Annotated in this window: 49 protein-coding genes and 1 pseudogene (1 of these 50 cut by a window edge); 22 read left to right on the plus strand and 28 right to left on the minus strand. The window is 67.2% G+C overall.

The window, feature by feature from the left end:
• Positions 1-24, plus strand: the 3' end of a protein-coding gene (locus tag N5D91_RS08955) for a class I SAM-dependent methyltransferase (protein ID WP_032128334.1). Its footprint begins 567 nt before the window's first position; the window shows 24 of its 591 coding nt (coding positions 568-591); the start codon falls outside the window, past its left edge; it ends in the stop codon at positions 22-24.
• Positions 25-117: 93 nt separating this feature from the next.
• The gene (gene phaZ / locus N5D91_RS08960) at positions 118-1,425 is read left to right on the plus strand and encodes a polyhydroxyalkanoate depolymerase (RefSeq protein WP_180854215.1); all 1,308 of its coding nucleotides are present in this window, start codon (positions 118-120) and stop codon (positions 1,423-1,425) included.
• Between the two features lie 168 nt (positions 1,426-1,593).
• Here the strand turns inward: phaZ and N5D91_RS08965 are convergent, their stop codons facing one another.
• Together N5D91_RS08965 and N5D91_RS08970 are read right to left on the minus strand one after the other, a co-directional pair.
• A complete protein-coding gene (locus N5D91_RS08965; protein ID WP_180854214.1) occupies positions 1,594-2,583 on the minus strand; it encodes a sensor domain-containing protein in 990 nt (329 codons plus the stop codon).
• Positions 2,580-2,945 carry a PadR family transcriptional regulator gene (locus N5D91_RS08970; protein ID WP_032128337.1) on the minus strand — a complete coding sequence of 122 codons (366 nt, stop codon included), beginning with the start codon at positions 2,943-2,945 and terminating at the stop codon, positions 2,580-2,582. The genes N5D91_RS08965 and N5D91_RS08970 overlap by 4 nt, the downstream gene beginning before the upstream one ends.
• Before the next feature lie 136 nt (positions 2,946-3,081).
• On the opposite strand from N5D91_RS08970, the gene N5D91_RS08975 reads away from it, so the two are divergent.
• Positions 3,082-3,984, plus strand: coding sequence for a peptidylprolyl isomerase (locus N5D91_RS08975; RefSeq protein WP_180854213.1), 903 nt, complete (start codon positions 3,082-3,084; stop codon positions 3,982-3,984).
• Positions 3,985-4,539: 555 nt separating this feature from the next.
• Here the strand turns inward: N5D91_RS08975 and N5D91_RS08980 are convergent.
• The gene (locus N5D91_RS08980; RefSeq protein WP_180854212.1) at positions 4,540-5,412 is read right to left on the minus strand and encodes a DMT family transporter; all 873 of its coding nucleotides are present in this window, start codon (positions 5,410-5,412) and stop codon (positions 4,540-4,542) included.
• A 115-nt stretch (positions 5,413-5,527) separates the two neighbouring features.
• Here N5D91_RS08980 and N5D91_RS08985 point away from each other — a divergent pair, with 115 nt between their 5' ends.
• Together N5D91_RS08985 and N5D91_RS08990 are read left to right on the plus strand one after the other, a co-directional pair.
• On the plus strand, positions 5,528-6,472 hold the full coding sequence (locus tag N5D91_RS08985; protein ID WP_110711693.1) for a LysR substrate-binding domain-containing protein: 945 nt from the start codon (positions 5,528-5,530) through the stop codon (positions 6,470-6,472).
• A 68-nt stretch (positions 6,473-6,540) separates the two neighbouring features.
• A complete protein-coding gene (locus N5D91_RS08990) occupies positions 6,541-6,834 on the plus strand; it encodes a hypothetical protein (RefSeq protein WP_005408721.1) in 294 nt (97 codons plus the stop codon).
• 31 nt (positions 6,835-6,865) lie between these two features.
• Here N5D91_RS08990 and N5D91_RS08995 read toward each other — a convergent pair whose 3' ends face one another.
• Complete coding sequence (locus N5D91_RS08995; RefSeq protein WP_180854223.1) at positions 6,866-7,645, minus strand: DUF4349 domain-containing protein; 780 nt, start codon at positions 7,643-7,645, stop codon at positions 6,866-6,868.
• A 32-nt stretch (positions 7,646-7,677) separates the two neighbouring features.
• Positions 7,678-8,034, minus strand: coding sequence for a GFA family protein (locus tag N5D91_RS09000; RefSeq protein ID WP_110711692.1), 357 nt, complete (start codon positions 8,032-8,034; stop codon positions 7,678-7,680).
• 112 nt (positions 8,035-8,146) lie between these two features.
• On the opposite strand from N5D91_RS09000, the gene N5D91_RS09005 reads away from it, so the two are divergent.
• Positions 8,147-9,955 carry a DUF885 domain-containing protein gene (locus N5D91_RS09005; protein WP_014036483.1) on the plus strand — a complete coding sequence of 603 codons (1,809 nt, stop codon included), beginning with the start codon at positions 8,147-8,149 and terminating at the stop codon, positions 9,953-9,955.
• An 84-nt stretch (positions 9,956-10,039) separates the two neighbouring features.
• On the opposite strand, the gene N5D91_RS09010 is transcribed toward N5D91_RS09005, so the two are convergent.
• Positions 10,040-10,276 (minus strand): hypothetical protein, encoded by a 237-nt coding sequence (locus tag N5D91_RS09010; RefSeq protein ID WP_049399572.1) that lies wholly within the window; start codon positions 10,274-10,276, stop codon positions 10,040-10,042.
• Between the two features lie 164 nt (positions 10,277-10,440).
• On the opposite strand from N5D91_RS09010, the gene N5D91_RS09015 reads away from it, so the two are divergent.
• Entirely contained in the window at positions 10,441-11,439 is a 999-nt protein-coding gene (locus N5D91_RS09015) for a polysaccharide lyase (RefSeq protein ID WP_180854211.1), read from the plus strand.
• A gap of 9 nt (positions 11,440-11,448) precedes the next feature.
• On the opposite strand, the gene agp is transcribed toward N5D91_RS09015, so the two are convergent.
• The 3 genes from agp to N5D91_RS09030 form a co-directional block, all read right to left on the minus strand.
• Positions 11,449-12,681, minus strand: a complete 1,233-nt coding sequence (gene agp / locus N5D91_RS09020) for a bifunctional glucose-1-phosphatase/inositol phosphatase (protein ID WP_180854210.1) — start codon at positions 12,679-12,681, stop codon at positions 11,449-11,451.
• A 67-nt stretch (positions 12,682-12,748) separates the two neighbouring features.
• Positions 12,749-14,581: a multidrug efflux ABC transporter SmrA gene (gene smrA / locus N5D91_RS09025; RefSeq protein WP_180854209.1), complete on the minus strand. Its 1,833-nt coding sequence runs from the start codon at positions 14,579-14,581 to the stop codon at positions 12,749-12,751.
• A 104-nt stretch (positions 14,582-14,685) separates the two neighbouring features.
• The gene (locus N5D91_RS09030) at positions 14,686-16,245 is read right to left on the minus strand and encodes a serine hydrolase (RefSeq protein ID WP_180854208.1); all 1,560 of its coding nucleotides are present in this window, start codon (positions 16,243-16,245) and stop codon (positions 14,686-14,688) included.
• A 110-nt stretch (positions 16,246-16,355) separates the two neighbouring features.
• Between N5D91_RS09030 and N5D91_RS09035 the strand changes: the two genes are divergently transcribed.
• The 3 genes and pseudogenes from N5D91_RS09035 (at position 16,356) to N5D91_RS09045 (ending at position 18,608) form a co-directional block, all read left to right on the plus strand.
• Positions 16,356-16,799, plus strand: a complete 444-nt coding sequence (locus N5D91_RS09035; RefSeq protein WP_180854207.1) for a VOC family protein — start codon at positions 16,356-16,358, stop codon at positions 16,797-16,799.
• Positions 16,796-17,626: pseudogene (locus N5D91_RS09040) on the plus strand (DUF72 domain-containing protein). The gene N5D91_RS09035 and the pseudogene N5D91_RS09040 overlap by 4 nt, the downstream one beginning before the upstream one ends.
• Before the next feature lie 34 nt (positions 17,627-17,660).
• Positions 17,661-18,608, plus strand: a complete 948-nt coding sequence (locus N5D91_RS09045) for a DMT family transporter (protein ID WP_032128349.1) — start codon at positions 17,661-17,663, stop codon at positions 18,606-18,608.
• A 30-nt stretch (positions 18,609-18,638) separates the two neighbouring features.
• Here N5D91_RS09045 and N5D91_RS09050 read toward each other — a convergent pair whose 3' ends face one another.
• The 6 genes from N5D91_RS09050 to N5D91_RS09075 all read right to left on the minus strand — a co-directional run bounded on the left by N5D91_RS09050 (position 18,639) and on the right by N5D91_RS09075 (position 28,278).
• Entirely contained in the window at positions 18,639-19,799 is a 1,161-nt protein-coding gene (locus N5D91_RS09050) for an AAA family ATPase (protein WP_180854206.1), read from the minus strand.
• Positions 19,800-19,963: 164 nt separating this feature from the next.
• A complete protein-coding gene (locus tag N5D91_RS09055; RefSeq protein ID WP_110711684.1) occupies positions 19,964-21,034 on the minus strand; it encodes a sensor domain-containing diguanylate cyclase in 1,071 nt (356 codons plus the stop codon).
• 117 nt (positions 21,035-21,151) lie between these two features.
• Positions 21,152-21,874 carry a pseudouridine synthase gene (locus tag N5D91_RS09060; RefSeq protein WP_032128352.1) on the minus strand — a complete coding sequence of 241 codons (723 nt, stop codon included), beginning with the start codon at positions 21,872-21,874 and terminating at the stop codon, positions 21,152-21,154.
• Between the two features lie 34 nt (positions 21,875-21,908).
• The gene (locus N5D91_RS09065; RefSeq protein WP_180854205.1) at positions 21,909-23,573 is read right to left on the minus strand and encodes a diguanylate cyclase; all 1,665 of its coding nucleotides are present in this window, start codon (positions 23,571-23,573) and stop codon (positions 21,909-21,911) included.
• A 110-nt stretch (positions 23,574-23,683) separates the two neighbouring features.
• Positions 23,684-26,104 (minus strand): EAL domain-containing protein, encoded by a 2,421-nt coding sequence (locus N5D91_RS09070; RefSeq protein ID WP_180854204.1) that lies wholly within the window; start codon positions 26,102-26,104, stop codon positions 23,684-23,686.
• A gap of 227 nt (positions 26,105-26,331) precedes the next feature.
• Positions 26,332-28,278: a DEAD/DEAH box helicase gene (locus tag N5D91_RS09075; protein WP_032128355.1), complete on the minus strand. Its 1,947-nt coding sequence runs from the start codon at positions 28,276-28,278 to the stop codon at positions 26,332-26,334.
• 268 nt (positions 28,279-28,546) lie between these two features.
• Between N5D91_RS09075 and N5D91_RS09080 the strand changes: the two genes are divergently transcribed.
• Complete coding sequence (locus tag N5D91_RS09080; RefSeq protein WP_010486399.1) at positions 28,547-28,768, plus strand: RNA-binding S4 domain-containing protein; 222 nt, start codon at positions 28,547-28,549, stop codon at positions 28,766-28,768.
• Positions 28,769-28,793: 25 nt separating this feature from the next.
• Here N5D91_RS09080 and ubiM read toward each other — a convergent pair whose 3' ends face one another.
• The 4 genes from ubiM to N5D91_RS09100 form a co-directional block, all read right to left on the minus strand.
• On the minus strand, positions 28,794-29,972 hold the full coding sequence (gene ubiM, locus N5D91_RS09085; protein WP_110711681.1) for a 5-demethoxyubiquinol-8 5-hydroxylase UbiM: 1,179 nt from the start codon (positions 29,970-29,972) through the stop codon (positions 28,794-28,796).
• Between the two features lie 80 nt (positions 29,973-30,052).
• Positions 30,053-30,442, minus strand: a complete 390-nt coding sequence (locus N5D91_RS09090; protein ID WP_164162539.1) for an MAPEG family protein — start codon at positions 30,440-30,442, stop codon at positions 30,053-30,055.
• Between the two features lie 11 nt (positions 30,443-30,453).
• Positions 30,454-30,999 (minus strand): DUF4019 domain-containing protein, encoded by a 546-nt coding sequence (locus N5D91_RS09095; RefSeq protein WP_180854203.1) that lies wholly within the window; start codon positions 30,997-30,999, stop codon positions 30,454-30,456.
• A gap of 58 nt (positions 31,000-31,057) precedes the next feature.
• A complete protein-coding gene (locus N5D91_RS09100) occupies positions 31,058-32,221 on the minus strand; it encodes a hypothetical protein (RefSeq protein WP_110711678.1) in 1,164 nt (387 codons plus the stop codon).
• A 411-nt stretch (positions 32,222-32,632) separates the two neighbouring features.
• Here N5D91_RS09100 and N5D91_RS09105 point away from each other — a divergent pair, with 411 nt between their 5' ends.
• The 3 genes from N5D91_RS09105 to N5D91_RS09115 all read left to right on the plus strand — a co-directional run bounded on the left by N5D91_RS09105 (position 32,633) and on the right by N5D91_RS09115 (position 36,179).
• Positions 32,633-34,111 carry a DNA-3-methyladenine glycosylase 2 gene (locus N5D91_RS09105; protein WP_110711677.1) on the plus strand — a complete coding sequence of 493 codons (1,479 nt, stop codon included), beginning with the start codon at positions 32,633-32,635 and terminating at the stop codon, positions 34,109-34,111.
• Positions 34,108-34,599 (plus strand): methylated-DNA--[protein]-cysteine S-methyltransferase, encoded by a 492-nt coding sequence (locus tag N5D91_RS09110; RefSeq protein ID WP_110711676.1) that lies wholly within the window; start codon positions 34,108-34,110, stop codon positions 34,597-34,599. The genes N5D91_RS09105 and N5D91_RS09110 overlap by 4 nt, the downstream gene beginning before the upstream one ends.
• Before the next feature lie 329 nt (positions 34,600-34,928).
• On the plus strand, positions 34,929-36,179 hold the full coding sequence (locus N5D91_RS09115; protein WP_180854202.1) for an ectonucleotide pyrophosphatase/phosphodiesterase: 1,251 nt from the start codon (positions 34,929-34,931) through the stop codon (positions 36,177-36,179).
• 150 nt (positions 36,180-36,329) lie between these two features.
• Here the strand turns inward: N5D91_RS09115 and N5D91_RS09120 are convergent, their stop codons facing one another.
• A complete protein-coding gene (locus N5D91_RS09120; protein ID WP_004150462.1) occupies positions 36,330-36,509 on the minus strand; it encodes a 30S ribosomal protein THX in 180 nt (59 codons plus the stop codon).
• A gap of 110 nt (positions 36,510-36,619) precedes the next feature.
• Positions 36,620-37,033: a MerC domain-containing protein gene (locus N5D91_RS09125; RefSeq protein ID WP_125895775.1), complete on the minus strand. Its 414-nt coding sequence runs from the start codon at positions 37,031-37,033 to the stop codon at positions 36,620-36,622.
• A gap of 136 nt (positions 37,034-37,169) precedes the next feature.
• On the opposite strand from N5D91_RS09125, the gene N5D91_RS09130 reads away from it, so the two are divergent.
• The 6 genes from N5D91_RS09130 to N5D91_RS09155 all read left to right on the plus strand — a co-directional run bounded on the left by N5D91_RS09130 (position 37,170) and on the right by N5D91_RS09155 (position 44,337).
• Positions 37,170-39,374, plus strand: a complete 2,205-nt coding sequence (locus N5D91_RS09130) for a TonB-dependent receptor (protein ID WP_153856873.1) — start codon at positions 37,170-37,172, stop codon at positions 39,372-39,374.
• 169 nt (positions 39,375-39,543) lie between these two features.
• Positions 39,544-39,978, plus strand: coding sequence for a hypothetical protein (locus tag N5D91_RS09135; RefSeq protein ID WP_153856872.1), 435 nt, complete (start codon positions 39,544-39,546; stop codon positions 39,976-39,978).
• Positions 39,979-40,197: 219 nt separating this feature from the next.
• Positions 40,198-40,764 (plus strand): TetR/AcrR family transcriptional regulator, encoded by a 567-nt coding sequence (locus N5D91_RS09140; RefSeq protein ID WP_010483118.1) that lies wholly within the window; start codon positions 40,198-40,200, stop codon positions 40,762-40,764.
• Positions 40,764-42,437 (plus strand): MFS transporter, encoded by a 1,674-nt coding sequence (locus tag N5D91_RS09145; protein ID WP_132809655.1) that lies wholly within the window; start codon positions 40,764-40,766, stop codon positions 42,435-42,437. Before N5D91_RS09140 ends, N5D91_RS09145 begins: the two co-directional genes overlap by 1 nt.
• A 10-nt stretch (positions 42,438-42,447) precedes the next feature.
• Positions 42,448-43,608 carry an HlyD family secretion protein gene (locus N5D91_RS09150; protein WP_180854201.1) on the plus strand — a complete coding sequence of 387 codons (1,161 nt, stop codon included), beginning with the start codon at positions 42,448-42,450 and terminating at the stop codon, positions 43,606-43,608.
• Positions 43,609-43,683: 75 nt separating this feature from the next.
• Positions 43,684-44,337, plus strand: coding sequence for a hypothetical protein (locus N5D91_RS09155; protein WP_153856869.1), 654 nt, complete (start codon positions 43,684-43,686; stop codon positions 44,335-44,337).
• 32 nt (positions 44,338-44,369) lie between these two features.
• On the opposite strand, the gene N5D91_RS09160 is transcribed toward N5D91_RS09155, so the two are convergent.
• The 7 genes from N5D91_RS09160 to creB form a co-directional block, all read right to left on the minus strand.
• Positions 44,370-44,861, minus strand: a complete 492-nt coding sequence (locus N5D91_RS09160; RefSeq protein ID WP_004150412.1) for a Fur family transcriptional regulator — start codon at positions 44,859-44,861, stop codon at positions 44,370-44,372.
• Positions 44,862-44,895: 34 nt separating this feature from the next.
• Positions 44,896-46,299: a glutamate--tRNA ligase gene (gltX, locus tag N5D91_RS09165; protein WP_180854200.1), complete on the minus strand. Its 1,404-nt coding sequence runs from the start codon at positions 46,297-46,299 to the stop codon at positions 44,896-44,898.
• Positions 46,300-46,452: 153 nt separating this feature from the next.
• The gene (locus N5D91_RS09170) at positions 46,453-48,030 is read right to left on the minus strand and encodes a M20/M25/M40 family metallo-hydrolase (RefSeq protein WP_180854199.1); all 1,578 of its coding nucleotides are present in this window, start codon (positions 48,028-48,030) and stop codon (positions 46,453-46,455) included.
• 196 nt (positions 48,031-48,226) lie between these two features.
• Complete coding sequence (locus N5D91_RS09175; protein WP_110711668.1) at positions 48,227-48,637, minus strand: hypothetical protein; 411 nt, start codon at positions 48,635-48,637, stop codon at positions 48,227-48,229.
• A gap of 10 nt (positions 48,638-48,647) precedes the next feature.
• Positions 48,648-49,967, minus strand: coding sequence for a cell envelope integrity protein CreD (gene creD / locus N5D91_RS09180; protein ID WP_110711667.1), 1,320 nt, complete (start codon positions 49,965-49,967; stop codon positions 48,648-48,650).
• A gap of 81 nt (positions 49,968-50,048) precedes the next feature.
• Positions 50,049-51,509: a two-component system sensor histidine kinase CreC gene (gene creC, locus N5D91_RS09185; RefSeq protein ID WP_032130266.1), complete on the minus strand. Its 1,461-nt coding sequence runs from the start codon at positions 51,507-51,509 to the stop codon at positions 50,049-50,051.
• A gap of 3 nt (positions 51,510-51,512) precedes the next feature.
• Positions 51,513-52,238, minus strand: coding sequence for a two-component system response regulator CreB (gene creB, locus N5D91_RS09190; protein ID WP_110711666.1), 726 nt, complete (start codon positions 52,236-52,238; stop codon positions 51,513-51,515).
• A 35-nt stretch (positions 52,239-52,273) separates the two neighbouring features.
• Between creB and rlmJ the strand changes: the two genes are divergently transcribed.
• On the plus strand, positions 52,274-53,131 hold the full coding sequence (gene rlmJ, locus N5D91_RS09195) for a 23S rRNA (adenine(2030)-N(6))-methyltransferase RlmJ (RefSeq protein WP_180846345.1): 858 nt from the start codon (positions 52,274-52,276) through the stop codon (positions 53,129-53,131).
• A 95-nt stretch (positions 53,132-53,226) separates the two neighbouring features.
• Positions 53,227-53,772, plus strand: coding sequence for a GNAT family N-acetyltransferase (locus N5D91_RS09200; RefSeq protein WP_004150340.1), 546 nt, complete (start codon positions 53,227-53,229; stop codon positions 53,770-53,772).
• Positions 53,773-53,793: the final 21 nt, after the last annotated feature.

A 53,793-nucleotide genomic window follows, 5' to 3' on the forward strand; every position in this document is an offset into this window, starting at 1 on the left:
GCGGCCGCGCTGGAACGGATGTGAATCCGGATTCATTATTTTCAGCCAACTTAACCTGCGGGACACCCGGATGGGATATGCTGCGCGGCAACATATGACCATACATATTCGGTCGTCATGCTCTATCAACTGCACGAACTGACCCGCAACCTGCTCGCCCCCTGGGTGCACCAGGCCCAGGCCAACGCCAGGTTCTTCGCCAACCAGGGCCACTGGTGGTCGCAGATGCCCGGTGCTGATCGCCTGGCGGCGGTCAATGAACTCTTCCACCGCATCGGCAAGGATTACGAGAAGCCCGAGTGGGGCATCAACGAAATCGACGTCGAGGGCGAGCGCGTGCCGATCGTCGTGCACGAGGAAGTGAGCAAGCCGTTCTGCAAGCTGCTGCGTTTCAAGCGCCACAGCAATGAAGCCGACCAGCTGCACACCATGCTCAACCAGCCGTTCGTGCTGGTGGTGGCGCCGCTGTCCGGCCACCATGCCACGCTGCTGCGCGACACCGTGCGCACGCTGCTGCGCGACCACCGCGTGTATGTGACCGACTGGGTCGACGCGCGCATGGTGCCGGCCAGCGAAGGCGAGTTCGGCCTGGACGACTACATCGCCTACATCCAGGAGTTCATCCGCCACCTCGGCGTGGAGCGCCTGCACGTGGTGAGTGTGTGCCAGCCGACCGTACCGGTGCTGGCTGCGGTTTCGCTGATGGCCAGCCGTGGCGAGCCGACGCCGCGCACGCTGGTGATGATGGGTGGCCCGATCGATGCACGCTGCAGCCCGACCGCAGTGAACAACCTGGCCACGCAGAACCCGCTGTCGTGGTTCGAGAACAACGTCATCCACACCGTGCCGGCCAGCTATCCCGGCGCCGGCCGCCGCGTGTACCCGGGCTTCCTGCAGCACGCCGGGTTCCTGTCGATGAACCCGAGCCGCCACTTCAGCTCGCACTGGGATTTCTACACCGACCTGGTCAAGGGCGACCTGGAAGACGCCGACGCACACCGTCGTTTCTACGACGAGTACAACGCGGTGCTGGACATGCCCGCCAAGTACTACCTGGATACGATTTCCGTGGTGTTCCAGGACTTCCTGCTGCCGCGTGGCGAGTGGGTGGTCAACGGCGAGAAGGTCGATCCGTCGGCGATCCGCGATACCGCGCTGCTGAGCATCGAAGGCGAGCTGGACGACATCGCCGGCCTCGGCCAGACCGAAGCGGCGCAGGCGCTGTGCACCGGCATCGACGCTGACCGCCGCGAGCATTTCATCGTCGAAGGTGCCGGCCACTACGGCATCTTCAGCGGCCGTCGCTGGCGCGAGGTGGTGTACCCGAAAGTGCGCGATTTCTTCGCCGCGCATGCCGAAGCACCTGCGGCGAAGGCTACGAAGAAGAAGAGCAACGTCACTCCGTTGCGCCGCAAGGCGGGGTAAACCGCCCAGGGTGGGTACCGACCTTGGTCGGTGCGCCCTGGTAGATGCCAACCTTGGTTGGCGCTCCCGGGGTCGGATCCCTTTCCAGCGGAAAGGGCTCTGACCCCAGCACGATCAGATCCGGGGTCAGAGTCCTGTTCTGCGAACAGGGATCCGACCCCTGACCGCTTACAGCCGCACCAGCAGGTTCTTGGCGATCAGCCCATGCAGCTTGCCGATCCCGCGTGCCAGATGCAGGGTCAGCACCAGCAGCAACGCGCCCACGGCCGCCACCGCGATCGCCACCAGCGGCGAGGCCGCCATCGGCAGCACGTTCACGTCGTTGACGTACACGCCGGGGATGTCGCCACTGAAGATCGCCGCGACCGGCGCCCAGATCAGGCTCAGCGACAGCGACAGCAGCGTCACCGCGATGGTGAAGTAGATGACGCCCAGCGGCAGCATCAGCACGAAGTACAGCAGGGTCAGCCAGGTGCGGCCGTCGGTGAACATGTCCCCGATGCGCTGCAGCCAGGTGCGGCTGCGGTCGGTGTAGCGCGGACGACGCGGCATGCGCTCGCCCAGCAGCGCTTCCACCAGGCGCCCTTCCAGCAACGCCAGCCCGCGCACCGAACCGAAGAACAGCACCGTCAACGGGATGCCGATGATCAGGATCATCAAACCCAGCGACAGCGACAGCCCGGTGACCACCCAGGTGAAGAAGAAGATGCCGGTGGCCAGCGACAGCAGCATGTAGAACAGCGCACCGTAGGTATGCGGATCCGTCACCACGCCGAAGAAGCGCGCCAGCAGCGAACGCGGCACCGGTACCGGCGGGGGTGCGGCCGGCTCGACGCCACTGGCTTCCGCCGCCGCACGCAGCACCGGTGCGGTATCCGCACGCGGTGTACGCAGCGCGCGATTCACCGTCACTTCGGTCTCGCGGTAGATTTCGGCTACCTCGTCCGGCGCACCGTAGCTGCCGGCAACGTCGGCGATCACCTCGGCCTCGCTGCGGCCGGGCTGCGCGGCCAGTTCCGAGCGCAGGTATTCCTCGGCGTCGTACAGGGCGTCCTGCACCATCGCCGGGTCGGCGCCTTCCAGCGCCGCGCGCAGCTGCGCCAGGTACTGCGGGATGGTCGTGGGCAGGGCTCGGCCTGCCAGGCTCGGGTCGTTCATTGCGGTACCCCCTCCAACACGGAATCGACGGAATCGCGTGTGGCCTGCCAGGCCTGGCGCCATTGCGCCAGCACCTCGCGGCCACGTTCATTGATGCGGTAGTAGCGCCGCGGCGGCCCGCTGCTGGACGGCTCCACGTGGCTTTCCAGCAGGCCGGCGCCCTCCAGGTTGCGCAGCACCGGGTACAGCGCGCTCTGCTTGCCGCTCAGCACGCCCTCGCCCACCCGCTCCAGCTCCTTGGCAATGAGGTAGCCGTACAGCGGCTCCCCGGCCCGGGCCAGCACCGCCAGCAGGGCCAGCGACACCGTTCCGGCGCTGAGCTCCTTCTGGAACTTCTTCAGCTGGACATCGTCCTCGGACATGACCGGCCCTCCACTACGTTGAAGTCCACAGTAGTGCGAAGTTCGGTATAGCGAATGTGTCGTTAGTCATCGTGCCGGTTGGCGTGGCCGGGCCGCTCGCGCAGAATCGAAGCCTCGTTCATGTTCCGGGGTTCCCATGCCGCACCGTCGTCGCCTTGCCCTGACCGCCCTCGCCCTGTCCTGCCTGCTGCCCGTCCTGGCCGGCGCGGCCATGCCCTACCGCAGCCCGCAGCAGATCCTCGATGCGTCAGCGGCCAGCGACTGGCGCACCCCGGACCCGGCCAACCTGCTGTACATGGACCTGCCGGCCGGGCGGGTGATCATCGAGCTGGCGCCGCAGTTCGCCCCGCGCCATGTCGCCAACATCCAGACCTTCGCCCACGAGCACTTCTGGGACGGCACCAGCATCTACCGCTCGCAGGACAATTTCGTGGTGCAGTTCGGCGATGCCGACGCCGATGACGCGACCAGGGCCAAACCGTTCGGCAGCGCCGCGCGCAAGCTGCCGGCCGAATTCGAACGCGCCAGCACCGGACTGAAGGTGAACGTGCTGCCGGACCGCGATGGCTGGGCGGCGCAGACTGGATTCGTCGACGGCTTCCCGGTCGGCCAGGACCCGCAGGCCGGCAAGGCCTGGCTGGCGCATTGCTACGGCATGCTCGGCGCGGGCCGCAGCAACGAGGAAGACAGCAGCATCGGCGCCGAACTCTATGTGGTAACCGGCCAGTCGCCGCGCCAGCTGGACCGCAACATCACCCTGGTCGGTCGCGTGTTGAAGGGCATGGAACTGCTCAGCGCGATCCCGCGCGGCCCGGCGCCGATGGGCTTCTACACCGACCCGAAGCTGCGCACGCCGATCGTGTCGATCCGCCGCGCCAGCGATGTGCCGGCGGCCGAGCGCACGCCGATCCAGGTGCTGCGCACCGATTCGAAGACGTTCGCCGATACGGTGGAGGCGCGTCGCAATCGCGTGGATGATTTCTACAAGCGCCCGGCGGGGCATATCGATCTCTGCAATGTTCCGGTGCCGGTGCGGTGATGGTTTCCGCACGTTACGCGTGCTGAAGGCGCTTCATCGTTCATGGGCGTTACTTTTCTTTGTACGCAAAGAAAAGTAACCAAAAGAAACGTTCCGCCGGCCGCGAGCCGGTGCTACGCACCGGTGCCCTGCGCTCCTCGGCCCGTCGAGGGACGGCGCGGGAACTCGCTGCGCTCAGACACCCGCGCCTCTTCGCCCTCGCCGGACCTGCGGTGCTCGGCTCGCTCAAGGCGGACTGGAAGGTCAAGATCAACGGCAAAGGCATCCACGCATGGCGTGGATCTACTGGGTGCAGCTGCGGTCTTTGATCTGGGTCCGCCTTGAGTGAGCCGAGCATCGCAGGGGAATCAGGGGCGAAAAGGTGCCGATGTCTGAGCGCAGCGAGTTCGGCACCGTCCCCTGATTCACCGAGAAGCGCAGGGGACCGACGTGCGAAGCACGGCGGCTCGCGACCTGGCGGCGCGTTTCTTTTGGTTACTTTTCTTTTCGCGCGAAAAGAAAAGTGACGCCCATGAACGATGAAGCGCCTTCAGCACGCGCCACGTGCAAAACACCTCAACCCTTCTGACTCACCGCCACGCTACCCAGAATCAACGCACCCGCAATCAGCATCTGCAGCGTCACCGGCTCACCCAGGAACAACCACGCGAACGCAGCGCCGAACAGCGGAATCAGATAGGTCACGGTCGACGCACGCGACGGGCCGATACGGCCGATCAAACGATAGAACATCAGGAACGCCAGCCCGGTGCAGGCCACGCCAAGCGCGATCGCTGCGCCCCAGGCCTTGGCCGGAATCGCCGCCTGCGGCCAGTGGCTGACCGCCATCGGCAGCATCCACAGCGAAGCACAGGACAGCGTTGCCGCCGCAGCAGCCGCCGACGGCAGCCCGGTCATGTGCCGCTTCACCAGGTTCACGCCCAGACCGTACAGCAGCGAGGCCGCCGCACCGGCCAGCACCGCGGTGCCGATACTCAGGCCAGAGACCTTGGCCGTGGCCAGTACCACCACGCCGGCGAATCCGACCAGCAACGCGCCAGCACGGCGCATGCCGATCTTCTCACCGAAGAACAGGAAGGCGATCAGCGCGGCGAACAGCACCGTCATCGCATTGCAGATCGCACCGATCGCGGCCGGTGCCTGTTCGGCGGCATAGGCGAACAGCACGAACGGCAGCGCCGAGTTGATCAAGCCGATCGGTGCCAGCCACAGCCAGCGCCGCGGCGGAAACTGCGCACGCGCCCGCCACAGGAACGGCAGCAGCACCAGCGCACCCAGCACCAGCCGCACCTCGACCAGCGCGAACGGGCCGAATGACGGCACCGCCACCCGCATGAACAGGAACGAGCAGCCCCAGATGGCGCCCAGCAGGGTCAATTCCAGCGGCGTGCGCCAGTCGCGCTCGGCCACCTGTGGGACCACATTCATGCCCTGCCTCCGTCCATCGTCTGTTCCTCGCCAAGGCAGACAGGATCGGGCGCAGACGCCCGCCGCACAAGCGCGTAGTATCGCTGCCAGCCACAAATATGGTTTGAGGCTCGACATGCAGCTACGCCCTTCCCTGCTCCCCGCACTGGCCGTGTTCGCGGTCGCCGCGCGCCACCAGAACTTCGCCCAGGCCGCGCAGGAACTGCACCTGACCGCCAGCGCGGTCAGCCACCATGTGCGCCGCCTGGAGGAGGTGCTGGAGACCCGGCTGTTCCTGCGCCACGCCCGTGGCGTGCGCCTGACTGCCGAGGGCCGGCAGCTGGCCGACGCCGCCAGCGCCGCCTTCTCCGATGTCGCGGCCGTCGCCCATCACCTGCAACCGGATGCCGACAGCGTGCCGTTGCGGATCACCACGCTGCGCTCGCTGTCCTACTGCTGGTTGCTGCCACGGCTGCCACGCTTCACCCAGGCCTATCCGCACATCCGAATCGAACTGCACACCGGCAGCGGGCTGGACCGCTACGACGACAACGGTCCGGAAGTCGGTATCCGCTATGGCCTGGGCCAATGGCCGGGCCTGCGTGCGCAGCACCTGATGGACGACTACCTGTTCCCGGTGGCCTCACCGGCACTGGCCGGAGTCGAAGCGCTGGTCGATCCGGCGCGCATCGCCGACCTGCCGCTGCTGACCGATCTGTCGCCGCAGGGCTGGCGTGACTGGTTCCGCCATGCCGGCGTGCGCCCGCCGTCGCCACTGCCGCCGATGCACACCTTCGCCGACAGTACCGATGCGATGCGTGCTGCGGTGTACGGCATGGGCGCGGTGCTGGCACGCACCCACATCGCGCAGCCCTACCTGCAGCGCTACGAAGTGGTACGCCTGCCCGGCCCGGCACTGAAAGCGCGCTATGCGTATCACGTAGTGCACGCCGAAGGGCAACCGCCGAGCCACGCCGCGCGCCTGTTCATCGACTGGTTGCTGGAGCAGGCGCAGGACGAACGCACGCCGATTCCCGCGTTGCCGGAAAGCCTGCTCGGGCGCCCGGCCACGCACGGCTGACTGCGCCCTCACCCGCTCTTTGCTTCACGCTGGCTAGGCTGCAGGTAACCCCACACCGTATCAACGCCATGGCCATGCTGCGACTGCGCATCACCGGAACCGAAGACGACGCCCGCGCGATCAGCGACCTGCTGCTCGGCCTGGAGGGCATCGAACATGTCGAGGAAACCGACGACCTGATGCCGCACATGGACGACGACGATTCCAGTTCGGCCGGGCTGTCCGATGACATCGGCCCGGGCATCCACGAACTGGAAGTGGAAGTCGGCAATGAAAGCACCGCGCAGAAGGTGCGCGATGCCGTGCAGGAACTGGCACTGGAGCTGGACGTGTTCGTCGAGTACGAGACCGACGAGGGCTGATGCCGGCGGGTTGCCGGCATCAACCTTCACCTCAGAGGCTGGGCGGCAGCCTGCGGCGGCGGCGACGCCACCACGCCCGCACACCCCAGGCCACGACCAGGGCCAGCACGCCCACCGGCAGCAACGCTGCGACCGCGCGGATCAGGAACGCAACGCTGGTGCTGAGGATGCTGCCCGACTCGCTCAGCGCCTCACCGATCTCGCTGCGACTGCGCTGGCCGGAGGTGGTATCGAAGTGGATCGTCACCAGCTGGGTATCGATGCGCCGGCGCTGCTGCGCGGCATCCTTGTTGGCCTGCTCGACACCCGCCTCGATCTCCGACAGCCGCGTGGTGATCGCCATCAGGTCTTCGATCTTCAGGTCCTTGCGGTCCTGGTAGGACAGCAGCCGCGCGTGTTCCTTCTCCAGCCGCGCCTTGGTCAGTGCCGTATCGGCCACCGCCTGCGCGAGGTCCTCGGCACGCGTGTTGCGCGACTGCAGTTTGCCACCTTCACCGGCCATCGCGATCAACGGCTCGGCGCCCTTCGGCGCGATGCGTACCTTGACCTCGCCGCTGGGCTGCTCGCCACTGCGCTGGTCGACCTGCAGCACCGCGCAGTCACCGAACTTCGCGCTCTGGCAGGCCTGTGCCACCTGCTGGATGCGGGGTGCGATCTGCGCCGCTTCCAGCTGCACCTGCACGTCGTGTTCGTAGGCGAGGAATGCGCCCTCCGGTGAAGCAACGGCCGCTTCGGCGGCAGTAGCGCCTGCATCGGCCGCCACATCGCCGTGTTTGGCGCAGGCTGCCAATGCAAGCAGCAGCACCGGCATCGCCACCACGCGCGTCCACGCGTGCAGCGGCCTCACAGTGCCGCTCCGTCGTAGGACATGACGGCCAATGTGGCCAGATCCACCTGCGGTACGCAGCGCACGTTCACCGCCACCATCGGCGTGCCGGTGCGCGGATCCACCGCTTCACTGTACGGCGCGACGCCACACTCGCGGCAGTGGTGGTGATCGATATGCGCCTTGTTGAAATGATAGGTGGCCACGTCCGCCGGATCGGTGGTCAGCTGGAACGCCTCGCGCGGGGCGAACCACAGCAGGCTGCCGCGGCGGCGGCACATCGAGCAGTTGCAGTCGATGACATCGCTGATTGGCGCCTCGGCCTGTACGGTGAATGCGATCCTGCCGCAATGGCAGCTTCCCTGGTATTCCATGTCCTGCGCTCCGCTGGAGAGTCCCTGTCTGCGCCCATGGTAATCCTATGGCACGGGGACAAAGCAGCCCCGGGGCCCTATGCTCGGGGTTTGACCCTGTACAGGAACGCCGATGCGCCCGCATCTCCTTGCCCTCGCCCTGGTCGCCGCCCTGGCCGGTTGCCAGCCGGCCGACGCCCCGACCAACGGTTCCACCCCGGCCGCCAGCCAGCAGGCCGGTGACGCGGCGGTCGATGCCGCCTTCGCCGACCTGTCCAAGCGCGCCCTGGACACCTGGATGCAGCTTTCGCCGGTCAGCGCCACCCAGATCGGTGACCACCGCTACGACAGCGAGCTGGACGACCTGAGCGCCGCCGGCCAGCAGAAGACCGTGGCCGCCTACAAGGCATTGCTGGGCGAGCTGGACAAAATCGAGGTGGCCAAGCTGGGCCGCGAGAACCAGGTGGACGCAGCGATCCTGCGCAACCAGCTGCAGTCGGAAATCTGGAACGCCGAAGTGCTGCAGTCCGGCAAGTGGGACCCGCAGCTGTACAACGGCATCGCCGGCAGCGCGATCTACGGCCTGATGGCGCGCGAGTTCGCGCCGCTGCCGGAGCGCCTGAAGTCGGCCACCGCACGCATGGAAAAGCTGCCGGCGATCTTCGCCCAGGCCCGCGAGAACCTGGATCCGGCCCGCGTGCCGAAGATCCATGCCGAGACGGTGGCCAAGCAGAACAAGGGCATCCTCAGCATCGTCGATACCTTCATCACCCCGCACATCGGTGAACTGCCGCAGGCCGACCAGCAGCGCCTGCAGGCCGCCATCGACGGCCTGAAGAAGGCCGTGGACGAACAGCAGACCTGGCTGGACAAGACCCTGGTGCCGAATGCCAAGGGCGACTTCCGCATCGGTGCGGAAAAGTACGACCAGAAGCTGAAGTTCGCGCTGAGCTCCTCGCTGTCGCGCCAGGAGATCGGTGAGCGTGCACGCGCCGAACTCAAGCGCGTGCGCGAAGACATGTACGGCATCGCGCAGACCGTGCTGAAGGACAAGCCGGGTGCGCCGGAAATGCCGGCCCAGCCGACCGACGAGCAGCAGCAGAAGGCGATCGAGGCGGCACTGGAACTGGCCTACGCCGACAAGCCAGCGCGCGACAAGGTGGTCGACGATGCGAAGGCCGCGCTGGAGCAGTCCACCGCGTTCGTGCGCGAGCACGACCTGGTGACCCTGCCCGATGCGCCGGTGGACATCATCCTGATGCCGGAATTCCAGCGTGGCGTGGCCGTGGCCTACTGCGATTCGCCGGGCCCGCTGGACAAGAACCTGAAGACCTTCTACGCCGTGTCGCCGATTCCGGACGACTGGAACGAGAAGCAGGTCGACTCGTTCCTGCGTGAATACAACTCGCGCATGATCCACCTGCTGAGCATCCACGAAGGCACCCCGGGCCACTACCTGGAAGGCTGGCACTCGGCCAAGTTCCCCTCGACCCTGCGTGCGGTGCTGCGTTCGGGCCTGTTCGCCGAAGGCTGGGCGGTCTACACCGAGCGCATGATGCAGGAGCAGGGTTACCTCAACAACGACCCGCTGTTCCACCTGGTACAGCTGAAGTTCTACCTGCGCACGATCTCCAACGCGATCCTCGACCAGGGCGTGCACGTGGACAACTGGGATCGCGAAAAGGCGATGCACCTGATGACCCACGACGCGTTCCAGCAGGAAAGCGAAGCCGCCGGCAAGTGGGTGCGCGCGCAGCTGACGTCGGCGCAGCTGCCGACCTACTTCGTCGGTGCGCAGGAACACTTCGACACCCGCAAGGCGGTGCAGGAGAAGCTGGGCGACAAGTTCAACCTGAAGGCCTACCACGACCAGGTGCTGTCCTACGGCGCCCCGCCGGTGCGTTTCGCACGCCAGCTGATGCTGGACCAGCCGATCGAGTGATCGGGACGGTGTGAGATGAAGCGGAGCGGCCCGGGGAAACCCGGGCCGCTTTTTTTATTCGCCCCTGCTTGGGCTACTGCCGGGTCAGAGCAGATGGATGTACATTTTCTTTGAGCCCAGCCGCAGATCCACGAAGTACTCGGCACCACAGCCACGACAGGCTGCAGGGCAATCCTCATCGCTGCCCCGCTCGTTTTCCAATGAGCCAGCCACTACCGGGTATCCGCACTCGAAACAGTTGAAAGCCACATGGTTACCATGCGGATCAGCAGGGATCTCGTCACCCTCACCGTCCATCACGAGAAAATCAGTGATTCTCATCGCCACTCCCTCCGGCTGAATTGATGACGACAGACTAGCCGACTCTTGAGCTTCAGGCGCCACTCCGGTCCTGAACACCTGCAAACCGGGCCTGTGCGGCCTCACAACTGGCAAACGACTCCGGGCGCATCGTTCGCATCGCCTCCCCGTCCCTGCAGGTTCCCATGCCCTCCCTGGTGCTACGCCTTGGCCTCCTCTCCGCTGCCTTGGCGGCCGCCCCTGCCTACGCCGCCTGCCCCCCGCCACCGGCTGGATACCCCGACATCCGCGCCCTGGGCTACTACACCGACAAGGCTGGATCGGTGATCGACCCGGTACTGCACCAGCAGAACAAGGACGCCACTGCGCCGCTGGACCGCTATGCCGCCGACGTGGCGCGCATGAGCGATGACTACCTGCGCACCGGTGACCCGGCAGCGGCACAGTGCACGCTGAGCTGGCTGGGTGCGTGGGCCGATGATGGCGCCATGCTCGGGCAGATGATCCGGGTCAACAACGATCAGTCGCTCTACATGCGGCAGTGGATGCTCGATGCGGTAGCCATGGCTTACCTGAAGGTGCATGACCAGGCCAACCCGCAGCAGCGCGCGCGTATCGATCCGTGGCTGCAGAAGCTGGCACGGGCCAACCTGGCGTACTGGGACAACCCGAAACGGCGCCGCAACAACCACTACTACTGGGGCGGTCTGGGCGTACTGGCCACCGGCCTGGCCACCGACGACGAGGCCTTGTGGCAGGCCGGCCACGCCGCCTTCCAGAAGGGCATCGATGACATCCAGGACGATGGCAGCCTGCCGCTGGAGATGACCCGTGGACAGCGTGCCCTGCACTACCACGACTACGCATTGGCGCCGCTGGTGATGATGGCTGAGCTGGCGCGGCTGCACGGCCAGGACGGGTACGCCAGCGGGGATCACGCCATCGACCGCCTTGCCCGCCGCGTCATCGAAGGCAGCAAGGACCCTGCATGGTTCAACGAACACACCGGCGTTGCACAGCTGCCCCTGCAGGCCAGCGGCTGGGTCGAGTTCTACCGGTTGCGATCACCGGATGGCGGCCTGTTCAATGCCGCGCATGCACTCGGCCCGTTCCACTCGCCACGGCTCGGCGGCGACCTTACGCTGATGGCCACGCATGGCATCGTGCGCACGCCGCTGCGTTAGCAGCGTGCCTCAGCGCGATGCCGGATGCAGCAGGCGTTGGAACTCGGCGACGGTGCACCCCTGAGCCGCGCACCCCGGCACACGAAGCGCGACGCGGCCCGGCGGCTGCGCGTTGGTCAGCGACAGCGCATCGCGCAGCTGCGCGGTGGTCGGGTAGACGTAGGCCAGGCGGATCCGTTCCACCCCGCTGTGGCGATCACGCCAGCGCTCGAACTGCAGCAGGCCGCCGATCGGCGTCTTCTCGTACTGGCCCGGCAGGCTGTAGTCGCTGATTCCCAACGCCGCCAGCACCGAACCGATATTGGAATCGTGACCGACCAGCAGGCTCACTTTCGGCGATGCGGGATCTTCCAGCAACGCATCCACGCGTGCCAGCAACGGTCCGGCCACATCCCGCGCCACCTCGGGCGTTCCGAACAGGATGTCCTGGTAGCGGTTGCGGATCTGCGCCAGCGCCTGCCATTGCGCCTCGGTGGTCAACCGGCCCCAGCCTTCGCGGGGGATGCCACTGCCCTGGTAGTGCTCCATCAACAAGGCATCGACCAGCCCGCTGGCCAGAGCCAGTGATCCGGAGACGCGTGGCTCCTTTCCCGGTTCCGCGCTGAAGGTGGTGTCGGACAGCGCCAGATGGCAGTCGTTGTGCCCCTTGCATGCCGCCGACTGCGGATAGCGGGTGATCTCCTCCACCACGGACAGTGCCGGTGCCAGATCGGATGCGGACAGCGCCTGCTGCATCGCCGATGCCGCACGTGCGCGGAACGCCGCGTCATCGCGGTGGATCACCGGATTGAACAGCGGGTCCATCGTGCCCAGCGGCATGCGTTGCTCGACCGCAACATGGCAGCCCGGGAAGGCACCGGCAACGAAGAACTGCGCGGTGGCCTGGGTGCGCTGCAGGCTGTTGGCGTACGCGTGGAAGTCATCCTCCTGCGGGCAACCCGACACCGGCAACAGCTGCGCCTGGCGCAGCCACTGGGCGATGTAGCGGCCCATGTAGACCTCCAGCACGCCTCCCTTGGTAGTCAGCTCGCCCGGTGCCACCTCCCAGCGCGGCCAGGCCTCGGGCGTCGCATTGGCCAGCGCGCCGGAGGCTACCACCGGCGCGCGCAGGTTGTGACGGCTGAGCAGGACGACCTGCTTGAGCTGGTCGCCGTCCATGGGTGCCGGCGCAGCCGTGGCAACCGTGGCAACCGTGGCAACCAGGCTGAGTGCCAGCAACAGGGAGCGCAGGGGGCGGATCATGCAGGTCTCCGGAAACACGCTGGGGTCAGAGCCCTTTCCTGCGGAAAGGGATCCGACCCCGAAGCGATCATTGATCGGCAGCAACAAATCCACCGGTCTGCCGCGCCCACAACCGTGCGTACAGGCCACCGGCTGCAATCAGCTCGGCATGGGTGCCGGTCTCGACGATGCGTCCCTGGTCCATCACCACCAACCGGTCCATGCGCGCGATGGTCGACAGCCGGTGCGCGATCGCGATCACCGTCTTGCCGCCCATCAGCTCATCCAGGCTGTCCTGGATCGCCGCTTCCACTTCCGAGTCCAGTGCCGAGGTTGCTTCGTCCAGCACCAGGATCGGTGCGTCCTTCAGCAGCACGCGGGCAATGGCGATGCGTTGGCGCTGGCCACCGGACAGCTTCACGCCGCGCTCGCCGACATGTGCGTCGTAGCCACGACGCCCCTGCCCGTCCACCAGCGTATCGATGAAGGCTTCGGCACGCGCCTTGGCCACGGCTGCGCGCAACTGCGCATCGGTCGCGTCGGGGCGACCGTACAGCAGGTTGTCGCGGATCGAGCGATGCAGCAGCGACGTGTCCTGGGTAACCACGCCGATCTGCTGGCGCAGGCTTTCCTGGGTGACGTAGGCAATGTCCTGGCCGTCGATCAGGATGCGGCCGCTTTCCAGGTCGTACAGGCGCAGCAGCACATTGACCAGGGTCGACTTGCCGGCACCCGAGGGACCGACCAGGCCGATCTTCTCGCCCGGCTTCACCACCAGGTCGAGGCCGGCGATCACGCTGCCCTTCTTGCCGTAGTGGAAATGGATGTCCTGGAAGTGCACGCCACCACGGGTCACCTGCAACGGGACCGCATCCTCGCGATCCTGCACCGTCAGCGGCTGCGCGATGGTGGTGATGCCGTCCTGCACCGTGCCGATGTCCTCGAAGATGCCGTTGATGGTCCACATGATCCAGCCGGACATGTTGTGGATGCGGATCACCAGACCGGTCGCCAGGGTGATCGCACCGACGGTGATGTGGCCGCCATTCCACAGCCACAGCGCCAGCCCGCAGGTACCGGCGATCAGGAAACCGTTGACGATGGCGATGGTCAGGTCCATGCCGGTGGTCACCCGGGTCTGCGCGCGGTGCTTGACCGCCAGTTCCTGGATCGACTCGGCCACGTAGGCCTGCTCGCGCCCGCCATGGGCGAACAGCTTCAACGTGGGAATGTTGGTGTAGCCATCGACGATGCGGCCCATCGCCTTGGAACGCGCTTCGGACGCAATCCAGGCCCGTTCCTTCGCGCGCGGCACGAAGTAGACCAGGATCACCGCATAGGCCAGCAGCCACAGGATCAGCGGCACCATCAGCCGCCAGTCGGCCTGCGCGAACAGGTACAGCGCGGTGCCGGTGTAGACCACGATGTACCAGAGCGAATCGACCATCTGCACCGCCGATTCGCGCAGCGAGGTACCGGTCTGCATCACCCGGTTGGCGACGCTGCCGGCAAAGTCGTTCTGGAAGAAGCTCAGGCTCTGCCGCACCACGTAGTTGTGCATCAGCCAGCGCGAGCGGTTGCTCAGGCCGGGCACGATGGCCTGGTTGACCAGCAGGTTGTGCAGGCCGACCAGGATCGGCCGCGCGATGACCGTGATGAACAGCATCCAGCCCAGGTCGTTGGCATGGCGCTTGAAGAAGTCGGCACCGGGCTGCTCGGCGACCATGTCGACGATGCGGCCCAGGTAATCGAACATCGCCACTTCCACCAGCGCCAGCAGCAGGCCGGCGATGAGCGTGGCCAGCAGCACCGGCCACACCGGGCGCAGGTAGTGCAGGTAGAACGGCAGCACCTTGCGCGGCGGCATGCGCCCATCCACGGGCGGGAACACCGGAATCAGGGATTCAAACCAACGGAACATCGCATTCCCTCGCCTCTTGCAAGCGGCGGAGTATCCCACGCCGGATGTGTACGCCAGCCGAGGATCGCCACCGCTCCGGTAGTGCCGGGCCACGCCCCGCGGCGTCATTTCACCGGGGTGAACAGCAGGTCCTGGAAATCGAAGCTGAAATCGGTCAGGTCGGAGATCGACTGCATGCGCACCTCGCGCACCTTGCCGTCCGGATCCAGGCTGAAGTTCACGAACGCGTCGGCGTTGAGCGAACGGTCGTCCCAGCGCACGATGAAGGTGTCGTGCTGCCAGTGCTCCAGCCGGCCGCTCAGCTGTGCGGTCTTCATGAAGCGCAGGCGCAGGCCCTTGCCCTGGGCGCTGATCTGCATGTCGCCGTACCAGCGGTCGCGGAACGTGCCGGTGTAGCCGGCCAGTGCCAGCGATGGCCTGCTGCCCTTGTCGCGCGCGTTCTGGTGCTTGGCCCAGGCCTCGTCGGCCTTGTCCTGGCCCTTGGCCACGGCCTTGGCATAGGCGTCCACCCAGTCGTGCTTCTCGCCGCCCAGATAGGCATCAAGCACGCTCAGGGTGATCGCGTTGAACGCCGCGCCCACTTCCTGGTTGGTCAGCACCACCACGCCCAGCTTCTCGCCCGGCACCAGGGTCAGCCGCGAAACCATGCCCGGCCAGCCACCGGTGTGCCAGACCAGTTTCTGCCCGCGGTAATCGCTCAGGCTCCAGCCTTCGCCGTAGCCGGCAAAGTTGGCCCGCGCCGGCGCCAGCTCCGGCACGCTCGGCGCCGGGATCGACTGCGGGGTGATCATCCGCCACATCTGCTGCTGGCTCTTTTCGCTGAACAGCGCAGTGCCGTCGGCCAGCTTTCCTTCGGCCAGCTGCACCTGCATCCAGCGTGCCATGTCGTGCGCACTGGAATAGATGCCACCAGCGCCGGCATTGTTCGACCAGGTCAGCGGCGCGACAGTGCGCAGGTCCTTGAAATCGTACTTGGCGTGGCCGACCGCCGCCTTGTCGCCCGGCTTCAGGTGGTCGGCGTTGTAGCGCGTGCCAACCATGCCCACCTTGTCAAAGACGCGGGTCTGCAGGAACTGCTGGTAGCTCATGCCGGAAACGTGCTCGATCACCTGCTGGGCGACCGCGTACAGGATGTTGTCGTAGGCATAGCCCTCGCGGAAACCACCCTTCAGCGGCACCTGGCCCAGCCGCTCCACCACTTCGGCATTGCTGTACGAGGTGGTCGGCCAGAACAGCAGGTCACCGGCACCCAGGCTCAGCCCGCTGCGATGCGACAGCAGGTCGCGGATCGTCATCTGCCCGGTCACGAACGGATCGGACATGCGGAACGACGGCAGGTGGTCGATCACCTTGTCGTCCATCTTCAGTTTGCCGTCCTCGGCCAGCAGGTTCAGCGAAGTGGCGGTGAACGCCTTGGTGTTGGAAGCAATGGCGAACAGCGTATCGGCCTGCACCGGTTCCGGCTTGCCCTGCTCGCGCACGCCCCAGCCGCGTTCCAGCACCACCTGGCCGTCCTTGACCACGGCCACGGCGACGCCGGGCACGTCGAACTGCGCGCGCACGCGCTCGACGGTCGCATCCAGGTCCTGCAGCTGCGCCGGGGTCGCCGCGCTTGCCATGGTCGTGCATGCCAGCAGCACGGCTCCTCCAATCCAGGTTTTCATCCAGCACCATCTCCGAACAGGGGTAGCGGCCATGTGCAGGCCGTCACCAGGGTTTCGCAGGATGGTAACGGTCTGCGGCGCAGCCTGCCCTGTGCCATAGGAGGGGTGCCATGGGCGGGAACGGCCAACCAGACAACGGATCCACCATCATTCCATGCCTGCGCTATCGCGACGCGCAGGCGGCCATCGACTGGCTGCAGCGCGCCTTCGGCTTCCATGCCCAGGCCGTCTACGCGGAGGGCGATACGGTGTTCCATGCGCAGCTCACCTTCGGCCACGGCATGATCATGCTCGGCTCGGCCGACAAGGAAAGCGAGTGGAACCAGCATGCGGCGATGCCTGACGAGGTCGGCGGCCGCCAGACCCAGAGCGCCTGCGTGATCGTCACCGATGCCGATGCGCACTACGCCCGGGCCAAGGCCGCCGGGGCACGCATCGTCATCGACATTGCTGACCAGGACTACGGCGGACGCGGCTACGCCTGCGCCGACCCGGAAGGCTATCTGTGGTGGTTCGGCAGCTACGACCCGTGGCGCGCGGACCACGGCCAGTGACCGCGACCGCCCGTCCGGCGGAGATCCGCTGCGGCATCGGTGGCTGGGTGTTTCCCGAATGGCGTGGCGGCATGTTCTATCCGCCAGGCCTGCCGCAGCGCGAAGAGCTGGCCCATGCCAGCCGCGCCCTGCGCTGCATCGAAATCAACGGCACCTTCTACCGCACGCCCACTGCGGCGCAGTGTGCGCAGTGGGCCGCGCAGACGCCGGAAGGCTTCCGGTTTTCGATGAAGGCGCCACGCTACCTGGTACAGCGCCGTGACCTGTCCAGCACCGTGGAGGCGGCCGCACCGTTCCTTGAGGCGGCGTTGGCGCTCGGTGACCGGCTCGGCCCGTTGCTGTGGCAGTTCGATCCGCGCCATCCGGCCGATGCCGATGCATTGGGCGCGCTGATGGCGCAGCTGCCGAAACAGCTGGAAGGGGTGTCGCTGCAGCATGCGCTGGAGGTCCGCAACGCCGAGGCACATGGCCCGGCACTGGTCGCCGCCGCCCGTCGACACGGCGTGGCGCTGGTGATCGAGGACAGCGACGAGGCCCCCCTGCACGGTGACGTCAGTGCCGGTTTCGTCTACGCACGGATCAAGCGCAGCCAGGCCCGCTTGAACGAGGGCCTGCCGGCGCCGGTGCAGCAGCGTTGGGCGGAACGCGCACGCCGCTGGTCCCGCGGCGAGCCGGTGGAGGACCTGCCCTGCCTGGCCGCGCCGGCTCCGGAAACCCCGCGCGAGGTCTAGCTGCTGTGCATCGGTGCTGGCAAGGCACGCAACCCTGCAGCGGCGATGGTCCTGCAGCAACGGGTAGACGGGGCCAGCAATTCCTCACGCGGATAGCGCTGCGGTCATCGCCTTGCCTCACAATAGGCGGATGAGCACACCCGACACCCGCAAAGCGCTGTGGCAGATCCACTTCTGTGTCCTGCTGTGGGGCGTCACTGCCATCCTCGGCAAGCTGATCACCCTGCCGGCGCTGCCGCTGGTGTGGTGGCGCATGCTGCTGGTGACAGCGATGCTGGCCCTGCTGCCGCGGGTCTGGCGCGGACTGCGCACCCTGCCCTTGCGATTGGTGGCCGGTTACGCCGGCATCGGTGCGCTGGTCGCCCTGCACTGGCTGACCTTCTACGGCGCGGTGAAACTGGCCAACGCTTCGGTGGCCGCCACCTGCATCGCGCTGGCACCGGTGTTCACCTCGATCATCGAACCCTGGGTCGCCAAGCGGCCGTTCCAGCTGCGTGAACTGGCGTTCGGCCTGGCGGTGCTGCCGGGCGTGGCACTGGTGGTCGGTGGCGTGCCCGATGGCATGCGCCTGGGCGTGTTGATCGGCGCGATATCGGCGCTGCTGGTGGCGGTGTTCGGCTCGCTCAACAAGCGCATGGTCAGCCACGCCGACCCGCTCACGGTCACCGCGCTGGAGCTGGGTGCGGGCACCCTCACCCTGACCCTGCTGGCACCGCTGATGCCCTACCTGCTGCCGGCGCTGGCCAGCCCACTGTGGGTGGTCCCGGACCTGCACGACGGCATCCTGCTGCTGGTGCTGGCCGGGTTCTGCACGCTGCTGCCGTTCGCCCTGGCCCTGGTCGCACTGCGCCACCTGAGCGCCTATACGGTGCAGCTGGTGACCAACCTGGAGCCGGTCTATGCGGTGGTGCTGGCGGTAGTGCTGCTGCGCGAGCAGCACGAAGTCACCCCGTGGTTCTACCTGGGCGTGGCGATCATCGTCGGCGCGGTATTCCTGCATCCGTTGTTGAACCGTCGCAAGCCGGTGCAGCATCCGGAAATTCTTGGTACGGCCGAGGCACGCAACATCGCCGATTGAGTGCCTCCGCGCCGGGCGTGGATGGCCGTATCAACGCTGCGGCCAGTGCCATGCAGGAGCGTCCAGCAGGCCCTGCCCGCTCAACAGCGTGCGCCCCTGTTCCTTGTGCAGATGCAGCGAATGACAGCCGGGCGCCTGCTCCAGTGCTGCGATCAGGCGGCTGGCGTGTGAGACCACCCATACCTGGCTGCGTGCACTTGCAGCGATGATCAGTCGCGCCAGCGCTGGCAGCAGGTCCGGATGCAGGCTGGTCTCCGGCTCGTTGAGCACCAGCAGCGGTGGCGGGCGTGGCGTGTGCAGTGCCGCGGCCAGCAGCAGGAAGCGCAGCGTGCCGTCGGACAGTTCGGCCATCGACAGCGGCCGCAGCAGCCCCGGCTGGTGGAAGCGCAGGGCCAATCGACCGTCCAGTTCCCCGAAGCCGACCGTGGCGCCGGGGAAGGCATCATCAACGCTGCGTGCCAGTGCGACCGGATCTCCGATCTCGAGAATGGTCACCCAGGCCGCCGCCAGATCCCGCCCGTCGTGGTGCAGTACCGGCGTGCGCGTAGCCATCGCCGGCTGCCGCGCCGGGGCATCGGCGTCACTGCGGAAATGGTCGTAGAAGCGCCAGCGGCGGATGTACTCACGCATGGCGATGGTTTCCGGCATGCGCTGTGGATCGCCGACCTGGGTGAACAGGCTGTCGAACAGCGACAACCGGTCATCCACGAGATCCCAGCCGCGCGCATGGCGTTGCCGTACCATCGCCCCGCGACGATCGACCAGCAGATTGGCGCTGCGCAGGAACGGCCCGGCCCAGATCGCCTCGGCCTTGATCTGCGGATCCAGCGCAAACGCCGAACGGCTGGGTGGCGGGTAGCCCAGGTCGATGGCATAGCCGAACTCGTCGGTGGTGAAGCCCAGCTTCAGCCCCACCGATGACTGCCGGGGCCCTCCCTGCAGCGGGATCTCGCCGGCCGCGACCCGACGATCGATGGATTCGGGACCGGCCCACAGCGCCGAACCGAGCCCACCTTCACGGGCCAGCACCGCCGCGACGCCGCCCTGCGCGGTCTCCGCCAGCAGGCGCAGCGCGCGGTACAGGCTGGACTTGCCACTACCGTTGTCACCGGTCACCACGTTCAACTGCTGCAACGGCAGTACCAGCCCGTGCAGCGAGCGATAGTGGGCGATGGCCAGGGTCTGCAGCATGGCTGGTGTCCGTGGAAACAGGGACGTCATGCTGGCCGGTTCTGATCGCAGGAGCTGCGACGCGACGTGAATCGGGAAGAGCATCCACGCATGGCGTGGATCTACTGGAACGGCATCGAATCATCCGCACGTCGCATGCGTTCAGCGCGCGAGTCGCCGGTGTTTCAGCCCGCCAGCTCCACCCGGTTGCGGCCATTGCCCTTGGCGCGGTACAGCGCCTTGTCGGCACGGGCCAGCATCGCGTCCACGCTTTCACCGGCGTGATGCTGGGCAACGCCGATGCTGATCGTGACCGGGAAACCCAGCGGAAGATCCGCCACGGCCAGGCGCAGGAATTCGCATTGCAGTTCGGCCGTGCGCAGATCGGTGCCCGGCATCACCGCCACGAACTCTTCGCCGCCATAACGCGCCGCCATGCCACGGCCAGCGAAATGCGAGCGCAGCAGCACGCCCAGCTCGGCCAGCACCCGGTCGCCGGTGGCATGCCCCTGGAAATCGTTGATGTGCTTGAAATGGTCGATGTCGAGCAGCGCCACGCAGGCCACGCCCGGTTGCCCATCGATCTCCACCACAGCCTCTTCCAGCGCCGCCGCCATCGCGCGGCGGTTGGGCAGGCCGGTCAACGCATCGGTGCGGCTCTGCTCGGCCAGGTCGGCATTCTGCGCCAGCAGCACGTCCTGGTACTCCGACAGCAGGCGCTCGTAGTCATCGCGTTCCAGCATGTGCTTCTGGATGTCGAGCGCGAAACGGCGCAGCTCCATCACCAGCATCACCTGCCGTGACAGTGCGGCCAGTGCCTCGGCCTTGTCGCTGGGCAGGTGCTGCGGATGTGCATCGAACACGCACAGCGTGCCCAGAGGCAGTCCATCGGAACTGATCAATGGCGCACCGGCGTAGAAGCGGATGTGCGGGTCGCCGGTCACCACCGGGTTGTCGTGGAAGCGGATGTCCTGCAACGCGTCCTCGACCACCATGATTTCCTGCGGCTGCAGGATGGCGTGGCCACACATCGATTCGCTGCGCAGGTTCTCCGCCGCGTCGATGCCCTGGATCGACTTGAACCACTGCCGTTCGACGTCGATGAGGGTCACCGCCGCCATCGAGGTACCGCAGACCGCCTTGGCGATCGCCACCAGGTCGTCGAATGACTTCTCGCGCTGCGAATCAAGGATCCGGTAGCGGTACAGCGCCTCGAGCCGAAGGGCTTCGTTGGCAGGCTTGTCGGGCTTGATCATGCAGCGTCACATTCCGGCAGGTCACTGCGGAGTCTAGCCGATGTAGAGCCGAGCCCATGCTCGGCTGCACCCGGACAGAAGAGCAGCCGAGCATGGGCTCGGCTCTACAGAAGCCGTTTACCAGTCCAGCTGCTTGGGCAGCAGTCCCTGCAGCTCCTGTTCAGTCAGGTTGCGCCACTGGCCCGGCTTCAGCGCACCGATCTTGATGTTGTCGATGCGCACGCGGCGCAGCTGGGTCACCCGATAGCCGAACTCGGCCGCCATCAGGCGGATCTGCCGGTTCAGTCCCTGCTGCAGGGTGATGCGGAATCCGAACTTGGCGATGCGCGAGGTCTTGCACGGCAGCGTCATCTGGTCGTGGATGCGCACGCCGCGCGCCATGCCACGCAGGAACTCGTCGGTGACCGGCTTGTTCACCGCCACCAGGTACTCCTTCTGGTGGCCGTTCTCGGCACGCAGGATCTGGTTGACGATGTCGCCGTTGCTGGTCATCAGGATCAGGCCTTCGGACTCCTTGTCCAGGCGGCCGACCGGGAAGATGCGCTGTTCATGGCCGACGAAGTCGACGATGTTGCCCTTGACCGAGGTTTCGGTGGTGCAGGTGACGCCCACCGGCTTGTTCAGCGCGATGTAGACGTGGCGGCGGGCGCCGGGCTTGCGTGCGACGCGCGCGCGCAGTGGCTGGCCGTCGACCAGCACCTGGTCTTCCTCGCCCACCACCGCACCGGTACCGGCCGCGTGGCCGTTGACGGTGACGCGGCGCGCGGCGATCAGGCGATCGGCCTCGCGGCGGGAGCAGAAGCCGGTGTCGGCGATATGTTTGTTGAGTCGGGTGGTCATCGCCCTATTATCCGGCATCGCCGCCCGCTGCGCTTCATGCCGGGGCCGGCGGATCGAGCTCTTCGCCGTCGAACACCCGGTTGCGACCCGCCCGCTTGGCCACGTACATGGCATGGTCGGCCCGCCGCAGCAGCGCGGCCAGATCATCCTCACCCGGCCGCCACTGCGCCAGTCCGATGCTGGCGGTCACCTCCAGCCCCGGCACCTGCAGCGCCCGCCCGGCCTCGGTGATGCGCTGGCGCAGGCGGTCCAGCCGCGCCGACGCCGCCTCGCGCGGCATGCCGGGCATCAGCAGCAGGAACTCCTCGCCGCCCATCCGCACCACTTCGTCCTGGCTGCGCACCGCAGCGCGCAGCGCGCGTGCCACCGCCACCAGTACCTGATCACCCACGGCATGGCCGTGACGGTCGTTGATGTCCTTGAACAGATCGATATCGAGGAAGCCGATCACCAGCGGGCCGCGCTCACGGTCAACCTGTGCCAGGTGACGGGCCAGCTGCTGCAGGCCGGCGCGGCGATTCGGCAGTCCGGTCAGGCCGTCGGTTTCGGCCAGCTGGCGCAGTTCATCGCGCTGCTGGCGCAGCCGGCCCAGCCGCTGGTTCATGGCATAGGCGGCCATCATCAGCAGCCAGGTCACCGACAGCTGCAGTGCTTCGACCCGGTACTCCAGCAGCCATTCCGCACGGCAGGCATCGGCGATGATCAGGACCAGCATCGGTGCCAATGCGGCCAGTCCAGCCTGCGCCCAGCGGTCGCCGCGCCAACGGGCCCATACGCCCATCAGCAGTGCCAGGCCACACCCCAGCAGATAGGACACCTGCAGGCCCTGCGCGACCCAGGCCAGCTGTTCCCAGCGCAGCCACGGCACCAGTACGGCCAGCGCCAGCAGGCCCCACAGCACGGTCGCCTGCAATGGCCGCGATCGTGGCCATACGCGGTCACCGCCGTTCAGCCGCCACAGTGCCGGCAGTACCAGCGCCTGGGTCGCAGCGGTCAGCGAGAGCAGCCACCAGGCCCCGCGCTCCCCCACCGGCAGCCACGGCTCCGGGTAGCCACTGAGGCCGCCGAGGATGGCCTGCCACAGCACCAGCACCGTGGTGCCGGCAACGTAGACCAGGAAACTGCGATCGCGCGTGGTCAGGAAGGCCATCAATGCCGACAGCGCCAATGCGATCGCCACAGCGATGCAGGCAGCACGCATCAGCAGGCGGGCGGTGTCGTTCTGCTGTACCGGGCTGGGCGCGCCCAGCCGCAGGGTCGGTACCCAGCGCGCCTTCAGCGGCGTCTGCCAGGAGACCAGGAACGGCGCGTGGCTGCCCGCCGGCGGCACCGCAACCAGGCCGATGCCTGCGCGGAAGCGCGAGTCGCGGGTGCGGGCGTCGTGCATGTTGCCGCAGATTTCGCGGTCGCCGTGCTGGACCCGCACTTCGCCGGCAAAGACATTGAATACATCCAGCGCCTGTGGCTGGCCCGACCAGCCTTCCTGCGGAGCCGGTACCAGCACCTGCTGGCGGGAACCGGACAGCATCTGCGGCGTGCATGCTCGATGTGGGGTCGGTTCGTCGGTGGCGCCCCCCACCAGCAGATAATCGCGGCCCGACACGGCCACGGCGGCCTGAAGCGGCCACGGCATCGCCAACCACACCAGCAGTACGACCAGCACCGCTCCTGTTCCGTACTGCCACTGCCTGACGCCCACGCCACATCCTGTTCCTGCTTACGTCCGCGCCCACTGCGCGTCGCCCCTGGCGCGCATTATCGCAGCCGGACGTGCGTCGCACGTGTAGACCAAAGTCGCCGCCAAGCCATTCAGCCAGCCCCCTGCGGCCCTTTCACCGCGACCAGCCGCACCGGGCGCAGATCGGCCAGGGTCATCCGTTCCAGCGGCTGCGGCCGCTCGATCGCGTAGCCCTGCAGGCCCTGCACACCGAGCCGGGTCAGCGCACCCGCCACTTCGGCGGTCTCCACCCATTCGGCCACCACCTCCATCTGCAGCTCACGTCCCAGCTCGCTGATCGCGCGCACGGTGGCGTGGCTGACCGGATCGGTATCCATGTCGCGCACGAACGCACCATCGATCTTCAGGATGTCGGCCGGCAGCTGGCGCAGGTAGCCGAACGAGGACAGGCCGGAGCCGAAGTCATCCAGCGCCATCCGGCAGCCGCGCGCCTTCACGGCGTCGATGAACGCCCGGGCCTGACTGAGATTGCTGATCGCTGCGGTCTCGGTGATCTCGAAGCACAGCTTGGAGGCCAATGCGCGGTTGCGCTCGAGCAGGTCGCAGACGAAGGCAAGGAACCCCGGTTCGGCGATCGACTGCGCGGACACATTGACGTTGCACAGGCCCAGCTGGCGCACGTGCGCCGGGCATACCTGCAGGTGGCGGAACAGCAGCCCGAGCACGTGCCGGTCCAGCGCCACCGCCATGCCGTATCGCTCCACCGCCGGCATGAACTGGCCGGGCAGATGCAGGCTGCCATCGGTACCACGCATGCGCACCAGCACCTCGTAGTGCAGGTAGGACGGATCGCCCACGCGGGCGATGCGCTGTGCATACAGCAGCATGCGGTTTTCGGCCATCGCCAGGCTGACGCCCTGCAGGCGCTCGGCCTCCTGCCGCCGTTCCTCCAGCGCCATGCGGTTCTCATTGAAGCAGTGCACGCGGTTGCGCCCGGCCTGCTTGGCCGCATAGCAGGCGCTGTCGGCGGCACTCATCAACCAGTTCACGTCCGGCGCATCGGCACTGACCTCGACCACGCCGATGCTGCAGCTCAGCTGCGGACTGCCCTCGCTGATCGGGAAGGTCGCCTGCCCCAGGTTGCGGATCACCCGTTGCAGCACGCGCTTGGCTTCGTCCTGGCCGGCATGGGCGAGAAACACCGCGAACTCGTCGGCACCCAGCCGGCCGACCCAGTCGCCATCACGCACCGCCGCCACCAGGTAATCGGCGAAACTGCGCAGCATCTGGTCACCCGCAGCGTGGCCGAAGCTGTCGTTGACCAGCTTGAAGTGATCCAGGTTGATGTAGCACAGCGAATGCGTGCCGCCCTCGCTGCGCACCTGCAGCAGCGAACGTTCCAGCAGCCGCTCGATCTCGCGACGGTTGATCAGGCCGGTCAGCGGATCGTGGCTGGCGTGATGCTCGATCTCACGTGCCAATGCGTGGTTCTGGCTGACATCCTCGATGATCGCGAACACCGACAGGCCACCACTGCTGTGCACGCCGGTACCACTCCAACGCCCCCAGACCAGGCTGCCGTCGCGGCGCCGGAAGCGCAGTTCGCTTGGCCGCAGCTGCCGGTCCCAGTCGATGCGGCCCACCCCATCGATGACCAGCTCGCCTTCCATCAGCAGGTCGTGCAGTGACATCTGCAGCAGCATGTCACGTCGATAATCGAGGATATCGGCCATCGCCTGGTTGGCTTCGATCACCTTGCCATCGGTGTCGAGCTTGAGCATGCCCACGTTGGCCTGGTAGAACGCCGCACGAAAGCGGCTTTCGTGCTCGGTCAGATCCTTGCCGACACGACGCGCCAGCGCCACCGCCATCAGGCTGATCGCCAGCACCGACAGGCCACCGACCACCAGCGTCGCGATCCGGACCATGGTGGCCATCCTCAGCAGCGCCTGCGAGAACGCCTGGGCCTGCACCTGCAGGCGGCGGTCGAGATCCCGCAGCTGCTGCAGGTAGCGATTGCGGTCGGCCACGGGCAGTTCACCTGCCGCATGCCTCCGTTGCAGCTCGGCGACCAGGGCCTGCACAGCCTCCAGATCACCATCGGTCTGCCGCCACAGTGCAGTGGCTTCGCGGAATGCTCCCAGGTCACGGGCGTAGCGGAACGAGAACACCAGGCGCGGAATATCGGCGCGCGCGTTGCCGCCCTGCAGGAAACCCTGCCGGGCCTTCTCCTCGTCCGGTACCGCCTGTTCCAGCGCCAGCCGGGCCTGCAGATCCCCCAACGGAATCCGCAGGGCCTGGCGCGCGTCATCCAGGTCCTGCGCATCGCCACGCGCCAGGTAGCGGCTCAGCGCAGCGGTCGCATCCTGCTGCCCCCGCGACCAGTAGCCCTGGCCGGCAATCCAGGCCGTCGAGGCCGCCTGCAGTTCCTGGATCAACGCGGACAGCGCGACCAACCCGATCGCCATGCCCGTCAACAACGCAAAGCGCAATCCCAGGCCACGGGTCATCGGCACCCGCCGGCTCTGCTGGTCCGTGCCACTTCTACCCATCCCGGATCCCCCCGAATGTGCTGCGGTGACAACCTCCCTTGGAACCGGCCCAGCCTATGACCGGCAATGTGTTTGCCATGCGAAAAGGGGACGGAGGGGATTAAGTCGTTTTCGGCATAAGCGCACTGCCGGGCATAAACGACTTAATCCCCTCCGTCCCCTTTTCCAGGCCCATAACGGACAACGCCAGCCCGGAGGCTGGCGTTGTTCAGGACCGCAGGTGCGGCTTAGAAGCTGCGCGGGCCGCGCGGCTTGAAGCCGTCACGACGCGGCGGGCGGCTGTCGCGGTCACCGCCGCGGTCGCCACCGTGGCCACCCGGACCGCCCGGGCCACCGCGACGCGGGCCACCCGGGCCGCCCGGGCCACGCTTGTCGAAGCGCGGCTTGAACGGACGCGGGGCCGGGTTGGTGTCTTCACCCGGGGCCAGCGCACGCATCTGCAGCTGCTGGCCGGACACCCACACCTTCTGCAGGTGCGACAGCACGTCCGGCGGCATCTGTGCCGGAAGGTCCAGCAGCGAGAAGTCATCGTGGATGTCGATGCGGCCGATGAAACGGCTTTCCAGGCCAGCTTCGTTGGCGATGGCGCCGACGATGTTGGCCGGCTTCACGCCGTGCTGGTGGCCGACCGAAATGCGGTAGGTCTCCATGCCCTGCTCCGGCGCACCACGCGGCGGAACCTCGCGGCGCGGGCGCTGCTCGAAACCACCTTCGGCGTCGTCACGGCGCGGGCCACGCTCGAAGCGCGGACCACGCTCGTTGCGGTCGAAGCGATCGCCACGTTCCGGGCGGTCACCACGGTCGAAGCGTTCGCGCGGTGCGCGCTCTTCACGCGGGGCACGCACCGGCGGCTGCAGCAGGAACGGGGTGTCACCCTGCAGCATCTTGGCCAGCGCGGCAGCCACTTCAATGGCCGGCACGTTCTGCTCGTTCTCGAAACGCTCCAGCAGCTGGCGGTAGAAGTCCAGGCCACCGGCGCCGAGGGTTTCGCTGATGCGCGAGGTGAACTTGTTGATGCGGGTGTCGTTGACCGCTTCCACGCTCGGCAGCTGCATCTCTTCGATCGGCTGGCGGGTGGCGCGCTCGATCTGGCGCAGCATGCCCTTCTCGCGCGGGGTGGCGAACAGGATCGCCTCGCCGCTGCGGCCGGCACGGCCGGTACGGCCGATGCGGTGCACGTAGCTTTCGGTGTCGTACGGGATGTCGTAGTTCAGCACGTGGCTGATGCGCTCCACGTCCAGGCCGCGGGCAGCCACGTCGGTGGCGACCAGGATGTCCAGCTTGCCTTCCTTCAGCATGGCGATGGTGCGCTCACGCTGGGCCTGCTGCATGTCACCGTTGATGGCCGCAGCGGCCAGGCCACGGGCCTGCAGCTTGCTGGCCAGTTCTTCAGTGCCGGCCTTGGTACGCGCGAAGATGATCATCGCGTCGAACGGCTCGACTTCCAGGATGCGGGTCAGCGCGTCCAGCTTGTGCATGCCGCTCACCCACCAGTAACGCTGGCGGATGTTGGCCGAGGTGGTGGTCTTGGCCGCGATGGTCACTTCCACCGGGTCCTGCAGGTAGGTCTGCGCGATGCGGCGGATCTGCGGCGGCATGGTGGCCGAGAACAGGGCCACCTGGCGCTGCTCCGGCAGCTTCTTCAGCACGGCTTCGACGTCGTCGATGAAGCCCATGCGCAGCATTTCATCGGCTTCGTCCAGCACCAGCGTCTTCAGCTCGGACAGGTCCAGGGTGCTGCGGTCCAGGTGGTCGATCACGCGGCCGGGGGTACCGACCACGATGTGCACACCGCGACGCAGCGCCGACAGCTGCTGGCCGTACGGCTGGCCGCCGTACACCGGCAGCACGCGGAAGCCCGGGATCTTCGACGAATAGGACTGGAACGCCTCGGCAACCTGGATGGCCAGTTCGCGGGTCGGTGCCAGGATCAGGGCCTGCGGCTTGATCTGCTGCAGGTCGATGTTGGACAGTACCGGCAGCGCGAAGGCAGCGGTCTTGCCGGTGCCGGTCTGGGCCTGGCCCAGCACGTCGCGGCCTTCCAGCATCGCCGGGATGGTGGCGGCCTGGATCGGCGACGGGGTTTCGTAGCCGATGGCGGTGACCGCCTGCATCACGGGCTCGGACAGGCCGAGCTGCGCAAACTGCAGCGGCGCTTGGGAATCTTGGGACATGGGGAACTCCGAAGACACTGCCGTCTTCCTGGCAGTGCGATAAAAAAGGTGATGGTCCGCGCTTTGGGCGCCCTTCTTATCGCGTGCCCTGGCGCTGCTCGGTCGGAGGAGATTTCACTCGCTCAGAGCGGAATGATACCGCATTGATCCTGAACAACGCGTACAGCTTTCCGTGCGCGTGCCGTCATGCCCCGCGCTGGCGCACAATACGCGCCCTCTTCCCCGGCCCGGCCACTGGCCTGCGCCCTCTTCCCAGGAACCCCGCTCCATGCAGATTCTCGAATTCGACCTCGACGGTGACTACGTCGAACTCAAGCAGCTGCTCAAGCTGGCCGACCTGGTCACCAGCGGCGGCGAGGCCAAGATGGTCATCGGCGATGGCCAGGTGCGGGTCGATGGCGAAGTCGAACTGCGCAAGGCCTGCAAGATCCGCGCAGGCCAGGTGGTCGAATTCGCCGACAGCCAGATCCGGGTGCTGGCCGCCGGATGATCTGAACGGGCTGATCTGAACCGGTTCAGGCCACGCGCTGGGTCAGGTGTGAGGCGATCAGCTGCCTGAACGGTGCCACGCCTTGTGCCAGACGCAGGCCCGCCGCGCGCAGCAGCCGCGCCGGGCGACGATCGTCGGTATACAGGCTGGCGATTGCATTGGTGGCCTCGTACAGCGGCCGCGACGCCAGCCGGTGACCACGCTGGTAGCTGGCCAGCATGCCAGCGGCGGCAATGTCGGCACCACGTCGCTGCTGCGCGACGATGCCCTGTGCGAGCCGCTGTGCGCTGGCCAGTCCCAGGTTGAAGCCATGCGCGGTGACCGGGTGCATGCCGACGGCGGCATCACCGATCAGCGCCGAACGCTCGCCGACGAAACGGTGCGCGTACACACCCACCAGCGGATACGCCTGCGGCGTGGCCACCGGCTGCATCCGGCCCAGGCGGTGCTCAAAGCAACCGCTGATGGCCTCACCGAAGGCCACCTCGTCCATCGCCAGCAGCTCCTCGATCTGCCGCGGCGGCAGCGTGATCACCGCCGATGCCTGGCCCTCGTTGAGTGGCAGCAGCGCCATGGTGCGGCCGTAGCCGAACCATTCCCAGGCAGTGTGGTGATGGTCGCGCTCGACCTGCATGCGGCACACCAGCATCGACTTGCCGAAGTCACGCATCTGCGCACCGATGCCGAGCATGCGGCGGGTGGCGGAGAAGCGGCTGTCAGCGGCGACCAGCAGGCGCGCGTGCAGTTGGCTGCCGTCATCGAGTGTGACCACGTGGCCCTGCGCATCGGCCTGCACGCCCAGCACCTTGCGCCCGTCGAACAGTTCCAGGCCGTCCTGCCCCTGCACGGCATCCCACGCAGCGCGGCGGATCAGATGGTTGGGTACCAGCCAGCCCAGCGGCTGGCCGTCGACCTGGCTGCTGGCGAAGGTCAGCGCGAACGGCGAGCCGCCGTTCATCACCTTGGCATCGCGCAGTTCAGCGACTTCGGCCTGCGGCAGGCGCTGCCACAGCCCCAGCTGCTCCATGCTCTGCCGCGAGGCATGGGTCAGCGCGATCTCACGGCCATCGAAGGCGGCTTCGGCCAGGGCCTGGCGCGGTTGAACTTCGACCAGCCCGACCTGCAGGCCACTGCCGGCCAGCGCGCGTGCGAAGCACAGACCCGCCGGTCCAGCGCCGACCACCACCACGTCCATCCTGCGCATGCGCGCCTCCTGCCGTTGATTCAGTCCGGGCCAGCATAGCGCCGCGCACCTGACCGGCCTTGATCTGGATCAGGCCGGGATCACAACAACGCGAACACCAGCGCCAGGATCGACAGCAGCGACACCGCCCAGACCAGGCTGCGCACGTAGGGCACGCCCGCGGCATACAGCGGCAGGTAGACCACGCGCGCCCAGAAGTAGGCCTGCGCGGCCAGCGCCGTGGTGTCGTTGCCGCGCCCGGCCACGACCACTGCGATGGCGGCGGCAGCGAAGAACGGGAACGTCTCCAGGAAGTTGGCCTGCGCCCGCTGCAGGCGACCGGCCAGCGCGCTGACCGGCTTTGCATCGCCATCGCGTGCCGAGGCATTCCACTTCATCCCGCGCTCGCGGGTGACTACGGTGGAGGTAGCGAAGATGTAGACAAAGCCCAGCAGCACCGACCAGGCCAGCATCGTCAGTTCAGTTGCCATCGATCATCTCCTCAGGGTGCCGACGCACGCAGGCTGTAACCGGCCAGGCGCCACACCTGGTCCTCGTCGAAACGGAACGAGACGAGCTCGCGTACCGGCTGCGCGCTGTTGGCGAAACGGGTCGGGAAGCTGACGTTGATGTACAGCCCCTCCGGCACCGCGGCACCGGCGCTGTACTTGACCCGGGTGATGGTCGGCTGGCCACGCCCGGCCAGCGCGCCCAGGCGCGTGCGCTCGGCAGTCAACTGGCTGACGAAGGCGGCCTTCGGTACTGCGCGGCGCGCGACGGCCGAAGCGCCATCCCACAACTCGCCGGCGCGGTTGGCATCAACCAGCTGCGCGGCCTTCACTGCGGCCGCGCCCATTTCCGCATCCTGCTTCTGCACCTGGGCCTGCTGCGCGGCGGTCAACGCCGGAGCGCCGGCCGTGGCCGGTTTCGCAGCCGCCGGCGATGACGGGGCCGGACGCGCGGGCGCCGGGGCGGGCGTGGCCGGCGCAGGTGCCTGCGCCAATACAGTCAGGGGCAGCAGGGACAGCAGCAGGAGCACGCGCTTCATGGACACCGCCGGTTCTCGGGAAAGAACCGCAGTCTACGCCAGCGCAGTGAGCCGTTCGTCAGCGCGCGTGGGCGCTGCCTTCCACCGCCGCCGCATCGGCCTGCGCAGCCGGCGTGCCGGTTGCGGCCGGGGCCTGTTCGGCCACCGGCGGCGGCTCGGACGGTGCCGGCGGCAACGTCGCCACATCGATTTCCGACAGCGGGCTTTCTTCCGGGCACACCGCATCCGGGAAACCGAAGCGCTGCTTCAGTGCCTGGCCGCAGCTGTTGATCGATTCCATGTCGGCGCCTTCGCGCTTGCACTGCTGGTCGAAGGCGATCAGGAACGCGTCCTTGCGCTGCACGAAGTCATCGCCGCAGGCGCGCATCTGCTTGATCCGTTCCAGATCGTCCTGCACCGCGTTGGTGCCATCCAGACCGTACTGGCGTAGTTCGTCCGGCGTCAGCAGGCGCAGGCTGCGGTTGGGCACCGTCATCATCAGATCGGCCACGCCCACCGCCACGCCGTTGCGCTGCAGGTAGTCCTTTACGTTGTCGTAGACCTCGTGCAGCTCGCGGTTGAGCTCGGCGCGCGAGGTGGCCTTGGAACTGATGCGCATCATGCGGTGGATGCCGACCTTGCCCGACAGCAGGCGGTTGTCACCGGCGGCCAGCACGAACACGCACGCGCTGTGGCAGATCGAGCCTTCGCGCACCCAGATGGTCCAGCCCGATTCACCGATGCTGTCACCGGCGACGATCGCCGATTCCACCTGGCCGCCGCTGGAGTCCAGATCGAGGATGCGCTTGTGGATCTTCTGTTCATCGGCGACCACGGCAAGTCGCCACATCATTTCGGCGAAGCCCGGATTGATCTTGCCGGCGTAACGCACACGCATCAGACCACGCTCGGCACACGGCGCCAGGGCCTGGGCAATCTGCTCGCGCTGCAGGCCCTCCAGCTCGACGCCATCGCCCGCCTCACCGGCGTACTCGGTACTGCAGCTGACCCAGGCGCGGCCATTCTCCAACTGCGCCTGCGGCCACGGCCGATCCGCCCGGCTGCGCGGCGGCGCCGGCGGTGGCGGTGCGTCAGCCGCATTGATCGACACCATGTTCTCGCCATCGCTGGCCGGCGCCCGCGCCGCCTTGTCGGCAGCGGTCACATTGCCCGGATTCTCCAGCTGACTGCAGCCCGCCAGGGCCAGGCACAACAGGGGCAACCAGCGGAATTTGGCGGACATCGGGCAACCGGGATTCATGGGAGCAAGAGCCACAGTCTACCCGTCCAGGGCGCGCATTCAGCGCGTGGCACTGAACCCCTTCTGACCCTTGGGAAAAAAGCGTGCCGACCAAGGTCGCCACCCACCAACAGCATTGCGGAACGCCGTCCCAACAGGTCGCAGGAACCTGTCGAAGGCGGGGTGGGTCCGGTTGCAGGGGCGTGAGCGCCATGGATGGCGCGACCGAGCTTACAGGGACGTACTTGCAGCGCCCCCTGCAACCGGACCCACCCCGCCCACCCGCAGGAAGCCCGCTGTTGCTGATGCTCTGGCCTCGGCGGGTGCAGGGCTGCAAGCCCTGCCAGAACCCCCTCCAGCATCCATGTCCGAATCCGGCGAGTATCCCCGCCCGCACACGCCTAGACTGGCGCCATGGACACCGCCCTCGCCCTCGACACCGCCGCCTGCGACCGCGCCCGCCTGGCCCGCGACGCACGCTTCGACGGCGTGTTCTTCACCGCCGTGCGCAGCACCGGCATCTATTGCCGCCCCGTGTGCCCGGCACCGCCACCGAAGCCGCGCAACATCACTTACTACCCGACCGCGGCCGCGGCTGCGGCAGCCGGTTACCGCCCGTGCCTGCGCTGCCGCCCCGAGCTGGCACCGCAGGCGCAGCAGGCATTGGCCGGGCAGACCGTGCAGCGCGCACTGGCCCTGATCCATGGCGGCTTCCTGCAGGAGCAGCCCGTCGCGGACCTCGCAGAGAAGATCGGCCTCAGCGCGCGCCAGCTGCAGCGCCTGTTCGTTGAACATCTGGGCGCAACGCCAGGGCAGATCCACGCCACCCATCGGCTGCTGCTGGCCAAGCAGCTGCTGACCGAGACCACGCTGCCGGTGACCGACGTCGCGCTGGCCGCCGGCTACAACAGCCTGCGCCGTTTCAATACGGCCTTCCTGCAGGGCTGCGGCATGGCACCGACCGCACTGCGTCGCCAGCACCAGCCGCTGGCCGCCGACGATGGCTGCCTGGTACTGCGTCTGGCATACCGGCCACCGCTGGATTTCCCGCGCATGCTGGCCTTCCTGCACAAGCGCAGCCTGCCCGGCATCGAGCTGATCGGCGAAGACAGCTACCAGCGCGTGCTCGGCACGCCGGAGCGCCCCACCCTGCTGCGCGTCACCGCCGACCCGAAGCGCCCGGAACTGCGCCTGCAGCTGGGCGCGGTCGATCCGCGCCTGATCCCCGACATCGTGCGCCGCGTGCGTCGCGTGTTCGATCTGGATGCCGACCTGCAGCAGGTCCACGCCGCACTGGATGAGGAACCCTTGCTGGCGCGTGGCATCGCCGAGCGCCCCGGCCTGCGCGTACCCGGCGGCTGGGACGGCTTCGAGGTCGGCGTGCGCGCCGTACTCGGCCAGCAGGTCACCGTTGCCGCAGCCACGACCTTTGCGCGGCGACTGGTCGATGCTTATGGCGCGCACCTGCCGGGCATGCCGTCGGAATTCGATCGCCAGTTCCCCGCCCCCGAGGTGCTGGCTGGGGCGCCGCTGGAATCGATCGGCCTGCCGCGCAGCCGCGCCGCCACCGTACGCGCACTGGCCGCCGCCTGCGCCAGCGGCCAGCTCGACTTCGAGCCCGGTCAGGCATTGGAGGAATTCGTTGCGCGCTGCGTGGCACTGCCCGGCATTGGTCCGTGGACCGCGCAGTACATCGCCTTGCGTGGCCTCGGCCAGCCCGATGCCTTCCCTGCCGGCGACCTGGTGCTGCAGCAGGTCCTCGGCCACGCACAGGGCCAGCGCCTGAGCGAACGCGCGACCGAAGCGCGCTCGCAACCCTGGCGGCCGTGGCGCGCCTATGCCGTGCTGCACCTGTGGCACCTGTCCGGCACTTTCGTTGGAGAACCGACATGACCCTGTTGTTCGATCGTTTCGACAGCCCGATCGGCGTGCTGACCATCGCCGGTGACGAGCGTGGCCTGTCCCATGTGCTGTTCCCGGAGAACCGCCACCCGGCGCGCGGGCGCGACGACTGGCACTACGCGCCGGATGCACTGCCCGAAGCGCGCGAACAGCTGCTGCAGTTCCTGCACGGTGAACGCTGCAGCTTCGACCTGGAGCTGGCGCCACGCGGCACGCCGTTCCAGCTGCGGGTGTGGCAAGCGCTGGCGTTGATTCCGTTCGGCGAGACCTGGAGTTACCTGCAGCTGGCCCAGCACCTGGGGCAGCCCAGCGCGACCCGCGCGGTGGGCGCGGCCAATGGCCGCAATCCACTGCCGATCATCCTGCCCTGCCATCGCGTGATCGGCAGCAACGGGGCACTAACCGGCTTCGGCGGTGGCCTGGAAACCAAGGCCGCGCTGCTGCGACTGGAACAACGCCAGGCACCGCTGTTCGCCTGAGAGGGTTGGCCCGGCTGCGCCCGGCACCCGCAGAGGCTAGAGCAACAGCAACAGCGGGCTTCCTGCGCGGACCCACCCCGCCTTCGACAGGTTCCTGCGATCTGTCCGAACGTCATTCTGCGCGGCTGTGGGTAGATGTCGACCTTGGTCGACACGACAGATACACGCCATGCGTGGATGGAAGCATCAGGAATATGTCTGGAGAAAAGCCCCCTTCTTGTTGAAGGGGGCGCGCCGACAGGCGCGGGGATAAGGAAAAATGCGCGGACACGGCGCGCGATAGCGCGCCGTGTCTTGGGCGCGTCATTGCACCGGCTTATCATGCGCGGATGACTTCCGTACGCCTGACCTGCGCGCTGGCGCTGCTGCTGCCATTGGCCGCCTGCACCACCACGCCCGCCCCTACCGCCTCCGTTCCCACGTCCGTCGCTGCGGCCGCGCCGCCGAAGCTGCTGCTGATCTCGATCGACGGCCTGCGCGCCGACGCACTCGATCGCGGCCTGACCCCGAACCTGCAGCGCCTGATCGACGGCGGCGTGCGTGCACGCTGGATGACCCCGTCCTATCCCTCGCTGACCTTCCCCAACCACTACACCATCGTCACCGGCCTGCGCCCGGACCACCACGGCATCGTCAACAACAGCATGGACGATGAAGCACTGGGCCGGTTCGAGCTGAGCAACCGCGAAGCGGTCACCACCAGCGGCTGGTGGGGCGGCGAACCGATCTGGGTCGGCGCCGAGAACGCCGGGGTTCGTTCGGCCACCACCTCGTGGCCGGGCAGCGAATCGGAAATCCGCGGTGTGCGCCCGAGCCAGTGGCGCGTCTACGACGGCAAGGAACCGCTGGAGCAGCGCGCCGGCATCGTGCTCGATTGGCTTGCACAGACCGACGCCGATGCCCCCCGCCTGACCACGCTGTACATGGAACACGTGGACAAGGCCGGCCACAACTACGGCCCCGAATCGAAGCAGTATGCCGACGCCATCGTGCGCGCAGACCAGATCGTCGGCCAGGTGCTCGATGGCCTGCAGCAGCGCGGCCTGGCCGCGACCACCAACGTGATCGTGGTCTCCGACCATGGCATGGCCAGCGTCCCGGTCGGCCAGGTGATCTCCACCGAATCAATGGCCGCCCCGGCCATCGCGCGCAATGTCAGCCAGGGCCAGTCGGTGGGCTTCGCGCCGGTGGCTGGCCATGAGGCCGCCGCCGAGCGCGCCCTGCTCGGTCGTCACGCGCACTACGAGTGCTGGAAGAAAGAGAACCTGCCGCCGCGGCTGCACTACGGCACCCACCCGCGCATTCCCGCCATTGTCTGCATGATGGATGAAGGCTGGGACGCCCTGCATCAGGAAAAGATCGCCAAGCGAGACCATCAGGATCGCGGCTCGCATGGCTACGACAATGCCCTGCCCTCCATGCGCGCGGTGTTCGTGGCCAGCGGCCCGTCGTTCCGCCAGGGCCTGGTGATCGACGGCTTCGACAATGTCGACGTCTACCCACTGCTGGCGCACCTGCTGCAGGTGCCGGCCGCGCCGAACGATGGCAATCCGGAAACGCTGAAGAAAACCCTGCGCTGACGCTCCTGTAGAGCCGAGCCCATGCTCGGCTGGCCGAATGCAGCCGAGCATGGGCTCGGCTCTACATAGAATCGTGTGCCGGCCTGCGCGCGGGCACAAAAAAACGCGGCGCCAGGCGCCGCGTTTTTCGTTGAACCGGTCTGGGCCGGATCAGGCCTTGGCGACGGCCTTCTTCGCCACAGCCTTCTTCGCCGGAGCCTTGGCCACGGTCTTCTTGGCAACCGGAGCGGCGGCGCCTACGGCGACCTTGCTCGCGGTGTGCGAACGGGCGTTGCCGTAGCTGGCGTTGTAGCGCTTGCCCTTGGCGGTCTTGCGGTCACCCTTACCCATGTCTTCAACTCCTCAAATGTGAAATCTGGTTACCCCGTACTGACACGGGTTCGGCGGGGCCGCCTTGCTGGGCGCCCCCGCGCACGATCGAAAATCCTATCACGGAGCGCCTAGTGCGCGCAGCTGGCGTCGTGCACGTGACCGTGGTTGAGGCGCAGGTTGACCAGATGGGCGACCCCCACCAGCAGGCCGCCGATGGTCATCACCACCGCGTGTGGCACCGCATTGTGGTGCAGCGGGTCGTACAGCACGCCGGCCCACAACGCGACCAGGCCGGGAATCAGGAAGCCCAGCGCACGCAGCGCACCGTGCCGGCGGTAGCCCCAGACCAGGCTGAACAGCCCGAGCAGGGTGACGAACACCACCAGCGCTTTTTCCACCCCATCGCTCAGCCAGAACGACAGGCCCAGCGACGGCGCCGCCGCCAGCAGCACGGGAATCACCGCGCAGTGCACCGCGCACAGCATCGAACCGGTGGCGCCGAAACGGTCTAGCAGGTGGCGCAGGCGTGAGGACAGGGACATGACTTCCAGCAGGGTCGGCGAATCGTTATGGAATAATATAACATCCATCCCCGACCCGCACGGTTTCCCTCCCCCTGTCCCGCTGACGGGATACGTGCGCCCAGCGATTGATACACTGTAACAAAGGACCCGCTCCATGCCCGCCCACACCCCGCGGTTGAAGCCGCATTCCCTCGCTCTGGCCCTCGCCGCCCTGCTGCCTTCGGTTGCCTTTGCCGCCGGCGATGACAGCGCTCATCGTGACCGCCACCTGACCGAACTGTCGTCGGTGCAGGTGACTGCGTCGCCGCTGCAGGGCGATGCCGAATCGCTGGCGCGCCCGGTGGAGGTACTGGCCGGCGAACGCCTGGACGAGCAGAAGGCCGGCACCCTCGGCGATACCGTGGCCAAGCTGCCAGGCGTGCAGAGCACGTTCTTCGGCCCCGGCGTCGGCCGCCCGATCATCCGCGGCCAGGAAGGCCCGCGCGTGGCCGTGCTGTCCAATGGCATGGGCAACATGGATGCCTCCACCGTCAGCGCCGACCATGCCACCAGCATCGAGCCGTTCCTGGCCGACCAGATCGAAGTGCTGAAGGGCCCGGCCACGCTGCTGTTCGGCAGTGGCGCCATCGGTGGCGCGGTCAATGTGGTGGATGGCCGCATCGCCCGCGAGCTGCCGGAGCGCCCGCTCAGCGGCCGCGCCGAGCTGCGCGGCAATTCGGTGAACAACGAGCGCAGCGGCATGTTCCGCCTCGATGGCGTCAGCGGCAATGTCGTGCTGCATGTGGACGGCCTGGTGCGCAATGGCGACGACTACCGCATTCCCGGCTATGCAGTGATCGACAGCCTTGAAGACCATCACGATCACGACCATGACCACGCGGGCGAAGAAGGCGAAGAACCGCGCCGCGGCCGCCTCGACAACAGCTCGATCCGCACCCGCGCCGGCGGCGTCGGCGCGACCTGGCTGGGCGACGGCGGCTACTTCGGCGTATCGGCCAGCACCTATCGCACCAACTACGGCATTCCCAATGGCGCGCACGTGCATGCCGATGGCGATGATCATGGCCATGACCACGGCCACGACCATGGCGATGAAGAGGAAGGCGGCGACGAGCATGACGTGCGCATCGACATGGTGCAGAACCGCTTCGAGACCAAGGCCGGCATCTACAACCCGGTCTCGTTCCTGAAGAACATCAATGCACGCGTGGCCTACACCGACTACGAACACGTGGAGCTGGAAGCCGGCACGCCGTCCACCCGCTTCACCAACCGTGGCATCGAGGCGCGCCTGGAGGCCGTGCAGCAACAGATCGGCGGCTGGGACGGCGCCTTCGGCCTGCAGTTCGGCAACAGTGATTTCGGTGCCAAGGGCGAAGAGGCGTTCGTTCCGGATACCGGCACGAAGAACATCGGCCTGTTCGTGCTGCAGGAAAAGCAGTTCGGTCCGTTCAAGCTGGAACTGGGCGGCCGCCACGACCAGGTCAAGCTGGACCCGACCGGTGACTATCGCCGCCGCACCTTCGGCGCCACCAACCTGTCTGCGGCCGGCATCTGGAAGCTCAACGATGCCGTTGACCTGCGCATCGGCGTGGACAGCTCCGAGCGTGCACCGACCAACGAAGAGCTGTATGCCGCCGGCGCACACATCGCCACCCGCTCGCTGGAAATCGGTGACGCCAACCTGAAGACCGAGCGCGGCCAGCGCGTGGAACTGGGCATCCACACCCACAGCGAACGCCTGGACTTCTCGGCGTCGGTCTACCAGACCAAATTCAAGGACTTCATCTACCTGGCCGACACCGGCGTTACCGAGGGTCTGCCGGTCCGCGCCTGGACGCAACAGGATGCGGTGTTCCGCGGTGCCGAAGCCGAAGCGCTGGTGCATCTGTTCGAAGGCGGCGCCGGTGATTGGGACCTGCGCGTGTTCGGCGACTACGTGAAGGCCAAGCTTGATGGCAACGGCAGCCGCAACCTGGACATCGCCGTGCCGCATGGCGACCACAACCACAACTACAGCGTGGAGCTGGCCAACACCGGCTACCTGCCGCGCATCGCCCCGGCCCGCGTCGGCGCCGACCTGCGCTGGTCGAAGGACGGCTGGCGCGCCTCGGTCGGTGCGGTCCGCTACAGCCGCCAGAAGGATGTCGCCCAGAACGAAGCGCCGAGCGACGGCTACACCCTGGTCGACGCGCATCTGGCCTACCGCTGGGATCGCAACGCGAGCAACAGCTACGAGGTGTTCCTGGATGGCAGCAACCTGACCAACCGCGAAGTGCGTCCGCATACCTCGCTGCTGCGTGATTACTCGCCGCTGCCGGGCCGTGGTGTCGCATTCGGCATCCGCGCGTTCTTCTGACCGGGCTACGCCGTCGGAACGTTACCTAAGGGGGCCGGAAGGCCCCCTTTTTCTGTCGCATATGGCATGAACTGGTGAAAATGGTGCTATGCCTCCGCGACACCATCCGTTGCGCAGCTAGACTCAATCAGGCGTCAATTCAATAGACAAACTGAGCGGAAACACCTGCATGGCCATGAGTCTCGATGCCGAACTGGAAGAACGCTTCCTTGCAACCGCCAAGCGTGGGAGAACCGCTTGGCTGGCCGGCGACATTGCGGAGGCAGAGCATCGCTTCCTTGAAAGCTGGGACATGATTCCGGAGCCGAAATCTGCTTATGAATACGGCCAGATTTCATCGTATGGAATAGCCATCTTCTATCGCGATACCGCTCAGTTTGAAAAGGCCAGAGAGTGGGCGATGGTCGCCAGAGGCATCTATGGAGAAGGCGAAGCCTCGAGCGAGTACATGGATGAACTTGCAGCCACCATCCAGTTCGAATCGGGAAATCTGGATGCGGCCTACGCCTTGTTCGAACCCCAGTACCGGAAGTACGGCCGTCGCGTCTTCGAGGGCCACAAGAAAGAGTTCATCGCTTTCATCAAGAACAGGAAGAAGACTTGATGAGCGGATCAGCCAGCCACTAGCCAGATCCCTTCTGCGCCAGCTTTTCATCCACGCATGGCGTGGATCTACTGCGTCCTGAAGGAGCGTTCGAGCTTCCGTCTTCGTTCCAGCAGGATCCATCACACACCCGTCACAAAGATGTGCGTACCACAACAAGCGGACAATCCCGTCACTCAAAGTCTCGCCAATCGGACACTTTTGTCCGAAAATAATTCCATGACTGCCCAACGTGCCGATGCTGCTGCCCGCCGTGCCCTCATCCTCGATGCCGCCGATCACGTGTTCGGCCAACATGGTGTCACCGCCCCGCTGGACCTGGTGGTCGAACGCGCCCAGGTGGGCCGCGCCACCCTGTACCGCAACTTCCCCGACCGCACCGCGCTGATCCAGGCCCTGCTGCAACGTACGGTCGACCGTATCCGGCGCCAGGTCGAGCAGCTAGGCGACCGCGACGATGCCCTGTTCGAAGTGTTCGAGGGTATGGCCCAGCGCATCATCGATTCGCCGGCACTGGCCGATTACTGGCGTGCAGTCGATTCGGACGTGCCGGCCATGCGCACCGCGCGCGAGACCGTGCGCGATCTGCTGGAAGCACCGATCGCCCGTGCCAAGGCCGCCGGCCTGTGCCGTGCCGACCTGGAGAAGACGGATATTTCACTGATCTCGGGCATGCTGGGCGCGGCCCTGCGCGGCAAGACCCGCGACGAGCGCGCCCACCTGGCCGGGCGTGCCCTGCAGCTGCTGCGCGGGGGTCTCCAGGGAGCAACCAGCGAGGCCCGCTGATGGTCCAGCCGTATCTGAAGCCGGTTCCGGATTGGGAGGAGCACGAGAAGCCGACCATGCCCGGTTCGGCGTCGATGCCCTGGCACCCACCGTATCGACGCGTGGCCTATGCACTGGTGTCGCTGCTGGTGGCGATCACCGGTGGCCTCGGCAATGCGCTGGTCACCGCCAACCTGCCCTTCCTGCAGGGCCAGCTGGCACTGACCCCGACCCAGGGCAGCTGGCTGGTGGCGGCCTATGCAATGGTCAACGTCACGGCCAACCTGCTGGCCTTCAAGTTCCGCCAGCAGTACGGCATCCGCCTGTTCGCCGAGATCGGGCTGGGCCTGTACGCGGCGCTGGCGGTACTGCACCTGTTCGTCGGCAGCTTCGAGACCACGATGCTGACCCGCGCCGCCAGCGGCTTCGCGGGTGCGGCCTGTTCGACACTGGGCACGCTCTACATGCTGCAGGCGCTGCCGCGCCGCTTTACCGGCAATCTGCTGGTGGTTGGCGTCGGCCTTTCGCAGCTGGCGGTGCCGATCGCCTGGATCGTTTCACCAGGCCTGGTCGATACCGGCCAATGGCACCAGCTCTACTCATTCGAAGCCGGGCTGGCACTGTGCGCGTTCGCGGCAGTGGTGGTGCTGAAGCTGCCGCCCGGCATCCAGGTGAAGGCGTTCGAACCGCTGGACTTCCTCACGTTCGCCCTGCTTGCACCGGCCGTCGCACTGCTGGTGATCGTGCTGGCGCAGGGCTACACCCGCTGGTGGCTCAACACGCCATGGCTGGGCTGGGCGCTGGTCGCCTCGATCGTGCTCTCCACCACTGCCTTCATCATCGAACACTACCGGCGCAATCCACTGCTGCAGATCCGCTGGCTGTCGAAGCTGCCGGTGCTGCACTTCATCGTCGGCGCGTTCCTGATCCGCTTCCTGACCACCGAGCAGTCCTATGGCGTGGTCAACCTGATGCGCACGCTGGGCATGGGCCCGGACCAGATGCGCCCGCTGTTCGTAGTGATCCTCGCGGGCGTGGTCACCGGCATCGCCGGTGCCTCGCTGACCTTCGGCCCGAAGCGGCTGATCGCGCAGCTGCTGATGGCGATCCTGCTGCTCGGCGCTGCCGCCTTCTTCGATCAGCACCGCACCAGCATGGATCGACCGCACGACTTCTACGTCAGCCAGTTCCTGGCCTCGGTCGGTGCCGGCATGTTCATGGGCCCGTTGATCATGCTCGGCATTTCCGCCGCGCTGAAACAGGGCGTGGACCACATGATCACCTTCCTGGTGACGCTGTCGATCACCCAGACGCTGGGCGGCCTGGCCGGTTCGGCGGTGCTGGGTACCTTCCAGCTGCACCGCGAGCAGCTGTACTCCAGCGCGTTGACCAGCCAGCTCGACCCGGCCGACCCGGTGGTGGCGCAGCGCCTGCGCATCCAGCAGCAGCTGTACAGCGCACAGATCACCGACCCGGTGCTGCGCAGCGCGCAGGGCAGCGCGCAGCTGGCGCAGACCACGCGCCGCGAAGCCAACGTGCGTGGCTTCAATGATGTGTTCACGCTGAGCGGTTGGCTGGCGATCGGCTTCCTGGGCTGGTTGCTGCTGCTGTCGCTGCGCACCGCCGTGCTCAAGCAATGGCGCAAGCGCCACCCCACCTCCCCCGCTGCGGTCACGCCGGCCGCGCCCCGCTGAGTCCTCCTCCATGCCTCCCGTCCCGCCCCGCCCCGACGACATCGACGCCGACAACGTCACTCCACCGCCGCCGACCGATGCGGCGCCTGCGCCCACGCCCGCGGCACCGGCTGCCGCGCCGAAGTACCTCAAGCCCAGCGCGCGCAGCGTGGTGGTGATGGTGGTGGTGGCCTTGCTGGGCATTGCGCTGATCCTGCGCGCCTGGCACCTGTGGCCGTTCACCAGCAGCGTGATGGTGACCGACAACGCCTATGTGCGCGGGCAGATCACGGTGATGGCGCCACAGGTGAACGGCTACGTGACCGAAGTGCTGGTGAAGGACTTCCAGCACGTGAGGGAGGGCGAGCCGCTGCTGCGCATCGATGACCGCATTTACACGCAGCGTGTCGCCCAGGCGCAGGCGACGCTGGACAGCGCACGTGCGGCACTGGCCAACTCGGACCAGTCGCAGGCGCAGAACCGTGCGCAGATCGCCTCCGCACACGCCACATTGTCGGCCGGCCAGGCGGAGCTGCAACGCTCGCGCAACGAGCTGAAGCGCTACGAGGAACTGGCCGCGCAGCAACTGGTGTCGGTCAACGACCGCGACAAGTTCCGCACCACCCAGGCCTCGGCACAGGCCAGCGTGCAGCAGTCGCAGGCGCAGATCCGCATCGCCGAGGAAACGCTGGTGTCGACCCAGGTGGCGCGCAAGAGCCTGGAGGCCCAGGTGGAAAGTGCACAGGCACAACTGGAACTGGCGCGCATCGACCTGGCCAACACGGTGATCCACGCACCGCGCGACGGCCAGATCAGCGAAGCCAGCGTGCGCGTGGGCCAGTACGTCGCCGCCGGTTCGCAGCTGCTGTTCCTGGTGCCTGACACGCTATGGGTGGTGGCCAACTACAAGGAAGGCCAGACCTGGGGCATGGCGATCGGTCAGCCGGCCACGTTCTCGGTGGACGCGTTCCAGGGCCAGGTGCTGCGCGGCCGCGTGCAGGAGATCGCACCCGCCACAGGTTCGGAGTTCAGCGTGCTGCGCCCGGACAACGCCAGCGGCAACTTCACCAAGGTGGTGCAGCGGCTGCCGGTGCGGATATCGATCAATGAAGGTCAGACGCTGGCCGCGCAGCTGCGGCCCGGCATGTCGGTGATCGTCCGGGTGGATACCCGGTCCAAGCCGATGGACTAGGGTGCAGGCTGCTGACTGCCTTCACCCCATTGATCCGCTACCGTTGCGGATCTGGATCAGGATCGCTGGAAGACGATGAAATTCACGACACTGGCCAGGCGGGCGGCCAAGGACATGCTGGAAGCGGAAGATCTGATCGCCTTCGTGCAGGAGCACGGCGCCGAAGGTGGCGAGGAGATTGAGCGGCTGCGGATACTGCACGGTTGGCCGGATGATGGCCTGCTGGGCGATGGTAGCCGGGTCGTACCGTTCGGCGGCTGGGCCAAGGCCTGTACCGCCTGGGGACGCCAGGGCGTTGAAGGCCTGCGCGATATGCTGGGTGACCCCCAGCTGGCAGTGTTCGCGCTCGGCACACTGGCCGATGTGAGTGGCCCCGCAGCCATTGCCGTCCTGCTGGACTTTGCCGAACGCGCTGACTGGTCGCGTGCGGGCACACCGCGTGATCTGCCCTGCCAGGCGATTTACTGCCTCAATACTGCGCTTTCGGGGAAGACCGGCGTTGAGGTTACACCCGGCATGCAGGCGTCGATGCTGCGTATCGCCAAGCTCATCTGGGACGCCAGGGTGCCCAATGTGCATTTCCTGGCGCAGGCACTGTATTTCGTGCGCCATGCCGACCCGGTACCAGCGCTCGCCTGGGTCGAGCAGTTGCGGGTGGACGACCCTGTACTGGTCGACGCACAGCGCAGCGTCCTGAAACGTCTGAAAGAGCACGCCGCCCGGGACTGAGCGTGCGGCTCAGTCCGGGTATGCGCCGCGACTCAGCCCGCGCAGCGCGCGCAGAGGCCGTGCACTTCCAGGGTCTGCGCCTGCGGCTGGAAGCCCAGCTCCTTGGCGCGCTTCTCCAGCTGGGTGACGATCTCGCGGTCTTCCAGCTCCACAGCACTGTGGCAGCTGTTGCAGATCAGGAACGGCACCGAGTGCGCGGCACTGCTGGGATGGTGGCAGGCCACGAAGGCATTGACCGATTCCAGCTTGTGCACAAAGCCATTGGCCATCAGGAAATCCAGCGCGCGGTACACGGTGGGCGGGGCATCAGCGCCCACGCCCTTGCCGTTGCGCACCCATTCCAGCAGCTCGTAGGCCTTGACCGGCTTGCCGGCCTCGGCGATCAGCTTCAGCACGTTGGCGCGAATCGGGGTCAGGCGCAGCCCGCGTTCGCGCGAGACACGCTCGACCACCGCCACGAAATCCGACGCGTCGTGGACGTGGTGGTGCGGGGCGGTACAGGCAGTGGCGGTCTTGGCGGGCATGCGTGTTCTCCGGTTCGGGCCTGGCAAGGATGCCTCAGGCCGTTGCTACCTTGGTGATGGCCACATCAATGCGTTTCAAGGCCTGCTCGCGGCCGGCCAGGTACACGGTATGGGAAATGTCAGGACTGACCTGGGTGCCGGTGATGGCCACGCGCAACGGCTGGGCGACCTTGCCCATGCCGATCTCCAGCGCGGCGGCGACGTCGTGCAGGGCCACGCCCACCGATTCGGCGGTCCACTCCGGCAGCGCCGCCAGCAGTTCGCGGGCCTTGCCCAGCGCCACCTCGGCACCGGCCTTGAAGTGCTTGGCCACCGCCGCTTCGTCGTACTCGGTCAGCGGCTGGTACCAGACCACCGCCTTCTCGGCCATTTCCTTCAGGGTCTGCACGCGTTCACGCAGGGCGATCACCACGTCCTCCGGGGCGGGGCCGGCAGCCACGTCCAGGCCCAGCTTCTGCAGCTGGTAGACCAGGTGCGGCACGATCGCGGACACATCCTCGGTCTTCAGGAAGTGCTGGTTGACCCAGCCCAGCTTGGCCATGTCCAGGCGCGAGGCCTTGGAATTGCAGTCCTTCACGTCGAACAGGTCGATCAGCTCCTGGCGGCTGAACAGCTCCTGGTCACCGTGCGACCAGCCCAGGCGGGCCAGGTAGCTCAGCAGCGCGTCCGGCAGGTAGCCAGCGTCCTTGTACTGCATCACGTCGGCCGCGCCGGTGCGCTTGGACAGCTTGGCGCCCTGCTCGTCCAGGATCATCGGCATGTGGCCGAACTTCGGCACCGGCGCACCGATGCCTTCGTACAGGTTGATCTGGCGCGGGGTGTTGTTGATGTGGTCGTCGCCGCGGATGACCTCGGTGATGCCCATGTCCCAGTCGTCCACCACCACCGCGAAGTTGTAGGTGGGGTAGCCGTCCGGGCGGAAGATGACCATGTCATCCAGCTCGCTGTTGGCGATCTCGATGCGGCCCTTGATCAGGTCGTCGAACACCACCGTGCCTTCCAGCGGGTTCTTGAAGCGGATGACGCGGTTCGGGTCGTCCTTGCGCGGCAGGCCCAGTTCGCGTGCAGCGCCGTTGTAGCGCGGCTTCTCCTGCCTGGCCATGGCGGCCTCGCGCATCGCGTCCAGCTCTTCGCGGGTCTCATAGGCGTAGTACGCCTTGCCGTCGGCCACCAGCTGCTCGGCCACTTCCAGGTAACGGGCGACGCGGTCGGTCTGGTAGATCGGGCCTTCGTCATAGTCCAGGCCCAGCCACTCCATCGCCTCCAGGATCGCGTCGATCGCGCCCTGGGTGCTGCGTTCACGGTCGGTGTCCTCGATGCGCAGCACGAACTCGCCGCCACGGTGGCGGGCCTCCAGCCAGCAGTACAGCGCAGTGCGGGCACCACCGATGTGCAGGTAGCCGGTGGGACTGGGGGCGAAGCGGGTGCGGCAGGTCATGGACGGCTCGAGGAACGGGAATCCCCCGATTTTACCAGCCCGCCGCCCCCGACGGAAAAAGGGGACGGAGGGGATTAAGTCGCGATTGCCCAGCTCCTGGGGCTGCGACCGGGAAACGGAGGGGAGAAACGACTTAATCCCCTCCGTCCCCTTTTACGGTTCTACCTTGCGCGGGAAGGACTGCTCGCGCATCGCGGCGTTGTAGGCGAACGAGGCGACGATGGCCGCGGCCTGCTTCAGGTCTTCCGGTTCGGCGTGGTCCCAGGTGTCCAGGTGGCTGTGGTGGACATTGGTGAAGTAGTCCAGCCGGTCCTGGATGAACTGGAAGCCCGGCAGGCCGATGCGGTCGAAGCTGATGTGGTCGGTGCTGCCGGTGTTGCGGGTGGCCACGGTGGTAGCGCCGACGTCATGGAACGGGGCCAGCCAGGCTTCGAAGATCGGCATCGCCGCCAGGTTTTCCTGTGCATAGATGCCACGGAAGCGGCCAGAGCCGTTGTCCATGTTGAAGTAGACCTGGAACTTGCCGTAGTCGCGGGTCTTCTGCAGCGCGCCGGTTGGTTCGCGCAGCGAGGCCGGCAGCGCCTTCTGCGCCGGGTCGGTGGGTTCCGGGAAACGGCCGAAGTGCTTGGCCACATAGGCCTGCGAGCCGATCAGGCCCTGCTCCTCGCCGCTCCACAGCGCCACGCGGATGGTGCGCCTGGGCTTGGCGCCGGTGGCCTTGAGGATGCGCATCGCTTCCATCATCACCGCCACGCCGGCCGCGTTGTCGGCCGCACCGGTACCGCTGTGCCAGGAATCCAGGTGCGCGCCGATCATCACCACTTCATCGGGCCTGCTGCTGCCACGGATCTCGGCCAGCGTGTTGTAACCCGGCTGGTCGGCCTCGTCGGTGAAGCGCGCAGCCACATCCACGCGCAGGCGCACGGTCTGCTTGGCCTCCAGCGCGCGCACCAGCGGATTGAAGTGTTCGCTGATCATCGCCAGTTCGGGGATGCCCACCGATTCACCGGCCTTGCGCGAGCCGCCACCGGCAACGCGGATGATGCCGTTGTCCCAGCTGCTGATGCTGATCGAGGCCAGCGCGCCTTCTTCCACGAAGAACGCATTGACCCTGGTCGCCAGCTGCTGGCGTTCCTGGTATTCCTTGACCCGCTTGGCACGTTCGGCGGTGGCGTCCTTGTCCTTGGGCAGGGTGAACTCCTGCAGGCCCTCCAGCGATGTGGCGTCGTGGCGGTGCGAATCCGCCTCGGTGCCGCGCTTGTACTCGCGCGCCTCGCCCAGCAGCAGGATCTTGCCGCGCAGCTTGCCGCGGTACTTCTCGATGTCCTCGGGCTTCTTGATCTCGACCTGCACCAGTTCGCCTTCAACCGGACCCTGGGTGCCCGGCGTCCACGCCTTCGGCAGTGCATGCAGCGGCTGTACACGGTCCCCCAGCATCTCCACGCTGGCCGAGGTGAACTCCCAGCCGCGCCCGAAGTCGTCGAAGGCTTCGTCGTGGACGTTGTCCAGCTTCCATTCGTTGAACTTGCCGCGGGTCCACGCATTGGCGCGGCCCATCGCCGGCGAGTTGGTCAGTCGCGGGCCGATGCGTTCGGTGAGGTAGCTGAAGGTGTCCATCACCTGCGAACGGTGGAAGGCCTCCTGGCGGATGCGGCTGACCATGTCCAGGTCCACCGGCTCGCGCTGCTGCGCGCCTGCATTGCCACCCATCGCCAGCGCTGCGGCCAGCATGCCCCACTTCAACACATCGCACCCCTGCCCTTCGGCTCGATCATCAACCCATCGAGTCTAGCCAGCAGGGGCGCGCCGATACCGTCCCATCGGTCATGGACAGCGCAGAAGCGTGCGAACCAAGGTTCGCACCCACAGGAGAGGTGGTTGGTTCGCAGCCACAGGAGAGTGGTTGGTTCGCGCCTGCCAGGCCACCTTACCCACTCCATCCCAGCCACAGCTGCGCCCGCTCCGGCAGCAGCAGCAACCAGTGCCGCCGGTCGATGCTGCTGCAGCCGTACACCGCCGCATGCGCGGGCCAGTCATCGGGCAGGCCGCCGATGCCGATTTCGGTCAGCGCCTCCGCCCCGGCCTTCCATGGCCGGTAGCGCGGCACCCGGCCAGCCAGCGCGCCGCGTCCCTGCCGCGCGTCCTGCAGCCAGCCCAGCCCCTTGCCCTGCAGTCCCTCGCAGGTCGCCGCCGCCAGCTGGAAGCGGACCAGGCCGGGGGCGATCCGTGCCCCCGGCAGGGCCGCCAGCACGCCATGTGCCTGCAGCAGCGCATCCACTTCCAGCAGGGCCGGAATGCCCTGCCGTGCCCGTTGCCGCAATCCCTGGCGCCAGCTCATGGCGTACTCCTTACTTCAGTTCCGCGCCAAGCGCGTACCAGTCCACCCGGCGGGTCACCCACATCGCCAGCGCCAGGATCACGAACAGCAGCAGCGAACCCATCAGCAGCGCGTTGTTCTCCGACACCAGCAGGCCATACAGCGCGCCATACAACACGGTCAGCAGCGCAGCGAAGCCGAGGCCGCGCTTCCAGTGGCCCAGCACGTTGGCCAGGTACACCGCCTGCAGGCCGATACAGGCCACCGCCGAGACCAGATAGGCCTTCCAGAACGCGATGTGCTCGGACAGGCTGATCAGCAGCAGGAAGAAGATCGCCAGCGCCAGGCCCACCATGAGGTACTGCAGCGGGTGGATGCGCAGCGACCTGATCAGCTCGAACAGGATGAAGCCGACGAAGGTGAGCAGCACGAACAGCACGCCGTATTTCGAGGCACGGTCGGCCTGGGTGTAGGCATCGACCGGATCAACCAGCGACACCGTCACCGCCTGCGACTCGACCGCACCATCATTGCGCAGCTGTCGCTGTGCATCGGAGGCCAGCGAAGACACCGCCCAGCGCGCATCGAAGCCCTGTGCGTCGACGCGACGCTCGTTGGGCAGGAACGCACCGCTGAATGACGGATGCGGCCAGCTCGAACGCAGTGCGATCTTGGTGTCATCGCCCACCGGCACCACCGACAGCATGCGGCTGCCATCCAGGCGCAGCTCGAGTTCGACGGTGCTGGCAGCCAGCGTGCCGCCATGGTCTTCGGCGAATCCGGCCACCGGTGCATGCAGACCGCGGCCCACCTCGCTGGCCGCACCAACCCCCGGCAGCAGGCGCAGCTGCTTGCCATCCACGCGCAGGTTCGGCGTACCGACCAGGCCACGCACATCGGAAATGCCCACCGCCACATACGGCTGGCCGTAGCTGCGGCCGGCCTTCACCGGATAGTCGTCTGCAGCGAACGTCGCCTTCATCTGGCCGTTCCAGCTGTATACCGGCACCTTGAACAGGCCGACCTCACGCTGGCTCGGCAGCATCTCGCCGCCCACCTCCAGCGACGCTGGCATCTGCAGCCAGTGCCCCTCGGTGACCTGCACCTCGGTCTTCTTGACGCCCAGCGGGTCGACCAGTTCAACCTGCTTGCGTTCCACCCACGGCACCACCCGCACCGGGCCCACCAGCTGCTGTGCACCGGCGCGGCTGTCGGCCACCCGCGAGAAGGCCTCGTCGCGGTACGCGCTGCGTTCGTTGATGACCCCGCGGATCATGGTCAGCGGCACCAGCAGCAGCAGGATCAGCCCGCCGACAATGGCGAACCGCAGCAGCATCTTCAGGGATTTCATGGTCCATCCTCGTTGGAGAGGGCTGCAGGATGGACCGCCGCGGTGAGCAGGGTTTGTGGCGAATTTGAAGCGAGTGTGAAGTCAGCGGCGCGGGCGCTGGCCTGGCACACCCAAAGGCAGCCACAGGCTGGCCACGGTGCCGCCGCCCTCGCGGATATCCACGCTGGCGCGCCCATCATGCAGGCGCGCGACCTCCTGCACGAACGGCAGGCCCAGGCCGGAGCTGCGCCGCCCGCTGCCGGGGCGGGCCAGCGAATAGAAGCGCTCGAACACCCGCTCACGCGCGTAGTCGGGAATGCCGGCGCCACGGTCGGCTACCTGCAGGCGCACGCCCTGCCCGTCCACCTCGGCCTGCAGCGCGATCTCCGCGCCGGCTGGCGAGAAGGCAATCGCGTTGTCGATCAGGTTGTGCAGTGCCTGCCGCAGCAGGTAGGCGTCGCCCTGCACCCGCAGGTCGGGCACGCTGCCGATGCGGACCTGCACGCCGGCCGCCTGCGCGCGCACCTGCGCGGCCGCCGCTGCATCGGCCAGCAATGCCGGCAGCGCGATCGGATCGCGGGTCTGCAGCCAGCCGTGCTGTTCCACTTCGGCCAGCGCCAGCAGCTTGTCGATGGTCTCGGTCAGCCGCTCCTGCTGGTCGACGATGCTGCGCGCGAAATGCACGCGATCGGCTTCCGGCAGCGGCTCCTGCAGCAGCTCGGCGGCACCGCGGATCGCCGCCAGCGGGCTCTTCATCTCGTGCGTCAGCGACTGCACGTACTGCTCGACGTAGGCCTTGCCTTCGAGCTTCTGGCGCATCGTTTCCAGCGCCTGGCCGAGATCGCCGATCTCGTCGCGGCGACGCCGTGGTGGTGGCACCGGTTCGCCCGCGCTGACCGCGCGTGCATAGCGGCTGAGCTGGCCGAGGCCGGTGGTCAGCCACATCGTCACCAGCACGCCGACCAGCGCCGACAGCCCGATCAGCCACGCACCGCGCTCGATGATGGCGCGTTGGCTGGCAGCGATGAACGGATCGATGCTGCGGTTCGGCTGGGCCAGGCTGAGCACGCCGATCAGGGTGCGGCCGTCGGCCGGATCGTACACCGGCGCCGCCACATGCATCACCGTATCGCCTTCCTCGCCCGGAATTTCGGGGCTGGAACGCGCACCGTACTCGCCACGCAGGGTGCGGTAGACATCGTTCCAGCGCGAATTGTCGCGCCCCAGGTCACGGCCCAGCGAGTCGTAGATGACGATGCCCTTGGCATCGGTGATGGTCACCCGGTAATCCAGCGAGCGCTTGGGAAAACGCCAGACCATCGCCTTCAGGTCGCGCTGCCGTGCCTTGGCCAGGTTGCGGGTGAAGCTGCCGCTGCGGATGGTGCCGTCCTTGACGTCGGCGGCGGCCATCTCGGCCAGCACGTTGGCCGCATCGACCAGGGTCGATTCCATCGCCTGGCGCACACCGGGCTTCACCTCGTTGACGAACACGCGCATCACGAAGAAGGCCGCGATGCCGGTGATCAGGAAGAAGCCGAGGAACAGCTTCAGCACCAGGCGCATCGGCTAGACCTCCAGCGCGTAGCCGAGGCCACGGTGGGTGCGGATAGGATCGTCGCTGGCCCCAGCCGCTCGCAGCTTGGCGCGCAGCGTCTTTACATGGGTGTCGACGGTGCGGTCGGCACTGTCGGCACTGCTGTCCCAGCCCCGGTCCATCAACTGCGCGCGGCTGAGGATGGCACCCGGGCGCTGCAGCAATGCTTCCAACAGTGCGTACTCGTAGCGGGTGAGGTCCAGCGCCTGTCCGCGGAAGCGGATGCGCCGGCCTTCGCGGTCGATGGCGAACGCGCCATGTTCCTGCCAGCCCGCATCGGCGCTGGGCGCTGCGACGACCGGCGCCGCACGGCGCAGGCGTGCACGCACCCGTGCCACCAGCTCGCGCGGCGAGAACGGCTTGGTCATGTAGTCGTCGGCGCCCAGCTCCAGGCCGAGCACGCGGTCCACTTCGTCGTTGCGCGCGGTCAGGAAGATCACCGGCAGCTGCGCCGCCGGCCCCGGCTGTGCACGCAGCCGCCGGCAGACCTCGAAGCCGCCGAGATCGGGCAGGCCCACGTCCAGCACCAGCACATCGATATCGCCGGCCTGCAGCCGCTGCAGGGCCTCACCGCCCAACAGGCAGTGACTGGCGGCATAGCCCTCGCTGCGCAGCGCATAGAGCACGGTTTCGGCGATGGCGGCTTCGTCCTCGACCACCAGGACATGGGCAACAGGAGCTGTCATGGCGCGCAGCATAGCCGCTGCGGCCGCCGCCCCGTACACTGCCGCCCATGAACTATCGCCACGCCTTCCATGCCGGCAACCACGCCGATGTGCTCAAGCACATCGTGCAGCTGGCCCTGATCGACAGCTTCAAGCGCAAGGACAGCCCGTTCTTCGTGCTCGACACCCACGGCGGTGCCGGCCGCTACCTGCTGGCCAGCGAAGAGAGCCGCAAGACCCTGGAGGCCGAGTCCGGGATCATGCGCTTGATGGCCCTGCCCAAGCTGCCCGAGGTGGTCGAGCGCTACCTGAAGGCGGTGCAGGCCGACAATCCGGTCGGCGCGCTGACCAACTACCCCGGCTCGCCGCTGTTGAGCGCGCAGGCGATGCGTGCGCAGGACCGCATGGCGGTCTGTGAGCTGCAGGAAGCCGAAACGGCCACGCTGAAGGCCCTGTTCGCCCATGACAGCCGCGTCGACGTGCGGGCGGGCGATGGCTATGCGCTGCTGCGTTCGCTGCTGCCGCCGAAGTTCAACGGCAGCAAGATCGGCCGTGGCCTGGTGCTGATCGACCCGCCCTACGAGGCCCAGGACGCCGAATACCAGGCGGTCCTGGCCGCGCTGGGCGAGACCCTGGCGCGCTGGCCGCAGGCCACGTGTGCCGTCTGGTTCCCGATCAAGCAGCGCCGCACCATCCTGCATTTCCTGCGCAAGGCCACCGCCCTGCCGGTGAAATCGGCGATGACGATCGAGTTCCTGGTGCGCCCGGACGACTCACCGCTGCGCCTCAACGGCAGCGGCATGCTGCTGCTCAACCCGCCCTGGCAGTTCGACCGGGTGGTCGGCCCGGCCCTGCCGGCGCTGCGCCAGCACCTGGGTGAACCCGGGGCCAGCACCCGCCTGGATTGGCTCAAAGCACCCGAATAACGGCCTTCACGAGGCTGTACCGCCGTGAGCCTTTCGTTCACGGAATGCAGCCCCGGTGATGCCACAATCGATGGACCACCAAGGAATCACCCGGTATGGCCACTCGCAACCGCATGCCGCCCTGGCATGAGATCTTCAAGGCTCCCAGCGGCCACGAGCTGCTGATCCGCCCCATCCGCCCGGAAGATGGCGCACCGCTGCAAGCGGCGTTCAGCCTGTTCGGGCCGGAAGAAATCCGTGATCGTTTCCTGCAGGCGGTGACCGAGCTGTCGCCGGAAACCACCCAGCGCCTGACCCACCCGAATCCCAAGACCGAGATCACCCTGGTCGCTGCCGAATCCCTGCCCGCCGGTGAGGCGGTGGTCGGCGCGGTCGCCCGGGCCTCGATCATCCCCGGTACCCGTGAAGCCGAGTACGCGATCCTGATCAGCCGCTTCCTCATTGGCCAGGGCCTGGGCCGGCAGCTGATGCGCAAGCTGGTGAAGTGGGGCCGCGGCAAGTACCTGGACCGTCTGTACGGCGACGTTGCCGCCGAGAACGAGCCGATGAAGCAGCTGGCCGCCTCGCTGGGCTTCAAGCCGGTGCCGCACCCGACCGGTGCCGAAGGCCTGGTGCGGATGGTGCTGGAGCTGGACAACTGACGGATGCGCCGGGCTCTGCCC

The sequence above is a fragment of the Stenotrophomonas sp. GD03794 genome (assembly GCF_029842145.1).
In the GTDB taxonomy this organism is placed as follows: domain Bacteria; phylum Pseudomonadota; class Gammaproteobacteria; order Xanthomonadales; family Xanthomonadaceae; genus Stenotrophomonas; species Stenotrophomonas riyadhensis.

Excerpts from the sequence above, each read along its gene's own strand:
- phaZ (WP_180854215.1), top strand. The coding sequence starts at position 118 with ATGCTCTATCAACTGCACGAACTGACCCGCAACCTGCTCGCCCCCTGG.
- N5D91_RS08965 (WP_180854214.1), bottom strand. The coding sequence starts at position 2,583 with ATGAACGACCCGAGCCTGGCAGGCCGAGCCCTGCCCACGACCATCCCG.
- N5D91_RS08970 (WP_032128337.1), bottom strand. The coding sequence starts at position 2,945 with ATGTCCGAGGACGATGTCCAGCTGAAGAAGTTCCAGAAGGAGCTCAGC.
- N5D91_RS08975 (WP_180854213.1), top strand. The coding sequence starts at position 3,082 with ATGCCGCACCGTCGTCGCCTTGCCCTGACCGCCCTCGCCCTGTCCTGC.
- N5D91_RS08980 (WP_180854212.1), bottom strand. The coding sequence starts at position 5,412 with ATGAATGTGGTCCCACAGGTGGCCGAGCGCGACTGGCGCACGCCGCTG.
- N5D91_RS08985 (WP_110711693.1), top strand. The coding sequence starts at position 5,528 with ATGCAGCTACGCCCTTCCCTGCTCCCCGCACTGGCCGTGTTCGCGGTC.
- N5D91_RS08990 (WP_005408721.1), top strand. The coding sequence starts at position 6,541 with ATGGCCATGCTGCGACTGCGCATCACCGGAACCGAAGACGACGCCCGC.
- N5D91_RS08995 (WP_180854223.1), bottom strand. The coding sequence starts at position 7,645 with ATGCCGGTGCTGCTGCTTGCATTGGCAGCCTGCGCCAAACACGGCGAT.
- N5D91_RS09000 (WP_110711692.1), bottom strand. The coding sequence starts at position 8,034 with ATGGAATACCAGGGAAGCTGCCATTGCGGCAGGATCGCATTCACCGTA.
- N5D91_RS09005 (WP_014036483.1), top strand. The coding sequence starts at position 8,147 with ATGCGCCCGCATCTCCTTGCCCTCGCCCTGGTCGCCGCCCTGGCCGGT.
- N5D91_RS09010 (WP_049399572.1), bottom strand. The coding sequence starts at position 10,276 with ATGAGAATCACTGATTTTCTCGTGATGGACGGTGAGGGTGACGAGATC.
- N5D91_RS09015 (WP_180854211.1), top strand. The coding sequence starts at position 10,441 with ATGCCCTCCCTGGTGCTACGCCTTGGCCTCCTCTCCGCTGCCTTGGCG.
- agp (WP_180854210.1), bottom strand. The coding sequence starts at position 12,681 with ATGATCCGCCCCCTGCGCTCCCTGTTGCTGGCACTCAGCCTGGTTGCC.
- smrA (WP_180854209.1), bottom strand. The coding sequence starts at position 14,581 with ATGTTCCGTTGGTTTGAATCCCTGATTCCGGTGTTCCCGCCCGTGGAT.
- N5D91_RS09030 (WP_180854208.1), bottom strand. The coding sequence starts at position 16,245 with ATGAAAACCTGGATTGGAGGAGCCGTGCTGCTGGCATGCACGACCATG.
- N5D91_RS09035 (WP_180854207.1), top strand. The coding sequence starts at position 16,356 with ATGGGCGGGAACGGCCAACCAGACAACGGATCCACCATCATTCCATGC.
- N5D91_RS09045 (WP_032128349.1), top strand. The coding sequence starts at position 17,661 with ATGAGCACACCCGACACCCGCAAAGCGCTGTGGCAGATCCACTTCTGT.
- N5D91_RS09050 (WP_180854206.1), bottom strand. The coding sequence starts at position 19,799 with ATGCTGCAGACCCTGGCCATCGCCCACTATCGCTCGCTGCACGGGCTG.
- N5D91_RS09055 (WP_110711684.1), bottom strand. The coding sequence starts at position 21,034 with ATGATCAAGCCCGACAAGCCTGCCAACGAAGCCCTTCGGCTCGAGGCG.
- N5D91_RS09060 (WP_032128352.1), bottom strand. The coding sequence starts at position 21,874 with ATGACCACCCGACTCAACAAACATATCGCCGACACCGGCTTCTGCTCC.
- N5D91_RS09070 (WP_180854204.1), bottom strand. The coding sequence starts at position 26,104 with ATGGGTAGAAGTGGCACGGACCAGCAGAGCCGGCGGGTGCCGATGACC.
- N5D91_RS09075 (WP_032128355.1), bottom strand. The coding sequence starts at position 28,278 with ATGTCCCAAGATTCCCAAGCGCCGCTGCAGTTTGCGCAGCTCGGCCTG.
- N5D91_RS09080 (WP_010486399.1), top strand. The coding sequence starts at position 28,547 with ATGCAGATTCTCGAATTCGACCTCGACGGTGACTACGTCGAACTCAAG.
- ubiM (WP_110711681.1), bottom strand. The coding sequence starts at position 29,972 with ATGCGCAGGATGGACGTGGTGGTGGTCGGCGCTGGACCGGCGGGTCTG.
- N5D91_RS09090 (WP_164162539.1), bottom strand. The coding sequence starts at position 30,442 with ATGGCAACTGAACTGACGATGCTGGCCTGGTCGGTGCTGCTGGGCTTT.
- N5D91_RS09095 (WP_180854203.1), bottom strand. The coding sequence starts at position 30,999 with ATGAAGCGCGTGCTCCTGCTGCTGTCCCTGCTGCCCCTGACTGTATTG.
- N5D91_RS09100 (WP_110711678.1), bottom strand. The coding sequence starts at position 32,221 with ATGTCCGCCAAATTCCGCTGGTTGCCCCTGTTGTGCCTGGCCCTGGCG.
- N5D91_RS09105 (WP_110711677.1), top strand. The coding sequence starts at position 32,633 with ATGGACACCGCCCTCGCCCTCGACACCGCCGCCTGCGACCGCGCCCGC.
- N5D91_RS09110 (WP_110711676.1), top strand. The coding sequence starts at position 34,108 with ATGACCCTGTTGTTCGATCGTTTCGACAGCCCGATCGGCGTGCTGACC.
- N5D91_RS09115 (WP_180854202.1), top strand. The coding sequence starts at position 34,929 with ATGACTTCCGTACGCCTGACCTGCGCGCTGGCGCTGCTGCTGCCATTG.
- N5D91_RS09120 (WP_004150462.1), bottom strand. The coding sequence starts at position 36,509 with ATGGGTAAGGGTGACCGCAAGACCGCCAAGGGCAAGCGCTACAACGCC.
- N5D91_RS09125 (WP_125895775.1), bottom strand. The coding sequence starts at position 37,033 with ATGTCCCTGTCCTCACGCCTGCGCCACCTGCTAGACCGTTTCGGCGCC.
- N5D91_RS09130 (WP_153856873.1), top strand. The coding sequence starts at position 37,170 with ATGCCCGCCCACACCCCGCGGTTGAAGCCGCATTCCCTCGCTCTGGCC.
- N5D91_RS09135 (WP_153856872.1), top strand. The coding sequence starts at position 39,544 with ATGGCCATGAGTCTCGATGCCGAACTGGAAGAACGCTTCCTTGCAACC.
- N5D91_RS09140 (WP_010483118.1), top strand. The coding sequence starts at position 40,198 with ATGACTGCCCAACGTGCCGATGCTGCTGCCCGCCGTGCCCTCATCCTC.
- N5D91_RS09145 (WP_132809655.1), top strand. The coding sequence starts at position 40,764 with ATGGTCCAGCCGTATCTGAAGCCGGTTCCGGATTGGGAGGAGCACGAG.
- N5D91_RS09150 (WP_180854201.1), top strand. The coding sequence starts at position 42,448 with ATGCCTCCCGTCCCGCCCCGCCCCGACGACATCGACGCCGACAACGTC.
- N5D91_RS09155 (WP_153856869.1), top strand. The coding sequence starts at position 43,684 with ATGAAATTCACGACACTGGCCAGGCGGGCGGCCAAGGACATGCTGGAA.
- N5D91_RS09160 (WP_004150412.1), bottom strand. The coding sequence starts at position 44,861 with ATGCCCGCCAAGACCGCCACTGCCTGTACCGCCCCGCACCACCACGTC.
- gltX (WP_180854200.1), bottom strand. The coding sequence starts at position 46,299 with ATGACCTGCCGCACCCGCTTCGCCCCCAGTCCCACCGGCTACCTGCAC.
- N5D91_RS09170 (WP_180854199.1), bottom strand. The coding sequence starts at position 48,030 with ATGCTGGCCGCAGCGCTGGCGATGGGTGGCAATGCAGGCGCGCAGCAG.
- N5D91_RS09175 (WP_110711668.1), bottom strand. The coding sequence starts at position 48,637 with ATGAGCTGGCGCCAGGGATTGCGGCAACGGGCACGGCAGGGCATTCCG.
- creD (WP_110711667.1), bottom strand. The coding sequence starts at position 49,967 with ATGAAATCCCTGAAGATGCTGCTGCGGTTCGCCATTGTCGGCGGGCTG.
- creC (WP_032130266.1), bottom strand. The coding sequence starts at position 51,509 with ATGCGCCTGGTGCTGAAGCTGTTCCTCGGCTTCTTCCTGATCACCGGC.
- creB (WP_110711666.1), bottom strand. The coding sequence starts at position 52,238 with ATGCTGCGCGCCATGACAGCTCCTGTTGCCCATGTCCTGGTGGTCGAG.
- rlmJ (WP_180846345.1), top strand. The coding sequence starts at position 52,274 with ATGAACTATCGCCACGCCTTCCATGCCGGCAACCACGCCGATGTGCTC.
- N5D91_RS09200 (WP_004150340.1), top strand. The coding sequence starts at position 53,227 with ATGGCCACTCGCAACCGCATGCCGCCCTGGCATGAGATCTTCAAGGCT.